This is a genomic window from Caballeronia sp. PC1, assembly GCF_021353155.1.
In the GTDB taxonomy this organism is placed as follows: domain Bacteria; phylum Pseudomonadota; class Gammaproteobacteria; order Burkholderiales; family Burkholderiaceae; genus Caballeronia; species Caballeronia cordobensis.
Genome location: NZ_JAJUBH010000003.1, coordinates 686260 through 741471, shown reverse-complemented (window position 1 = coordinate 741471; position 55212 = coordinate 686260). Strand labels below are relative to the sequence as shown.

Here is a 55212-nt window from a genome sequence, read left to right as displayed (position 1 = left end):
CGCGGCGAGGTGTCGATGCACGGCAAGCCCTTGCGCCTGCGCACGCCTCGCGACGCGATCGACGCGGGCCTCGTCTATCTGACCGAGGACCGCAAGGGACAAGGCCTGTTCCTCGACATGAGCGTGCGCGACAACATCAACATCACGATCGCGGGCCGCGATGCGAAAGCGGGCGTCATGGACCTCGCGCGCGGCAACACGCGCGCCAAAGACGCGATCGCCGCGCTCACGATTCGCGTGCCGAACATGCGCGTGAACGTGGGGGCGCTGTCGGGCGGCAATCAGCAGAAGGTGCTGCTCTCGCGCCTGCTCGAAACCCAACCCGAAGTGCTGATCCTCGACGAGCCGACGCGCGGCGTCGATATCGGCGCGAAGTCGGAAATCTATCGAATCATCAACGATCTGGCGCGTTCGGGCGTCGGCGTGATCGTCATCTCGAGCGAGCTGCCGGAAGTGATCGGCGTGGCGGATCGCGTGCTCGTGATGCGCGAAGGGGAAATCGCGGGCGAACTCGGCGGCCATTCGGGCAAGCCGATTTCGCAGGAAGGGATCATCGAACTGGCGACGGGCTCGAAGGCCGCGCTGGCGGCTTGAGTCAGGCATTCTGGAGAGAGACATGGCTAACACGACGAAACACCACGACACGGCGCCCGTTGCAAAGGCGGAAAGCACGGCGCAGCGGCAAACGCGCATCGAACACAAGGAACGCATGCAGGTGCTGATGCGCACCGCGGGCATGCTGCCGGTGCTGATCCTGCTGTGCATCGGCTTCGGCGTCGTGACGGACGGCTTCTTCAGCTTCCAGAATCTGTCGATCGTCACGCAGCAGGCTTCGATCAACATCGTGCTCGCGGCGGGCATGACCTTCGTCATTCTGACGGGCGGCATCGACTTGTCGGTCGGCTCGATTCTGTCGGCGGGCGCGGTCGCGGCGCTGCTCGCATCGAACATTCCGGGCTGGGGATGGCTCGGCATTCCGGCGGCGCTCGCGGTCGGCCTGGGCTTCGGCGTCATCAACGGCCTGTTGATCGCGCTGCTGAAACTGCCGCCGTTCATCGTGACGCTCGGCTCGCTCACCGCCGTGCGCGGCATCGCGCGGCTGATCGGCCACGACACGACGATCTTCAACCCGCAACTGCCGTTCGCGTTCATCGGCAACGACACGCTCTTCGGCGTGCCCTGGCTTGTGATCATCGCGCTGCTCGTTGTGCTCGTGTCGTGGTTCATCCTGCGCCGCACCGTGCTCGGCCTGCGCATCTATTCGGTCGGCGGCAATCCGGAAGCGGCGCGCCTGTCGGGTATCAAGGTGTGGGGCATTCAGCTCTTCGTCTACGCGATGTCCGGCCTGCTCGCGGGTCTCGGCGCGGTGATGTCGGCGGCGCGTCTCTATGCGGCGAACGGTTTGCAACTCGGCCAGTCCTATGAACTCGACGCCATCGCGGCGGTGATTCTCGGCGGCACGAGCTTCGTGGGCGGCGTGGGCTCGATCGTCGGCACGCTGGTCGGCGCGCTGATCATCGCGGTGCTCTCGAACGGCCTCGTGCTGCTCGGCGTGTCGGATATCTGGCAGTACATCATCAAGGGCCTCGTGATCATCGGCGCGGTGGCGCTCGACCGGTATCGCCAGCGCGGCTCGGCTCGTACCTGATTCACTATTCGGGCGCATTCGGGTCCGCGTGCGCCCGCCCCAATAAACGGACCAACTGGAGACAACAACATGCGCAAGCACAATAAGCTTTTCGCCAGCGTCGCACTCGCGCTCGGATTCACGATGTCGCTATCCGCGCAAGCCGCCGACAAGCAGCTGAAGTCCATCGGCATCACGGTCGGATCGCTGGGCAATCCGTATTTCGTGACCATCTCGAAGGGCGCGGAAGCCAAGGCCAAGTCGATCAATCCGAACGCCAAGGTGACGGCGGTATCGTCGGATTACGACATGAACAAGCAGTTCACGCAGATCGACAACTTCATCTCGGCGCACGTCGACATTATTCTGCTGAACGCCGTCGATCCGAAGGCGATCGAGCCGGCGGTGAAGAAGGCGCAGAAGGCGGGCATCGTCGTGGTCGCGGTGGATGTCGCGGCGGCGGGCGCGGACGCGACCGTGCAGACCAACAACGTGCAGGCCGGCGAGATTTCCTGCGACTTTCTGGCGAAGAAGCTGAACGGCAAGGGCAACGTGGTGATCGAAAACGGGCCGCAGGTGTCGGCGGTGATCGACCGCGTAAAGGGCTGCAAGTCGGTCCTCGCGAAGAATCCCGGCATCAAGATCCTGTCCGACGATCAGGACGCGAAAGGCTCGCGCGAAGGCGGCATGAACGCGATGCAGGGCTATCTCACGCGTTTCCCGAAGCTCGACGGCGTGTTCGCGATCAACGATCCGCAGGCGATCGGCACGGACCTCGCGGCGAAGCAGCTGCATCGCGGGAATATCGTGATTACCTCGGTGGATGGCGCGCCGGATATCGAGACCGCGCTGAAAAGCGACACGCTCGTGCAGGCGTCGGCGAGTCAGGACCCGTGGGCCATGGCGCAGCAGGCGGTGAGCGTGGGCTATGACCTGATGAACGGCAAGAAGCCGGGCAACACGACGATCCTGCTGCCGTCCACGCTCGTCACGCGCGAGAACGTCGGCAGCTACAAGGGCTGGTCGTCGCCGCGTTAAAGACTATCTGAGCGGCACGATGCGCAGCGCGCCCGGCTTGTCCGGCGCGCTCGACCGGTCCACGACGATGAGCCGTTTGCGCGCGACATCCACCGCGACGCCGCGCGGCGCGCCGATGCCGTCGGCGATGACCGCCGGACGGCCGCGCTTCGAAATGCTGCATACGGCGTGCGCGCCGCATTTCGTGTAGAGCGTGCCGTCGGGCGACGCGGCCAGCAGGTCGGGCGCATCGACGGTCGCGAAGACATCGCTCGCGGGAACCGGCGCGCTCGCGGCGCGCGCCGCCTGCAAATCCACCTGGTAGATGCGGTTCGCGGCCTGATCGCTGATATAGAGCGCATCGGCGACCGCGGCGAGACCCACGGGCTTCGCCAGGCCGGTGACGATATCGCGCTCGATCACCTGCCGCGGCGCCGTGCCGCGCGTGATGACGCTCACGCCGCCCTTCGCGGGCGCATCGCCTTCCTTCACGAACCAGCTCGACAGGAACGTGCCGCCGTCGAGTACGAGCAGACCCAGCCGCCGCCGCGCCGCGTTCGTGTCCGATGCGAGCGCGACCTGCCCGCTCGGCGCGACATCGAACACCGCGCTCGCCGCGCCGAATCCGAAGCGCTCGACCAGCAGATGCCCGTTCGGCGCGAACGCGATCTGGCTCAGGCCCGTGCGCTCGCCCTCGGCGGCCGGAATGCGCGCGTACAGCGAAAAGTCGCCCCCGCCGATATCCGATGTCATCACGATGCCGTTCGATTTGTCGTCGGTGACGAACACCGCGCCGTCCGCATCGCGCACTGCTACGCCGTTCGGCGTGCCGGAAAGCGGCACTTGCTGCGCGCTCGTGCCCGGCGCGACCGAGCCGCACGCCGCGAGGAACATGGACATTGCCACCGCCGCCATCGCCCGCCGATTCATGCGAATTCTCCCGAAAACATGCCGTGAGGGACGAAACATCGTAATCCAGCGGCGAATCTTCCGCGCAATCGCGGTCCGGGCGAAAAAAATTGACACCCTCTTGAAACCAGCCTAAAACCATCCATATGGATGGTAACGGGAGGTTTGAATGAAGAAAGAGGCGTTGGATCGCTCGCGAGGCAGCGAAACCGAAAAAATCACGATCAATCTCGGTCCGGTCGATCTGGGCCAGATCGATCTGCTCGTGGAAGAGGGCTTTTACTCGAATCGCACGGACCTGATTCGTACGGCGATTCGCAATCAGTTGTCGATTCACGCGCCGGCCGTCAAGGAGACGGTGACGCGCCGCGAATTCGTGCTGGGCCTTCAGCATTTCTCGAAACACGACCTCGAAGCGGCGCTCGCGGCCCATCAGCGGCTCAGGATTCAGGTGCTGGGACTCGCCAGCATCGCCACTGACGTCTCGCCCGAACTCGCGCTGGCGACGATCGATTCGATCGTCGTTCGCGGCGCGCTCCATGCATCACCGGCACTCAAGGCGGCGCTCGCGGACCGAATCCGGTAGCGCGCCCGGCTCAATGCCCGACAACGGAACCGACATGAAACTCAACGAAGGCTTTTTGGACTCGATGAAAGAGGCGTTCGCCCGCTTTCGCAGCAACGACCCTGCCGCGGCGGCGGAGATCGTGAAGCGCGCCATGCGCGGCGAACAGACGGACGCGATCGCGACACCCTTCGCCGACGTCCTGCCACCCCGCCCCCACGCGCGTTCGACGCACACCGCGCCCGACGTGGAGGAACGCGGGCATTTCAGCATGCGGCGCTATGCGAGCGCCGCTGGCCAGCGCGATTACAAGCTCTACGTGCCCGCTCATTCCGGCGGCGGTGAGCCTCTGCCGCTCATCGTCATGCTGCATGGCTGCACGCAGGACGCGGACGACTTCGCAGCCGGCACGCGGATGAACGCGCTGGCCGAGAAACACGGATTTATCGTCGTTTATCCGATCCAGCCGCAGGGCGCGAACGCGTCGAAGTGCTGGAACTGGTTCAGACGCGCCGATCAGCAGCGCGACCGCGGCGAGCCGGCGCTGATCGCGGGCATCACGCGCGAGGTGATGGCGAATTGCAACGCCGATCCGGAACGGGTCTACGTGGCGGGCCTGTCGGCGGGCGGTGCGATGGCGGCGATCCTCGCGCAGACTTATCCCGATTTGTATGCGGCGGCAGGCGTTCATTCGGGCCTGCCAGTCGGGTGCGCGCACGACTTGCCGTCCGCGCTGGCGGCGATGCGCGGCGGCAAGGCGCATTCCAAGGCGCGCAAGGCCGGGCGCGCGGACACCGACGATAGCCGGACTTCCCGGTCTCCGCTCATCGTATTTCACGGCGATGCGGATGCGACGGTTCATCCCGCCAACGCGACCGAACTCTTACGCGAATTCTCGGCGAATGAAGTGATCGCGGAAGGCGCATCGGCCGGTCATGGCGGCGGACGAAAACACACGGTTCGGCACATGAAGTCACGATCCGGCGTGAACGCCGAACTCTGGACGATCCACGGCGCGCCCCACGCGTGGTCCGGCGGTTCTTCGCGCGGAAGCTATACGGATCCCGCCGGCCCCGACGCCAGCGCCGAGATGGTGCGATTCTTCCTGCAACACCCTCGTCGTCACTGAATGAAGCGCGCGGCGGTGCCGTTCATCTCGGCGCTGCCGCGCGCTTGACCGATTTTGTCAGAATTGGTACACTGCTGGCCCAGAAGTACTCAAGAAGTTCGATTGCTGCTCATCAATGTCCGTTTTTTCCCTGGCGGTATTCGTTGTCCACTCCCTCCTTGCTGCTTCTCCAGTTCCCTTGCGGAACGTATGTTTAACATCAAAATTATCTAAGGATTCCAGATGGATACCGGTATCGTCAAATGGTTCAATGACACGAAGGGCTTTGGCTTCATCACGCCCGACAACGGCGGCGAAGATCTTTTCGCTCACTTTTCCGAAATTCGCGCCGATGGCTTCAAGACCCTGGCTGAAAACCAGAAGGTGAGCTACGAGACGAAGCGCGGTCCCAAGGGACTGCAAGCTGCGAACATCAAGCCGCTCTGATCGTCGCAGGACACGGGTTCCGATCGCGAACCCTGTTCATGGGGCCTCCTTCCGGAGGCCCTTTTCATTTGTGCGACGCTTTAAGCCGGACTCGCCGCGAAATAACTGATCTCGCGTTTCGTGGGCGTCAGCACGCGCACCGGCGCGCCGCTGATCCAGGCCCGGATGTTTTCGACCGATTCGCCGTAGTAAAGGCGATAAGACTCGTCGGTCACGTAACCGATATGCGACGTCGCGATCACGTTGTCCAGCGTCCGGAACGGGTGCTCCGCGGGCAACGGCTCCTGATCGAAAACATCGAGCGCCGCGCCTGCAATCCGCTTTTCACGCAAAGCCTCGATCAACGCTTGCTCGTTGACGATCGGTCCGCGTGCCGTGTTCACCAGTAGCGCGTGCCGTGGCATCGACGCCAGTTCCGCGCGGCCGATCAGGTTTCGCGTGCGCTCCGACAGGCGCACGTGAACCGAAAGAATATCGCTTGTCGCAAGCAGTTCTTCCTTCGAGACGTACAACGCGCCATGCTGCGCCGCCGACTCCCGCGTCATGTTCTGGCTCCACGCGATCGTGCGCATGCCGAAAGCCTGCGCCACCCGCGCGGTCGCGCCGCCGGTGTAGCCCAGACCCAGCAGGCCGATGGTTTTGCCATGCAGGTCGCCGCCCACCGAAACTTGCCAGCCGCCCTTCCTGAACGACGCGACTTCCTCCGGAATATGCCGCGTCGCGGCGAGGATGAGCGCCCACGCAAGTTCCGCCGCGGCCGTTGGCGATGATGCCGTTCCGCACACCGTGATGCCGAGTTCATGGGCCGCTTCGATATCGATGGCCGCGTTCCACGGTCCCGTGCTCGCCAGCAGCCTCAGATTCGGCAGCCGCGACAGGACGCTGCGCGTGAACCAGGTGCGCTCACGCATGACGCAAAGAATGTCGTAGGGTTGCAGACGCTCGACCAGCGCGTCCTCGTCGCCGATCGTGTTCGTGAAAACGGTGATATTGGCGCGCTCGCGCAAGCCGTTCCAGTCGCCGAACCGCAGCGCGGTGTTCTGGAAATCATCGAGAATGGCAATGTTGTGCATGTGTTTTCAGTCCGTTCAATGCGGATCAAGCCCGCGCTTCTGTATGGCGCCGAAAGCCAAACAGCATGACGAAAATCCCCGACACGAGTATGGCCGTCATCACGTAGAGGCCGCTGTTGAGCGAGCCCGTCATGGTCTTGAGCCATCCGATCACGAAGGGGCTGCAAAAGCCGCTGAGCAAGCCGATGCAGTTGACGAAAGCGATGCTCGTCGCAGCCGCCGGCGCGCCGTTCAGATAATCCGCCGCGAGCGACCAGATGAGCACATTGGTCGCGAAGATGCCGACGCAGGCCACCGTCAGCAGCGCGACGGTCAAAGCGGGAGAATTGGTCGGATGCGAGACCAGCAGCAAGGCGGCCGCGCCGATGAAACCCGCAATCGCCGCATGCCACCGCCGTTCGAGCATGCGATCGGAGCTTCGGCTGATCGCGACCATACCGATTGCGCCCATGCCGTAGGGAATGACGGATAGCCACCCGAGCAGGGAAAGGTTCGAGATGCCCGAGTCTTTCATGACAGTCGGAAGCCAGAACGTCACCGAATACGTTCCGCAGACAAACGCGAAATCGATGAACGCGAGCATATAGACTTTCGGGTCCGCGAGCGCCTCGGCGAGTTTCGCATGGCCGTGCTGCCCGATCTTGCGCTTGCGCTCCATCTCGATTTCGAAGCCCTGCCGAAGCACGCCCTTCTCGGCATCGGTCAGCCATTTCGCCTTGTCGATGTTGTCGTCCAGCAGCAGCAAGGTGACGAGGCCGAGCACGACCGCCGGCAATGCCTCGACGATATAAAGCCATTGCCATCCGGCGAGATTGGCGACGTGAGCGAGACTCGTCATCGCCCATCCCGACACCGGGCCGCCGACGATACCCGCAACCGGAAACCCGACCATGAAGCAGGCGATGATCACGCCGCGCCGTCTTTCCGGAAACCACGAGCTCAGATAGAAAATCACGCCAGGAAAGAAGCCCGCTTCGAACACGCCCAGCAGCAGGCGGACGATATAGAACTGCGTGACGTTCGTGACGAAAGCCGAGCACGCCCCGACGATGCCCCAGCAGATCATGATGCGCGCGATGGTTTTCTTCGCGCCCATGCGCCTCAGCAGCATGGCGCTCGGCACTTCCAGCAGACAGTACGACAGAAAGAAGATGCCCGCGCCGAGGCCGTACACGCTATCGCTGAAGCCGAGCGCGTCCTGCATCTGCAATTTCGCATAGCCGACATTGATGCGGTCCAGAAACGCGACGACATAACACACGAACAGCAAGGGCACGATGCGAAGCGTGACCCGCAGGTAGAGCGCGCGCTCTTCGGCGCTCGCTATCGGGCCGGCAGTCAGCGCATCGGCTGACGTCGGATCGGAATCTAGAACGGACTGGTTCACTCGCTGTCTCCATGTTTTTGCGGCTTGGACTAATGTGATCGATTCACTACTGCTCCATCCCTACATGCTTCGCCGGAAGCGACAACGCGAGGTTCCAGCAATGCCGCCAGTCTAAGAAACATCGATGCGCGACGATAATGAAAAGTACCGATCAGGTGAGACGCGCGGGTTATATCGGTGATAACCAGTAATTGGCGCCGTTGCGCGGCGGCTCCATCTCTGAGACGATTTGTCCGCCTCATCTCTCGCGCCCACATCGATCAGGAGACCGACTTGAACAGCAGTGCACCGAACAACTCGCTCAACTTCGTACTGATTCACGGCGCGTGGCACGGCGGCTGGGTCTGGCGATCCATCATGGACGAACTGAGCGCGCGCGGCCATCGCGTCCTCGCGCCGACCATGACCGGACTCGGCGAGCGCCATCATCTGGTGGCATCGGCGACGTCGCTCGATGTGAATATCGCCGATATCGTCAACGTCATCGAGGCAGAGGAATTGCGCGATGTCGTGCTGGTGGGCCACAGCTACGGCGGGCTGGTTGCGTCGGGCGTCGCCGACCGCATTTCGCACGCGCTGCGCACGGTCGTGTTTCTCGACAGCCTGCTCGTCGAAAGCGGGCAATGCGCGTTCGATGTGCTGCCCGCGAGCGTCGTCGAGGAGCGCAAGGAATCGGTCAGGGCGAGCGGCCAGCCGCTCGCGATGCCCGTCAATGGATTGAAGGGCACGGGCATTCCGGACGATCATCCGCGTGCGGCGTGGGTGCATCGGCGGCTCACGCCGCATCCGCTTGCAACGTATGCTACGCCGCTTCGGCTCGATCATCCGCTCGGCAACGGGCTGCCCTGCACCTACGTGCATTGCGCCAATCCTTCGTACGAGACGCTCGCGCCCGTGCGCGAGCATGTGCGCTCGCACTATCCGGCCTGGGGCTGGGAAAGCATCGACACAGGCCATGACGCGATGGTGCTCGCGCCCGGCCTGCTCGCCGATCTGCTCGAACGGCTCGCCGCGACGACCTGAGCCTCCGGGCGAAGCTAGGCGGCGATCGCCTCCGGATGCACGAAAGTCTTCGGCAGCCCCGCGCGAGCGATCGCGCCCGTGAACGGCTCGCCCGGCAGCCATGAGGCGATCGTCTCGCGAATCGCCAGCAGCCTGTCGATATCGATGCCGGTGCTTAGCCCTTGCGCTTCGAGCATGAACACCGTGTCTTCGGTATTGATGTTGCCCGTCGCGTTGGGCGCGAACGGACAGCCGCCAAGCCCGCCGAGCGAGGCATCGAACGCGCGCACGCCCGCATCGAGCGCGGCCATGACGTTGGCGAGACCCAGACCGCGCGTATCGTGAAAGTGACAGGCGACGGGCACCGGCCCGGCAAGCGTCAGCACCTGCCGCATGAGCGCATACACCTGCGCGGGATTGGCGTAGCCCACCGTATCGGCGATGGTGATTTCGCGCGCGCCGGCCTCGATCAGCGTTTCGATGAGGCCGAGCACGATGCTTTCCTCGACCTTGCCCGCGATCGTGCAGCCGAACGCGGTCGCCACGCCCGCGCCGAGCACGATGTTGCGGCCCAGTTCGTCGCGCGCCGCCGCGATGCGCACGAAGTCCTCGACCGACTCCGCCGTGCTGCGCCGCACGTTCTTCAGGTTGTGCTCGTTGCTCGCCGACAGCACGTAATGCACCTTGTTCAGGCCCACGTCGAAGGCGCGTTGCGCGCCCTTCAGGTTCGGCACCAGCGCCGCGGCGTGAAGGCCTTCGATGGCGAGCGCGCCCGCGGCGACTTCGACCGCGTCCGCGAATTGCGGCACGACTTTCGGCGGCACGAACGATGTCACTTCGATATCGGTCACGCCCGCATCGACGAGGCGCGCGCACCATTCCAGCTTCTGCGCGCTTGTGAGGATGGTGCGCACCATCTGCAAGCCATCGCGCAGGCCGACTTCGCGAATCTCCACGTCTCTTTCGTTGTCTTTCATGTGCTCTCCAGTTCAGATGGTCGGGTCCGCGACCGCATCGCCGCCTTCGTCCGCATGTCCGACGGCAGCCGCGACGCCCGAGGTCGACGGCGCGAGCACCACGGCGGCGATGGCGCCGAGCACCATCAGAAACGCGATCGCGCCGAGACCGCCCGCCATGCTGTTGGTCATGGTCTTGATCGAGCCGATGATCATCGGGCTGACGAAGCCGCCGAGCAGGCCCACGCAGTTGATCACCGCAACGCCGCCCGCCGCGCCGCTGCCGCGGATGTAGTCGGTGGAGATCGCCCAGATCAGCGGATTGGGCGCGAGAATGCCCGCCGTCGCCACTGAAAGCGCCACCAGCGAGAGCGCGAGATTGCCCGTCGTGAACGCCGCGACGACGAGACCCGCCGCGCCGAACACCATCGCGACGGCGCAGTGCCAGCGCCGCTCCATGGTGCGGTCCGAATGACGGTTCAGCATGATGAGCGCGATCCAGCTCACGAAATACGGAATCGCCGAATAGCAGCCGATCTGCAGCGCGCTCGACACGCCCGCGCTCTTGATGAGCGTCGGCAGCCAGAAGCCGATCGCGAACACGCCGGCGATCTGCGTGAACCAGACGAAGCCCATCACGTAGACGCGAAAATCCTTCAGCGCACGGCCGAACGTGTGCTCCGCGTGTTTGGCCGAGACGCTCGAACTCTTGCGAATGTCGGCGAGCACGACCGCCTTTTCGCTTTCGGTGAGCCACTTCGCCTGCTGCGGGCCGTCATCGAGAAAGAAGAACGCGATCACGCCGAGCACGCTCGCCGGCAAGCCCTGCACGATGAACATCCACTGCCAGCCGTGCAGGCCGCCGTAGCCGTTGAAGTAGGTCATCAGCGCGCCCGACAGCGGCCCGCCGAACAGGCCCGCGATGCCCGTCGCACACGTGAAGATGGCGATCACCTTGGCGCGCCGCTCGACCGGATACCAGCGCGTGAGATAGAAGATCACGCCGGGATAAAGCCCCGCCTCCGCGAGCCCGAGAAAGAAGCGCACGGTGTAGAGATGCGAAGGCAGCGTGACGAACGCCGTGCCCGCCGCGATCAAGCCCCACAGGATCATGATGCGCGAGAAGGTGCGCTTCACGCCGATGCGCGCAAGCAGCAGATTGCTCGGCACTTCCATCAGCACGTAGCCGAGAAAGAAGATGCCCGCGCCGATGCTGTAGGTGAGGTCGCTGAAGCCCACGTCGTGCTTCATGTCGAGCTGCGCGATACCGATGTTGATGCGATCGAGAAACGCGAACACGTAGCACAGGAACAGGAACGGTATGAGCCTGCGCGTGATCTTGCCGTAGGTCGCTTCGGCCTTTGGCCTGTCGAAGCTGCCGATTTCGGGTGTCATGTATGTGTCTCCTCCGGTGAATCCGGGTCTTGGTCTAGCGGCCTTTGAATCGGGGCGAGCGCTTCTCGTTGTAGGCGCTGATGCCTTCGAGACGGTCCTCGGTCGGAATCAGCCGGTTGTACGCTTCGATTTCCAGATACAGCCCGGTGCGCAAATCGCCCTGCATGCCGAGGTCGATTGCCTTCTTCGCCTGCGCGACCGAAAGCGGCGCGCTCGTGCAGATATCGCGCGCCGCGTCGATGGCGTCGGCGAGCACGCGCCCCGGCTCGCACAGCCGGTTGACGACGCCCCACGCGAGCGCCTCCTGCGCCGTGAACTTCGCGCCGCGGAAAATCAGCTCCTTCGCGCGCCGCGTGCCGATGGTGCGCGGCAGTTGCTGCGTGCCGCCGCCGCCCGGCATGATGCCGCGCTTGACTTCGGTGAAGCCGAACACCGCGTTCGCCGCGGCATACGCGAAGTCGCAGGCGAGCAGCAGTTCCAGTCCGCCCGCCACCGCCGCGCCGTTCGCCGCGCAGATGACCGGCACCGGGCAATACGTGAGCGCGCGGTTCATGCGCTCGAACAGATAGTGCTGCACGCCGAATTGCTCGTCGGTCATGCCTTCGCGCTGCTTGAGGTCCGCGCCGCCGCAAAACGCGCGCTCGCCCGCGCCCGTCAGGATCACGCAGCGATACAGCGCCGGGGCCGCTTCGAGCGCGCCGAATACGCGGATGATTTCCTCGCCCATCGTCGTGCTGATCGCATTCGAGACTTCCGGGCGGTTCAGCTTGACGACGAGAATCTGCTCGTCGATCTCTTCGAGCGTCAGCGTGCCGAGCGCGCCGACCAGTTGCGATGCAAGTTTCAAGATGTCTCCAGGGGGTTCTTCGTCAGCAGATGGTTGTGTTCGCCGAGCTTGGGCGTGACGCCGGTGTGCGCGGGCCGCGCGCCGCCGAACGAGATCGGCACGCCGACCACCGTGGCCGCGCCGTCGTCGGTGGTGCGCAACAGGTCGAGCGCGCGGGTCTGCTCGTGCTCCACGACCTGATCGATGGTCTGGATCGGCCCGCAGGGAATGCCGGCCTGATCGAGCGCATCGAGCCAGTGCGCGCTGCTCTGCTTGCCGAACTCGGCGTGCAGCAGGTCGATCAGCTCGACCCGGTTGCTCACGCGCGCGCCGTTCGTGACGAAGCGCGCGTCGTCGGCGAGCGCGGGGACCGCGAGCACGTCGCACAGGCGGCGGAACAGGCGGTCGTTGCCCGCCGCGACCATGATGGTGCCGTCCGCGCACTCGAAGGCCTGATGCGGCACGATCGCGGCCGTCCCCGATCCCCAGCGCCCCGGCAGCACGCCCGAAGCGAGATAGTCGGCGATCTGGATGCCCGCCCAGCTGATCGCGGTCTCGTACAGCGACACCGACACGACTTCGCCCGCGCCTGTCGCCTGGCGTCGGAAGAGCGCGGCGAGCACGCCGATAGCCGCCCAGAGCCCCGTGCCCATATCGTTCACCGACACCGGGATGCGCGACAGCGGCTCGCCCGGCTGGCCGAGAAAGCTCATCAGGCCGGAGAGCGCCTGCACGAGCGGGTCGTAGCCGGGCTTGTCGCGCAACGGCCCCGCCGTGCCGAACGCGCCGAGATTGCAGTAGACGAGCGACGGCTTCATGCGCAGCATCTGTTCGCCGCCGAGACCGTACTTCTCGGTGCCGCCCGCCTTCAGGTTCTGCAGCACGACATCGGCGCGGCGCGCGATCAGCTCGCGCAACGCCTGCGCTTCATCGGGATTCGACAGCGACATCGCGATGCTCTGCTTGCCGTGATTCACCGCATGAAACAGCGCGGCCGCGCCATCGACAAAGGGCGGGCCCCAGTCGCGCGCGTAGTCGCCGTGCTCCGCGCTCTCGATCTTGATGACCTCCGCGCCCAGCGAACCCAGGATCATGCCCGCATACGGCGCGGCGAGACTGTGGCCGATCTCGATCACGCACACGCCCGCGAGCGGCAGGGACTGGCTCATGGTTTCGTTCATGCTCATTCGGCGGTGACTTCGAGCGGTGAATCGACATTTTGCTGCGCCTGACCGTAACGTTGCGCGGCAGCTTCGGCGCTGACGTAGCCATCGGCGATATCGGCGTCGATGCGCGCCTGCTCGCGCTCGCGCGGGTCGCCATAGCCGCCGCTGCCCGCGGGCTGCACGGTCACGCGATCGCCGCGATACACCACCGTCTGCCCGCCCTTCGCCGCCACCTTGTGCTCGCTGCCGTCCGCGCGCGCCACGACGCAGTGAAAGCGCGTGCCAGGCTCGCCGCCGAAGTGGCCTTCGGGCGCCGACCGTCCGCGTTCGCCGGAAACGGTGAAGGTGGCTTCGTCATACTCGACGCGATACACGCGCCGCGACGTCAGCCCGCCGCGCCGGCGGCCCGCGCCGCCGCTGTCGGTGACGAGCGACCATTCCTCGACCATCAGCGGCGAGGTCGCTTCGATCATCTCGACCGACTGGCTGCCCGCGTTGCCCACATAGACGCGCACGCCGCTCACGCCGTCCTTGCCCGCGCGCGCGCCCATGCCGCCCGCGTGGACGTCGTGCATGGTGACGAATTCCTGGCCGGTGCGGGCAATGCGCGCCGGATCGGTATCGCGTCCGCTGAAAATCCCCGCGCACGACGCGCAGTTGCTTTGCCCGGTGATGCGCTCCGGCACCGCCGGCGCGAGCGCCTTCAGCAATAGATCGATCACGCGCGGCGAGGTCTCCGTATTGCCCGAGACGACCGACGCCGGATAGCGGCAGTTCAGCACGCTGCCTTCGGGCGCGATGATCGTCACCGGCCGATAGCAGCCCTGATTGATCGGAATGCCGGGATCGGTCAGCGCCTTCACGGTGAACCAGGTGCTGTTGCACGTCACCGAAAGCGGACAGTTGATGCCGCCGCGCGCCTGCGGGCCGGTGCCGGTGTAGTCGAAGGTAATCTGATCGCCCGTCTTGGTGATCTTCACCTTCAGCAGCGGCCGCTCCTGCTTCCAGCCCGGCGCTTCGATCGGATCGAGATACTCTTCCGCTTCGTAGATGCCGTCGGGAATGCGCGCAATCTCCGCGCGAATCAGCTTTTCCGAGTGATCGAGGCTCTGGCTCATCACGTCGCGCAGCGCTTCGGCGCCGTACTTCGCGACCAGTTCGCCGATGCGGCGGTCGCCCACATACGTGCCCGCGTACTGCGCCTGAATGTCGAGCCGCAGTTCGTGCGCGTTGCGGCTGTTTCGCGTGAGCAGGTTGAGCATGTCCTGCACCGGCTCGTCGTTGCGATAGAGAAACACCGGCGGAATGCGGATGCCTTCGGCGAACACGTCCCACGTCGTGACGGTATAGCTGCCCGGCGACTGCCCGCCGATATCCGTCCAGTGGCCGCGCGTCATCACGAACGCGACGATCTCGCCGCCCGCGAACACGGGCCGCGTGAACTGCACGTCCGGCTGATGATTGCCGCCGCCCACATAGGCGTCGTTGCTGACGATCACGTCGCCGGGGCGCAGGTTCTCGCGTCCGACCGCTTCGACCGACACGCGCGTCGAGATGACGGCCGAGCCGAGCATCGTCGGAATGTCGTTGCCTTGCGCGACGAGCTGCATGTCGGCGTCGAAGATGGCGGCCGACGAATCGCCGCTCGCGTGCATGAGCGGGCTGCCGGCGGTGCGCATCATCGCGATCTTCATTTCACGCGCGACCGCGAAGAGACTGCTGCGGATGATTTCGTAAGTGACGATGTCCATATATTCAGGCTGCCAGTTCGATGACGAGATTGAGATCGGAATCGACGCGCGCGACGTGCGACGCCTTCAGCACGGCGCAACTGCTGTGCTCCTCGATGACCGCCGGCCCTTCGATCGTCGCGCCGACTGGAATCTGCATGCGGGCGAAGACGGGCAAGGTGCGCACGCCGCCATCGAAATACACCTCGCGGGTGCGCACCGGCTTGGGCAACTCGCCGCCGTCCGCGCTCGCGACGCCGCCGCGCCAGCCGGTCGTCGTCACGAGTTGCAGGCGCACGTTGGCGACCACCACCGGCTTGTCCTTGCTGATGAAGTTCCATTGCCGCAGATGCGCGTCCTCGAAGGCCTGCGCGAGCGCTTCGCGAATGCCTTGCGCCTCGCCCTGCACTTCGACCGTGATGACGTCGGGCTGGCCCGCGTAGCGGCAATCGGCGAGGCGCACGACCTTCACGCCCTCCGCGTCCACGTCGTGGCGCTGCAGCTCCTCCATGCCTTGCGTGGTCAGTTCGTCGAGCGCGGCGTGCAGCGCGGCGTCGTCGATCATCGCGAGATCGCTTTCGAGCGGGCGCTGATAGTCGTATTGCTGGTCCGCGACCGTCATGCCGAATGCGCTGAAAAGGCCCGGCAGCGGCGGAATCACCACGCGGCGGATACCCATTTCGTGCGCCAGATCGACCGCGTGCACCGGCCCCGCGCCGCCATAGCAGATATAGGAGAACTCGCGCGGATCGTAGCCGCGCTCGACCGTCATGATGCGGATGGCCTGCGCCATCAGCGCGTTGGCGACGGAGCGCACGACTTGCGCGGCTTCCGGCACGGAAACGCCGAGCGGCTGGGCGATGACTTCGTCGACGACGCGCCATGCGGCTTGTGCGTCGAGCTTGAATTCGCCGCCGAGGAAGCTGTCGGGATCGATATAGCCGAGCACGAGATTGCAGTCGGTGACGGTCGGCCGCGTGCCGCCGCGTCCGTAGCACGCGGGGCCGGGGTCCGCGCCCGCGCTTTCCGGTCCGATGCGCACGCCGCCGCCCGCGTCGATCCACACGATCGAGCCGCCGCCCGCGCCGACCGAATCGATGTCGATGCTGGGCGAGCGCACCGTATAGGTATGCAGCAGACTCTTGTTGCGCAGTTCGGGGCGGAAGTCGCGGATCAGCGAGACGTCGAACGTCGTGCCGCCCATGTCGCCGAGAATCGCGTTCTTCAGTTCGCTCTTCTCGCAGTTGCGGATCGCCGCCGACACGCCGCCCGCCGGCCCCGATTCGAGCAGCACGATGGGTTTGTCCGCGACCATCGCCGGACTTGCGAGACCGCCGTTCGACTGCATGAAAAGGAACTTGCCCGCGAAGCCATGGTGCGCCAGCGCGCCGATGAGCCGGCCGATATAGCGCCCGCACACGGGCCCGAGCATCGCGTTGATGACAGTCGAGCTGGCACGCTCGTATTCCATCGACTCCGGATTCACTTCGTGCGAAGCGCAGATGAAGTGGTCCGGCAACAGGCGGCGCAGCGTTTCGACGGCTTCGCGTTCGTGCGCCGGATTCACATGCGCGTGCAGAAAGCACACGGCGACGGCTTCGACATCCGACGCGCGGATCTGATCGGCGAGCGCTTCGAGCTGCGCGTGATCGAGCGGCGTTTCGACGCTGCCGTCGTAGCGCAGGCGCTCGTTCACTTCGAGCCGCCAGCGCCGCTCGACGAGCGGACGCGGATTGTCGAACAGCAGATCGTAGAGATCGGCGCGATCGTGACGCGAAACGCGCCGCAGTTCGAGAATGTCGCGAAAGCCGCGCGTCGTGACGAGCGCGGTCTTCGCGCCCGTGCCTTCGACGACCATGTTGGTCGCCATCGTCGTGCCGTGGCCGAGGAACGCGACCTCCGCGCTATCGGCCCCCGAGAGTTCGAGAATCTTGCGAAAGCCTTCGATGGTGCCGATGACGCGATCCTTCGGCGTCGTCGGCACCTTGGTCGACCAGATGCGCCCTGTCTCATCGTCCACCATCACGACATCGGTGAAGGTGCCGCCGACATCGAGTCCGATTCTTTTCAATTTGCTTCTCTCCATGTGGATGCCTGATTTCCGGTTCGCTTGCCCACGCCGCGTGTGTTCCGGCATGATCGAGCCGCGCCGTCGAGCGCCGGGCCGTGACGAACTTCGACCGAGCCAGTTTAAAGAGGCATCGACGCGGCCAGATAATGAAACCTTCCGATCAGGTGAGACCCTGGAGTTATATCGGTGATAACCAGTATCGATGCGATATTGAGGCGGCTGCGCGGCAATCACGTCGCGCTCCTGATTGCGCTGGACGACCACGGCTCGCTGCGCAAGGCGGCGCAGCAGGTGTCGCTCTCGCAGCCCGCGACAACCAAGTCGCTGCGCGAAATCGAGGCGATGTTCGGCACGGAACTGTTCGCGCGCTCGCCGCGCGGCATCGTGCCGAACGAGCTCGGACGCTGCGTGATCCGTCACGCGCGCGCCGTGCGTTCCGAGATCGGCGCACTGCGCGACGAGCTCGCGGCCATCATGCGCGGCGGCGGCGGCATGCTCGCCATCGGCGCGGTCATGGGCTCGATGCCCGAATGGCTCGCGCCCATCCTGCGCTCGTTGCGGCAGGTTCAGCCGGACGTGTCCGTCGAAGTCTGGGAGGACAACAGTGCGCGGCTACTGTCGATGCTCGATCAGCGCCTGCTCGATCTGGTTATCGGGCGTCCGAGCATCAGCGTCCATCCGGAGGCTTACGATTTCATTCCGCTCGAAGTGGAGGAAGTCTGTCTGGTGACGGACGGCGCCGATCCGCTGGCGAACGTGCAGCACCTGTCGCTCGCGGACCTTGCCGACAATCCTTGGATCGTGCCGCAAGCCGCCCTGCCGATGCGCTCGCTGCTCGAACAGCTTTTCGACGACGCCGAGATTCCGTTCCCGCGCTACGCCATCGAAACGTCGTCGACGTTCGCGACCTTGTCGCTGCTGCGGGCGAGCGACGGCACCGTCGCGCTGATGCCGCTGAAAGTCGCGCAGTACTTCCAGGCGCACGGCATGATGGCGGTGCTGCCGATCCAGATCGAGCGCCGCGGCGCGCCGTACGGCATCGCCACGCGGCGCGGCGCCACGGCGACCGCGCCGGTGCAGCGCTTCATCGAGCTATGCAAGCAAAAGCGCGACGAGCAGCTTCGTTAGGCGATGACGGACATGCGCGAATGGGCATGTCATATCCGCGCAAGCGTAATATAGTCGCGGATATAACCCGTCACCCAGATCGCCCCATGTCATTCAGTCATGAAACGATGCCGGCATTCGGCCAGGACATCGACAGCCCGCAAGTCGCCATCGAGATCGGCGGGGCGGTGCAGACGCCGCTCACGCTCGACGTCGCCGCATTGCGCGAGTTCGCGCGCGTGAGCATCGCGCCTTTCGATCTGGTGTGTTTTTCCACGGGCCGCTACATTCGCCCGATGGGAAGCTATCGCGGCGTGCAGCTGCGCGTGCTGCTCGACGCCGCCGGCGTGCGGCGTCCCGACAGCACGGATTTCAAGCGCACCGTGTTCTTGGCGCAGGCGCACGACGGCTACGCCGTCACCTACTCGTGGCACGAGCTTTTCAATACGCCGGTCGGCGAGCGGGTGATCGTCGCGTATGAATGCGAGGATCGCGAACTCGGCGTCGCGGACGGCTTGCCGGTGCTCGTTTCGGGCGCGGACAACGTGCATGCGCCGCGCCACATGAAGCGCTTCGTGCGCGTCGATGCGCACGTGCTTGCACAGCCGCATCGATGAATCCGGCAGCGCGCGCGCTGCTCGGCCGCGCGATCGATCCGCATGCACCCGATTGCGAAACTCATCGGCCGGCATTTTCCCGGCGCGACGTTCGAACATTTTCTGCATCTCACGCCGCGCACCGCCTTCACGCGCGACCTGCACGCGCTGTTGATGTGGCATGACCGCACGGCGACGCGGCATCGCGACGACGCGCGGTGTCTCGCGGCCATCATTTGCGCGGCGTCGCTGCGCCCGGATCATCTATGGCGCGACCTCGGTCTCTCCGGCCGCGACGACGTCACCGACATGCTCGACCGTCACTATCCGGCGCTCGTCGCGCGCAACGTGGCCAACCTGCGCTGGAAGAAATTTCTCGCGCAGGAAGTGGCGCATACACGCGGCGAAGCGCCGACGTGCGCGCCGGGCTGTCCGGGTTGCGAGGATTACGCTTTCTGCTATCCCGACAGCCGGTGACGTGCGCGCGGGCCGCTTTCGTTCGTGTATTCTCTCGGGCATGGCGACGACCCACAAAACGACGGCAAGCGCGAACGAGCGGAATGCGGCGAACACGGCGGACGCGGCAAGCGCGCCGGCCGAAGTGCGCTTTCGCATGCGCGTCACGAAAGGCGAGACCATCGCGATCGGTCCGGGCAAGGTGTCGCTGCTCGAAGCGGTGCGCAGGCACGGTTCGATATCGGCGGCGGCGCGCAGCCTCGACATGTCGTACCGGCGCGCGTGGCTTCTCATCGACGAGCTCAATCGCGCGCTCGAATCGCCCGCGACGATTTCCGAGCAAGGCGGCCAAAGCGGCGGCGGCTGCGTGCTGACGCCGGTCGGCGAGCGCATCGTCCAGCTTTATCGCGAGGTCGAAACGCAGGCGCAAGCCGCCTGCGCCACGCAGATCGACGCGCTCACGAAGCTGCTGAAACCCTGAATCGCTAACCGTGCCGCAAGCAGAACGCGGACCGCGGCGGCCCGCTCGCGGGCGTGGCTTGCGCGCTCGCGGTGAGCCGCGCGACGAACTCCACGAAGCTCGCGACGCTCGCGGTGCGCAGCGGCGCATACTCGACGCCGTGCCGCTCGCAGACGCGCTTGAGCATGCTCATCGAATCGTGATCGATGCAGTCGACGGGAAAGAGCACGACATCCGCGTTCGGCAGCGCGGCGGCGAGCAAGCCCTTGCGATCTTCGATACCGCCGTCGTGAACGATCAGCTCGCCGCCCGCCGCCGCCACCAGCGACTTCAGCACCGCATTCGAATTCGGCCTGCCGCCGACATAGACCACGCGCTTGCCGCTCACCCATTGCACGGCGCGTTGGCGCGCGTCGGGCCGATCGGCGGCATCGAGCGTGGCGCGTTCCAAGGCCGCGCATTCGGCCTGGACGACCTTCAGCAGCGCGTGGGCCTCGCCGAGCCTGTTGCGCAACACGCGCGTCTCGTTCTCTTCCTGCTGCGCGCGCTGCTCGGCGGCTTCGCGGCGACTCGTATGCAGCGCGAGGCGGCGCTCGCCATCCTCGACTTTTTCACGCAGACGCTCGACTTCCGCTTCGAGTTGCGCGGGCGTTGCGCCGGGTTTGCGGTCGATATGCAGCGCCTGCTCGTGCAACTGCCGGGCGGACGCATCGCGCTCGGCGCTCACTTCGAGAAGACGCGCCTGCTGACGGTCGATCTTCTCGCGCAGTGCCTGATTCTCCGCTTCGAGCGCGACCAGCCGGCGAATATCCGCGCGATTCGCCGCGCCGACCAGATGCGACAGCATGTGCAACTCGCCGAATGCCGACTGGCGCACGTCGATGGTCGCGTGCGGATGCGACATCACCGCCCAGTACGCGGGCGGAATATCGCCGGACTTCAGCGCATCGTTCCACAGATCGAGCAGCGCGGCGGGATCGCGCGCGGTGTCAAAGCGGCGGATCGCGCCCGCGTAACGTTCGTCGAGCGCCTTGTTGAGCGCCTTCGGGCCCGCGCCGCCCGCGATCGCCAGTTCCACCGCCGCGTGATGGATCTCCAGATCGCTCGCGTGATGACGGTCGAGATCGGTGAATTTCGGCACGAGCTTGCGCAATTCGCCCGTCGAAAGGCAGGTGCCGATGATCGAGCAGTGCAGATGCGGGTCCAGTTCCGCGAGACGCGAACGGCGGTGCGACGCGCGCAAGCTCGCCTCGGTCGGCTGGCAGCACGCGTCGGGGCGCACATGCGCGCTCGTGCGGGCGAGTTGAAACGGAGGGCTCTGCATGTTCACCTCGTGCTCGGTCGGCTGGTTCGTAATATACCACTGAATATAACGATGACGAAACGGCGGGCCGATGCGCACGCGCCTTTGCGCGCGCACGGTCCGGACAGGGCGTATCCTACGACTTCGGCGCGCCGGGCCCGTCCTTCAAGGCTGTCCGTCCACGGGGCGCGGGTCGCCGGACGTTTCCAATCGCGAGAGATCGCTCACAAGGAGAATCTGAATGGCCAGGATTGAAGTCAAGGTTCCGCAGCTTTCCGAATCCGTCACCGAGGCGACGATGCTGCCGTGGAAGAAGAAAGCGGGCGACGCGGTGACGCAAGACGAAATCCTCGTCGAACTGGAAACGGACAAGGTGGTGCTCGAAGTGCCCGCGCCCTCCGCCGGCACGCTCGTGGAAGTGGTGAAGAAGGAAGGCGATATCGTCCACGCGGACGAAGTGCTCGCGATCGTCGATACGGAAGCGAAGGCGTCGGCCGCCGCGCCTGCTCCCGCGCCCGCGCCTGCTCCCGCGCCCGCGCCTGCTGCTGCACCCGCGCCGGTTCAGGCCGCCGCGCCCGCACCCGCGCCATCGCCTGCGCCCTCGCCCGCCGCGGCATCGGGTCAGAAGGCCGATTTCGATGTCATCGTGATCGGTTCCGGGCCGGGCGGCTACATCGCCGCGATTCGCGCGGCGCAGCTCGGGCGCAAGGTGGCGTGCGTCGAGGAATGGATCAATCATGCGGGCAAGCCGAAGCTCGGCGGCACCTGTCTGAACGTCGGTTGCATTCCGTCGAAGGCGCTGCTCGCGTCGTCGGAAAAATTCGAGAACGCGAAGCTGCATTTCGCCGATCACGGTATCGGCGGCATCGACAACCTTTCCGTCGATGTCGGCAAGATGGTCGGGCGCAAGGAAGCGATCGTCGAGAAGATCACGGGCGGCGTCGAATTCCTGTTTCGCAAGAACAAGATCACCTGGCTCAAAGGGCACGGCAAGTTCGCGGGCAAGGACGGCGGCAACTTCAAGATCGAAGTGAGCGGCGACGGCAAAAGTGAAACGCACACCGCGCAGCATGTGATCATCGCGACGGGCTCGAAGGCGCGGCATCTGCCGGGCGTGCCCGTGGACAACAAGATTGTTTCCGACAACGAAGGCGCGCTCGCCTTCGACGCCGTGCCGAAAAAGCTCGCCGTGATCGGCGCGGGCGTGATCGGGCTGGAGCTCGGCTCCGTGTGGCGCAGGCTCGGCGCGGAAGTGACGATTCTCGAAGCGCTGCCCGAATTTCTCGGCACCACGGACACCGCGCTGCAAAAGGAAGCCGCGAAGCTCTTCAAGAAACAAGGCCTCACGATTCATCTCGGCGTGAAGATCGACGGCGTGAAGACGACCGATTCGAACGTCTCCATTTCCTACAAGGACAAGGACGGCAACGCGCAAACGCTGGATGCGGACCGCCTGATCGTGTCGATCGGCCGCGTGCCGAACACGGACAATCTCGGGCTCGATGCCATCGGTCTGTCGGCCGATGAACGCGGCTTCATTCCCGTCGACGGACATTGCGCGACGAAAGTGCCGAACGTCTACGCAATCGGCGACGTCGTGCGCGGCCCGATGCTCGCGCACAAGGCGGAGGACGAAGGCGTGCTGGTGGCCGAGATCATCGACGGGCAGAAGCCGCATATCGACTACAACTGCATTCCGTGGGTGATCTACACGCATCCGGAAATCGCGTGGGTCGGACAAACCGAGCAGGCGCTGAAAGCCGAGGGCCGCGACATCAAGGCCGGCCAGTTTCCGATGCTCGCGAACGGCCGCGCGATGGGCATCGGCGAGACGGACGGCTTCATCAAGGTCATCGCCGATGCGAAAACCGACGAGATTCTCGGCGTGCACATCATCTCGGCGAACGCCTCGGATCTGATCGCGGAAGCCGTGGTCGCGATGGAGTTCAAGGCGGCGAGCGAGGATATCGGGCGCATCTGCCATCCGCATCCTTCGCTTTCCGAGGTCATGCGCGAAGCGGCGCTGGCCGTCGACAAACGCGCGTTGAATATCTGAACGCGTCCTGAAGCGCGCATCCTCGCGGATGCGCCGCATCGCTTTACCCCCTCCAGGCCGGACATCGACACGACGTCGATGTCCGGCTTTCTTTTTCCCGCTGCACACCTCCTCCTCACGGTCACCCACCCGCCGCCCGAACTATTTTTTTCCGCGTTGCGTTTATTAATTATAGGTACATATAATAAACCAGCGTCGAAAACGGCGGGCCCCCGCTTCGCGTGAACACCGGCATGTCGCCGGCCGAGTGGCATTGATGGACGGCGGGAGCCGTCGACACGAGGAGTTGTACATGTCGCAAGCAGAGCTTCACACCGGCCCGGCGTTCGAGCCGCGCGCCGGGCATTCGACGGCTTCGGACCGTGGCGATGCGTGGACCGGGAGCGTGCCCGTCGAGGAGTTCATCGACGCACACCGCTTCTCGCGCTTTCAATGGACGCTGATGGGCGTGTGCTTTCTGATCGTGCTGATCGACGGCATGGATACCGCAGCCATCGGCTATATCGCGCCGTCGCTCGTCAAGGGCTGGGGCATCACGAAGGCCGCGCTCGGACCGGTGCTCAGCGCCGCGCTCTTCGGGCTCGCGGCGGGCGCGGTTATCTCCGGCCCCGCCGCCGACCGCTTCGGGCGGCGCGCCGTGCTGATCGCGGCGACGGCGTTCTTCGGCGCGATGAGTCTCGCGACCGCGTCCAGCGGCTCGCTCGAATCGCTCGTCGCGCTGCGCTTTCTGACCGGCATCGGTCTCGGCGCGGCGATTCCGAACGCCATCACGCTCGTCTCCGAGTACGCGCCCGCGCGCAACCGCTCGATCATCGTCAACACGACGTATTGCGGCTTCACGGTCGGCGCGGCGCTCGGCGGCTTCATTTCGTCGTGGCTGATCCCGGCGTTCGGCTGGCATAGCCTCTTCGTCGTCGGCGGCGTGATCCCGCTCGTGCTCGCGCTGCTCGTCGCCATGCTCGTGCCGGAATCGGTGCGCTATCTCGTCAAACGAAACGCGCCGAAGGAAAAAATCTGGGCGCCGCTCTCGAAGATCGCGCCGCTCGATCTCAGGCGCATCGATGCGTTCCGGCTGTCCGAGCGCACGGCGACGCAGGCGAAAACCTCGGTCGGCGCGATCCTGTCGCGCAACTATTTCGTCGGCACGCTGATGCTGTGGCTCGTGTACTTCATGGGCCTCGTCATCTTCTATCTGCTGATGAGCTGGATGCCGCTGCTCATGAACGAAGCCGGTTTCACGCCGGAGCGCGCCGCGCTGCTGACCGCGCTGTTCCCGCTCGGCGGCGGCATCGGCACGATCGCGTCCGGCTGGCTCATGGATCGCTGGAACGCGAACGTGGTCGTGATGCTCGGCTATCTGCTGACCGCCGCGTTCATTTTCGTGGTCGGGCAGGCGATCGGCAGTATCGGACTCGTGAGCGCGCTGATCTTTCTCGCCGGCACGACGATGAACGGCGCGCAATCGTCGATGCCCTCGCTCGCCGCCATGTTCTACCCGACGCAAAGCCGCGCGACCGGCGTCTCGTGGATGTACGGCGTCGGACGTTTCGGCGGCATCGCGGGCGTCGCGCTCGGCGGGTTGTTCTCGGCGTGGAAGCTCGGCCTGCCCGCCGTGTTCGCGCTGCTCGCGGTGCCGTCGGTGATTGCGGGCATCGCGTTGTTCGTGAAGCTGAAGGCGCATCCCGAGCCGCAACGCCACTGATTTTCCGCGCGCGGGCCGCGTCGCGCACGCAGCCCGCGTGCTTCATTTCACCGCAACGACAGGAAGCCAAGATGAGTCAGGAACTGGAAGTATTGACGGGCAAGCTGCACGGCCTCACCGCCGCGCTCAGCGTGATCGCGGCGGCTCTGCCGCCACAGGCATCGGCGGATGTGCAGGAAACGCTGCGCGACATGATCGGCGAAACGGCGGCGTCGGACCTCGCCGCCGCCACGCTCGCGTCGATGCACTCGACCATCGCGCAGGTCATCGAGTCGATGGAAATCGGCTTGCGGCGCTGAATCTCTTCACGCCGCGCGGGCGGTGCGCGCCGCCTTCGGCTTTGCTTTCTTCGCGGCGGCCGGCTGCGCGCACGCCTGCGCTTCCAGCCCGCCGACGATGAAGCTCGTCAACTGCTCCAGCGTTTCGTTCGCGTCCCACGGATCGCACGCGCCCTTGGCGAGCACGTCGAGACGATGCGTGTCGGAGAAGGCGTAGAGATACGCGCCGATCATCATCGTCACGCGCCAGTAGAGGTCTTTCGCGGGCAGGCCGGGCAGCGCCGCGCGCAGCGCTTCGACGTAGGCATCGGTCGAATCGCCGTATGCGGTGCTGCGCAGGTTGTACGAGATTTCGGGCGGCTCGGTGTGCAGCCGCGCCTGCAGGCGAATGAACGCGCGCCCGCCATCGGTGCCGCGCAGCGCGACGAGCGGCAGCAGAAACGCGCGCACGATATCGCGCACATTCGCGCCTTTCGCATCGGTCAGTTCGCGCAGCAGCGTCACGCGCTCTTCGGAAACGAGCAGCGCGCGGCGCAGGAACACCTGCTCGAAAAGCTGTTGCTTCGTGCCGAAGTAATACGTGATGAGCGCCTGCGTGACGCCGCACGACGCGGCCACTTCCTTGAGCGACGTGCCCGCGTAGCCGCGCTGCGAGAAATCGACCTCGGCGGCATCGAGGATGTTCTCGCGCTGATTGATGTTGCCCGCCGGGCGGCCGAGCCGCTTGCGCTTGCCCGATGCGCCATGCGCGCGGACGTGAGTGGTGTCGTCTTTCGTCATGCCTGGGCGATGCTGCCGGTGAAGTGAGATGCCGCGTCTATTTTACGGGCGTTTGACGCGGCGCTCGCGAAATCGGGGCCATCGCGCTGAATAAGAAAGCGATCGCCGGTTCATTTGCTACGCACAAAAGATTGGTAGGCGCGGCATGCGAAGTGCCTATAGTCGGAGGCTTCGAAACCTCTTTTCTTCGCGCCATGAAATCATCCCTTCGCCGCCGTCGTCTGATTGCCGGTCTCGCCTCCTTCGCATTCGCCGCCACGGCGCTCGCGCCGCTTCACGCGCAGGCGGAAACGCGCGAGGTCGTTATCGGCTATCAGGACATGGTCGTGCCGTGGCGCTATGCGCAGGCGAGCGGCGCGGTCGAAAAGGCGACCGGCTACAAGGTCACGTATCGCAAGCTCGGCAGCGGCGCGGATGTGATCCGCGCGCTCGCATCCGGCTCGATACAAGTGGGCGAAGCCGGCTCCAGCCCGATCGCGGCCGGCTTGTCGCAGGGTGTCGATCTGTCGCTCTTCTGGATTCTCGACAACATCAACGACGCCGAAGCGCTCGTCGCGCGCAACGGCTCGGGCGTGAACAAGCTCGCCGATCTCAAGGGCAAAACGCTCGGCGTGCCGTATGTGTCGACGTCGCACTTTCATGCGCTCGTCGCGTTGAAGCAGGCGGGCATCGATCCTTCCTCGGTGAAGATCGTCAATCTGCGTCCGCCGGAAGTGGCGGCGGCGTGGGAGCGCGGCAACATCGACGCGACCTACATCTGGGACCCGGTGCTCGCGAAGGCCAAGCAGAACGGCCGCGTGCTGATCACGTCCGGCGAAGTCGCGAAGGAAAGCGGCACGGCGACCTTCGACGGCCTCGTCGCGTCGCGCAAGTTCGCCCAGGACAATGCCGCGTTCCTCGCCGGTCTCGTCAAGGTGCTCGCGGACACCGACGCGCAATACCGCGACAACAAGGCCGCCTGGACCGTCGATTCGAAAGAGGTGCGCGCGGTCGCGCAGGAATCGGGCGCCGCCGCCGCCGATGTGCCCGCGAGCCTCGCGCTCTACGCGTTTCCGTCGGCGGGCGAACAGGCGTCGGCAACGTGGCTCGGCGGCGGCAAGCAGTCGGGCGCGGCCAAGTCGCTCACCGCCACCGCGCAATTCCTGAAGCAGCAGGGCACGATCCAGAACGTGCTCGCGGATTATTCCGCGGGCGTCGATTCGCGCTTCGTGCAGCAGGCCGCGAAATGACCTCGCTGTCGATCCGCAATTTGGGCGTGACGTATGAAGGCGCGAGCAAGCCGGCGTTAAAAGGCGTCGATCTGCACATCGGCAGCGGCGAGTTCGTCGTCGCGCTGGGCGCGTCGGGCTGCGGCAAGACCACGCTGCTCAACTGCCTCGCCGGTTTCATCGATCCGACCGAGGGCACGGCGACGCTCAACGGCGAGCCGATCGCCGGCCCCGGCGCGGAGCGCGGCGTCGTGTTCCAGAAGCACGCGCTGATGCCGTGGCTCGACGTGCTCGACAACGTCGCACTCGGCCTGCGCTTTCGCGGCATGAAGCGCGACGCGCGCCGCGAGATCGCGCGCCGCACGCTCGCGCTCGTCGGACTCGCGCAGCACGAGCACGCGAAAATCTACGCGCTGTCGGGCGGCATGCAGCAGCGCGTGGGCATCGCGCGTGCGCTCGCAAGCGATCCCGAAGTGCTGCTGATGGACGAACCGATGGGCGCGCTCGACGCCCTCACGCGCGAAAACGTGCAGGAGCTCGTGCTCGATGTCTGGTCGCGCACGCGCAAGACGGTGTTCTTCATCACGCACAGCGTCGAGGAGGCGCTCTTTCTCGCGACGCGTCTCGTGCTGATGACGCCCGGTCCCGGACGCATCGAGGACGTGCACGAGCTGCCGTTCTCGCGCGACTACATCCGCGGCCGCGATGCGCGCGCGGTGAAGTCGTCGCCTGCTTTCATCGAATGGCGCGAGCGGCTGACGCGCCGTTTGCATCGCACCGACACGGAGGCCGCATGAATCAGCGCGCGCACGCGATGACCGAGGCGCCGCGCGCCACCGGTTCGAAACGCACGAAGCGGCGCTATCGCGGCATGCCCGGCGCGGGATCGACCGCGTTGCCGAGCGCGCTGTGCGTCGCCGTGATCGGCGCGGCGTGGTGGGCCTCGACGCACTTTCACTGGATCGCCCCGCTCTTTCTGCCCTCGCCCGGCGCCGTGTGGCGCGCGTTTCTCGACGCCGTTCATGGACGTCTGCAAGGCGGGCTGCCGCTGTCCGAACATCTGCTGTGGAGCGCGATCCGCGTGTTCGGCGCGTTCGCGCTCGCGGTCGTGACGGCGGTGCCGGTCGGCATCGCGATGGGCGTGAGCCGCATCGCGCGCGGCGTGCTCGATCCGCCGCTGGAGTTCTACCGGCCGCTGCCGCCGCTCGCCTATTTGCCGCTCGTGGTGATCTGGTTCGGCATCGACGAGACGGCCAAACTCGTCGTCATCTGGCTCGCCTGCTTCGCCCCGATCGCGATGGCCGCCCGCGCCGGCGTGAAGAGCGCGACGGCCGAGCAGGTGAACGCGGCGTGGTCGCTCGGCGCGAACTTCCGCCAGGTCGTGTGGCACGTCGTGCTGCCCGCCGCGCTGCCGGAAATCCTGACGGGCCTGCGTATCGCCGTCGGTTTCGGCTGGACGACGCTCGTCGCCGCGGAAATGGTCGCGGCCACCGCGGGCCTCGGCCAGATGGTGCTCAACGCGTCGAGCTTCCTGCGCACCGATGTTGTCGTGATGGGCATCGTGCTAATTGGCGCGATCGCGTGGATCTTCGATTTCGGCATGCGGGCACTGGAGAAAAAACTCGTGCCGTGGAAGGGCCGCTGACCCCAGGCGATGTCAGTGGCAATACAGATCGTTTTGCGCGTTGAACATCTCGAACGCGAGTTGTGTCGCCTGATCTTCGCGCACGGTCGACAGCCAGCGTTGCCGCCGCCAGTCCTGCACCGTGCGTTCGATGAACGCCGCGCCTTCGATATCGCCGCCGCGCGCCGCGATGTAGGCCGGCGCGGGATCGAGCGTGCCCGGCAAGCTGCGGTAATACGCCCAGTCCGGCTGCTTCAGCAGTTTGCGGATGGCAAGCTCGTCGTCGACGAGCGCGGCGCACTCGCCTGCCTGGAACGCCAGCAACGCATCGAGCGGACGGTCGTACTCGCGCACATTCGCCCGCGCGCGGCGCGCGGCGTCCCGCGCGAACGGACTGCCGCGCGATGCGCACACCGTGCCGCCCGCGAGATCACGCCACGCCTGCACCGTGCCATGGCGCAGCACGAGCGCCATGCCGTGGCCGGACGCGTAGGCCGTCGGCGCATAGGCGAGCGCGCGGTCGTCGGCGAAACCGTGTCCCGTGATCGCGATGTCCGCCTTGGTTGCGTCCGATACATCGCGCGATCCGGCGAGCACAAACGTGACCGGCAAACCCACGCGCCGCCCGATGTCTTGCGCCAGCGCCGCCGCGAAGCCATCCGGCACGCGCGCGAAACGATCGACCTTGCCGACGTTGAGCGTCGGCGCGGGACGCGACGGCACCGCGACGATCAACGCGCCGCGCGCGACCGCGGCGGCGAACGGGCGGTCATCCTCACGATCCCGGATGGACAGCGACGAGAGCGCCACGCATAGCATCGAAAGCGCTGCAAGCCCGCGCAGCCGCCCACCGGATGAGCGCGCCGCCGCGAATGCGCTCCTAGCCATTCTGCGCAAGCCCGACGCGCCAGCGCAAAAGACGCCGCTCCAGCAGCGACAGGCTCTTGTTGATCAGCAGCCCGAAGAGCGCGAGCAGCACGATGCCCGCGTACATGTCGGGAATCTGGAACGTCTCCTGCGAGTTGAGCGTGTAGAAGCCGAGCCCCGAGCGCGCGCCGATCATCTCGGCCGCGACCAGCGCCGTGATGCTGTAGGCGCCCGCGAGACGGATGCCGGTCAGGATTTCGGGCAGCGCGGCGGGCAGCACGACCTTCGCGAAGATGAATCCTTGTGACGCGCCCATCGAACGCGCGCAATCGATGAACACGCGCTCGACCTGCTTCACGCCCGAGATCGTATTGAGCAGCACCGGCCAGAACGCGGCCCAGACGATGATGGCGATCTTCGACGATTCGCCGATGCCGAGAAACAGCATGAACACGGGAAACAGCGCGAACGCCGAGACTTGCCGCAACAACTGGTAAAGCGGATCGACGATGCGTTCGGCGCGCCGGAACCAGCCGAGCGCGAAGCCGCAGACGACGCCGCCCGCGACGGCCAGCAGCAGGCCGCTGATCGAGCGCAGCGCGCTTGCGCCGAGATGCTTCCACACGTCGCCGCCATCGACCAGCCGGGCGATGGCGAGCGCGACTTGCGACGGCGGACTGAGATACGCCGTGCTCACGATGCCAAGACGCGGCAACAACTCCCACAGCGCCGCGAACGCGATCAGCGCGATGGAACGCTCGAAGGCGATCGACCAGCGCAGGCGGCGCCTGAGCGCGTCGTCGCGTTTTGCCGCCGCCGCGAACATCGGAAGACTGCGAATGCTTTCTTGCTCTGCCACGTCACGCTCCTGTCAGTGATTCGGCGATGTCTTCGCGCGATGCGCCCAGCTCCGAACTCAGGCTCGCCCACGCGCGCTGCCGCAAGGCGACGAACGCGGCGTCATGCCGTATCGATGCGGGACGCGGACGCGGCAGATCGACCTCGATGATCTCCTTCACGCGGCCCGGCCTGCGCCCCACGACCGCGACGCGATCCGCGAGAAAGATCGCCTCGTCGATGCTGTGCGTGACGAACACGACCGTCTTCGCGCTCTGCTCCCAGATGCCGAGCAATTCCTGCTGCAGCGACTCGCGCGTTTGCGCATCGAGTGCGCCGAAAGGCTCGTCCATCAGCAGGATTTCGGGACCGTAGGCGAGCACGCGCGCGATGGCCACGCGCTGCCGCATGCCGCCCGATAACTGGTGCGGATAGTGATCGGCGAAATCGAGCAGGCCGACGAGACGCAGAAAACGTTCGGCCTCGCTGCGCCGCTGCGCGCGCTTCACGCCGCGAATTTCAAGACCGGTCTCGACGTTCTTGCGCACCGTGCGCCACGGAAACAGCGCATAGCCCTGAAAGACGAAGCCGAGCTTGCGGCGCGCGGCGCTCACCGGTTCGCCATCGACGGTGAGCGTGCCGGATGTCGGCGGCGTCAGGCCCGCGAGCAGATTGAGAAAGGTCGACTTGCCGCAGCCGCTCGGGCCGAGCACCGCGAGAAATTCGCCTTCGCGCACGCTCAGATCGAAGCCTTCGAGCACCGTCTGGCTCGATTCCGTCGATTCGTTGACATAGGTGAGCGACAGATCCCGCGCGACGATCTTCTCTCGCACGCTCATGACGGATTCGCCTTCGCCGGCGCGGCGGCGCTCGCCGTCGCCTGCTTCGCGGCAAACACGTTGTAGTCGTTCGTGTAGACGTCCTGAACCGCGACCTTGCCCTTCGGAATCTTGCCCGCCTGTTCCAGTATGTCGATGTAATACTGGATCGGCGGCTCGGTCACGACGAGATCCTTCACGTAGGCATAACGCTCGACCAGCTTCACGTCGATGCCAAGCCGCTCCGCCGTCAACTGGCGCGCTTCGTCCGGATGCGCGTTGACCCAGTTGCCCGCGCGCGCGATGGCCGTGACGAAATCCTTGACCGCCTGCGGATGCGCGCGCGCGAACGCGCCGTTCACGCTGTACGGCGCCATGCCGCCGAGCCCGTGGTCTTCGTCCCAGTCGCTCCAGAGCTTGTGCAGTTGCGCATCGGCTTCGGCCGCGCCGGAAAACGGCGGATGAATGATGGCGATATCCACGTTCTTCGTGACGAGCGCCTGCTGCGACTGGTTATCCGGCACGACAAGCCAGTTGACCTTCGACACATCGACGCCATGCTGCGACAGATACTTCTTCGTGACGAACTCCGCGCACGCACCGAAGCTGTTGAACGCAACCGTCTTGCCTTCGAAGTCCTTCGGCGCGCGAATGCCCGAGTCCTTGCGCGTGAAGTACTTCATATGCGGCGCGTCGGGCAGGGTCTCGCCGCCCGCCGAGATCACCTTGATATCCGCGCCGCTCGCGATGGCCGAGATGACGAGCGGCACCATGCGCGTGCCGAAATCGATCTCGCCGGTGCCGACGAGCGGAATGATCTGCGGTGCGGAGATCTTGCCGACGTACTTCGGCCGCGTGCTGGTGCCTTCGAAATAGCCGAGCTTGTCGGCGAGATAGACGAGATCGAACGCGGGGTTGTCGGGATACTTGAAGTACGTCACTTCCTGCTGCGCGCGAGGCGAGGCTTGCGTCGCGGAAGTATCGGCCGGCGCTTCATGCGGCTTGCAGCCGCCCAGCAGAACGAGCGTTGCGGCGGCCGCGCAGGCGGCGTAGAAACGATATGCGGTAGACGCCTTCATGAGATCGAATGATGAGCGGAACGTTGATTGATCCGGCGCTGCCGTGCGGGCAGCGCCATGCGCTCATCATTCTCACGCCAGCTTTGGGGCGATCAAACGAAGGAAAAGTGCTTAGCTGACGCGCTGAAAAGTAAAAAGCATTTCAATTGCCGATCTTATCGCGCAACGCTGCAAGCGACGCGCGCTGCTTGCCGTTCGTATCGAAGTTATCGTCGGCGAGCCAGCGCTCGAATGCGCTCCGGATGCGCGGCCAGTCTTTGTCGATGATCGCGTACCACGCCGTATCGCGATTGCGTCCCTTGTAGACGATCGCTTGCCTGAAGATGCCTTCGAATTCGAAGCCGAGCCGCAGCGCCGTCTTGCGCGAGGGCGCATTCAGGCTATCGCACTTCCATTCGTAGCGCCGGTAGCCGAGCTGGTCGAACGCGTAGCGCATCAGCAGATACTGCGCTTCCGTCGAGATGCGCGTTTGCTTGAGCAAGGGCGAGAACGTGACGCTTCCCACTTCGATGACGCCATGCGCCGGCTCGATGCGCATCAGCGCGAGCGTGCCGACCGCCTTGCCGTTCTTCGTATCGATGACGGTGTAATGCAGCGGATCGGCGGACGCCGCGGCCTTCGTCAGATAGTCGCGAAAGGCGTCGAAATCGGTGAAGGGCCCGACGAAGAGATAAGTCCAGTCGCTGCCGTCCGACGCCTTGCCATAGGCATCGAAGAGATCGGCCGCGTGACGCTGTGCGTCGAGCGGTTCGAGGCGGCAATGCGTGCCGTCGATGCCGATGCGCGCGGGCCGCTCGCGCGCGGTCCACCCGGCCACCGGTTCCCCGATGGCCTGCTGATATTCGTTGGTTCGCGTCATGCGTCACGGACTCCGGTTGCGTGAGAGGGGCGTCGCGGCATTAGACCGTATAACCGCGCGATCTAGCATACAGGACGCTCGATTGCCGATCGTTGAGCACGCTCTCATACAACGCGAGATAGGACGCGACCATCGCATCGCGATTGAAGCGCGCGGCGTAGTCGCGCAAACGCTGATGCACGCCCGGATCGCCGAGCAGCGCAACCGCTTCATGCAGCTTGCCGATGATCGTCTCGGGCCGCGCCATCTCGAACACGAGATTCGTGCGCGGCTCGATGACTTCGGGAATGCCGCCGGTGTCCGCGGCCACGACAGGCACGCCGTGGGAATACGCTTCCACGGTCACGCGTCCGAACGGCTCGTTCCAGATCGACGGCACCACGAGCACGTCGATCATGCCGTAGAACTCGTCGGACTTGACCCGGCCCAGATACTCGACGCGCGGATCGTCGTATTTCGCCTTGAGGGCGCGCAGATAAGCCGCATCGCCCGCGCCGCCGACCGCGAGCGTCCACTGCAGCGTATCGTCGGCGAGCAGTTGTTCGAGCAGGAGTTCGAGCCCTTTCTCCTGCGACACGCGCCCGAGCACGCCGAGCCGCACGGGACCGCCTTCGTACCGGCGCGTGCGCGGCGAGACCGCGGAGCCTTCGTATGGCTCGGCGCAGTTATGGATGACGGCCGTGTGCGCCGCCTGCTGGAAGTAGCCGCTATCCAGATGCTTCTGCAGCGCGAAACGGCTCACGCCGACGGCAACCGACACGCGCGAAGACGCCGCCCGCTTCGGAATCGCATAGACCGAGCAGACGCCGCACTGACGCGTGCACGGTTTGCCGCGCGTGTACATGAGCGCGTTGGGGCACATCAGATAATAGTCGCGCACGGTATGCACGATCGGCACGCCGGCCTGGTTCGCGAGACGCCAGATATCGATGGACAGGCACGACAGATTGCTCGTGCTGATGACGTCCGGCTTTTCGCTCTCGATGATGCTATGAAGCTTGCGCGACATCATCACGTTATGCACGTCGATGGCATGCCAGATGAGCTTCGCGACGCGACCGCGCTTCTGCCGCTGATGCGGCCAATACAGATTCACCGAACGCAGACGGTGAATCTTCACGCCATTCATTTCCTCCACGCGATCGACGCCGGTGCCGGTCGCGCAGACCACGCACACGTCCATGCCCGCCTTGACCAGCCCTTCCGCGAGCAATCGCGTCGATACCTCGGCCCCTCCGGGTTCATCCGGAAAGTAGAGTGTGTTCGCTATGAGTATCTTCACGAATTCCCCGTTTGATGCCGCGCCCCTTGCTATTGTCTCCAAAGCGGCGCGACTGGGGCGTGACAGTCGGCTGCTACGACGGCTCGTTGAAAAAACGCATGAAGGTACGCGCTCCAGCGATGTGCGTTGATCGCTTATCAGTCTAGAACGCTACGATAGCCTTGGAAAGCCAGAGCGATGGAAGCAATCCTCATACTTGACGACCGTCTGAGTGACTAACTATTTAAGTACTGCACTTTTCATCGCACAGTTGATTGAACCACGTTCAGCGATGTTATGGCGACACTGAAAATTGAAACAAGCGTATCGCTTGTATCGGTCAAAAATGGAGTCAAACGTGCGATAACTTCAAATAAGTTCTGTGTGTTGGTTAGCGCACAATGCTTCGGGGCGTAGTGCTTTATTCTGTATGACCAATTCTTTTAGCAGCGTCATTCACGGCTTCCAGCAAGTCGTCTGGATGAACCATCAATTCGCGCACCAGGCGTAACGCCGGGTATTGGCCGAGTGTCGCCGCCCATTGAGGCGACACCAGCAATGCGTCCCACACCGCTTCGAGATCCTGCGGGTCCGCGAGTCTGCTCGCATAGTTCAGGCTTGCCGGCGCGGTCATGAGACGCATGCGGCCCGCCGCGCCGAGCAGGCGAAAGGCGGCGGCGTCGGAGGCATCGCAGCAGTAGAGCACTGTCTGTTCCAGCGCGGCTTCATCGGTGCGCAGCGCGCTCAGCGACGCGCCGCGAACCTGCACCGTGCCTTCACGCGTCTCGAATGCGTAACAGGCGTTTTCGTTGGCGCGGGACAACAGGCGCAGTCCGCGCAGCAAGCGCGCGAAGTCGGTTGTGGCGGCATCGGCGGAAGCCTTGGCTTCGACCAGCAGGCATACATCCCAGCAAGGTGTCGCTTCGTGCGTGCCCGCGCGCCGCAGAAGCACCGCGTCCCATTCGGTTTTCGCGCGCGCGTGGCCGGCGGCGAGCGAAGCCGGCACGCGCATCGATGTGACGACACGGTATGCGGCCGGCGATCCGTCCGCTTTGTCAAGGCATTGCGCCAGCGCTTTCAAGGCGCGTTCAGCCGATGCCTCCGAGTCCGCGCCGCGCCGCTGCGCCGTGACGCCATCCGCCACGGCTTCCGCGCTGCCAGAGCGAGGCCCGTTTCGATCCCGCAACGACCGATACCGCCGCACGCCTTCATCCGACTCCAGTGTCTCGGCATGCAGCAGGCGTCCCAGCGCAGCGCTGTCGCGCAACTGCGCCAAAGCGTGCAGCAATGACACATCGCTTGCAATTTCTGGCATGGCCGAGATGCAATGGATCGTGTCGCGAAGTTCGGATGCCGATACAGTGGATGCCGCATCGAAGAGCCGCGCCAGCGCTTCGCGTTGCGCACCCGACTGCATGCGCGTCTGTTTGCGCGGATGCGCGATTGCGACGATGGCCGCGCGAACCGCTCGACGATCCTGCGCGGCCTGTTCCGACAACGCCGCATACTCGCGCACCTGTGCTGCCTGTTGGCGAAGCACCACAGCCTGAAACGCCGGATCGCCTGCATCCGGGCGCATTGCGTCGCGAATCATGTGCGCGAGCGCTTCGACGAAGCGGCGCTTCGAGGCCGCCTCGGGCGCGACGCCGCTTTCGATTGCCTTGCGAGCCTCTTCGATCGCGAGCGCGAGCGCCGTCGATGGATTCGCGTCCTGCATCCGGGATACGATCGCATCGAGCGGCGGCAGCCGATAGCGGCGTGTGACGGCGCGCAGCGTTTCGACGAGCAGCCGGGGCGGCGACGTGGGCGACATTACGTTTTCCTGTCGTTCGTATTCGTTCTCGTATGGATGACGGCGGATCGCCCGTAACGATGGCTTCCGTACGGACATCGACATTAGCGTGTCGTCTAATCATTTGGCAAAAAGAATTGGCCGATAGCAACATGCGTGTGATGGCGAGAAGACGATTCATTTACCTGACGGCGGCCGCGTGCCTCGTCGGAACGGCAGGCGTGTTCGCATCGCGCGAGCGCAAGCGCGAGGAAGCGCACGAAGGCGAACTCGCCGATGGCGTCGCCTATGGCGCGTTGCGCCGTCAACGGCTCGACGTCTACGCGCCCGCCTCGCATGGCGCGGCGAATCGTCCGGTCGTCGTGTATTTCTATGGCGGCGGCTGGCAAAGCGGTCATCGCTCGGATGCGCGCGGCGTCGCGCAGGCGCTCGCGGCGCACGGCATCGTGACCATCGCGCCGGATTACCGCATCTATCCGGACACCGTTTTCCCCGGCTTTCTCGATGACCCCGCCGCTGCCGTGCGCTGGGCGCGCCTTCATGCGCGGGAGTTCGGCGGCGATCCGCGGCGCATCTTCGTGATGGGGCATTCGTCCGGCGCGCACATTGCCGCGATGCTCGCGACCGATCCGCGCTATCTGGCCGCGCAGGGCATGTCGAAGCAGGCGCTGGCGGGCATGATCGGCCTCGCGGGCCCCTACGCCGCCTTCCAGACCACCGACCCGCACATGGACGAGATCTTTCCGGCGGCGTTGCGCCCGCGTGCGTTGCCGATCGCGTGCATTACCGGCGACGAACCGCCGATGCTGCTCGCCGCCGGCACCGCGGATACCGATGTCGATCCGCGCAACAGCGTGCGTTTCGCGGACGCGTTGCGCGCGCATCACGACAGCGTCGAACTGAAAAGCTATGCGGGTTACGGGCACGACACGATCGTCGAAGCGTTTTCGGCGAAGCAGTCCGCCGCCGCGCCGGTGGTCGCCGACGTGGTCGCCTTCATCGACGCGCACGGAGCGCGCTGAACGGGCTCATATAATGAGGTCTCGTGCCCGTCGCCCCTTTTCTCATGCTCGTTCGTGCGCTAACCCCTGAAGACGCGTGGTGGTTCCAGTCGTTGAGGCTTTCGGCGCTGACGCTATCGCCCGCTTCGTTCGCGTCGACTTACGAGGACGAAAAGAACCGCTCTCTCGATGATGTCGCCGCACGGATAGCGCACACGGAGAATCAGGCGGTCTTCGGCGCGTTCGTGGAAGACCGGCTGGCCGGCATCGTAGGCGTGCGGCGCGATCCTTTCCCGCAGCAGCGGCACAAGGCGCGCGTGTGGGGCATGTATGTCGCGCCGGGCCATCGTGGCATGGGCGTGAGCAGGATGCTGCTCGAAAACGCCATCGGCTTTGCGAAGCACATGCCGGAAGTGACGCAGGTGCATCTGGCGGTCGCGGCGACCAACGACGTCGCTATCCGGCTTTATCGGTCATTCGGCTTCGAGGAGATAGACCGCGAAGCCAGTTCGATCTTCGCGGACGACGCGCCCGACGACGTTCTGAACATGTGCCTGCACCTCATGCACTCGCGCTGATCAGGCGGCGCGGTCGCCCTGCGCTATCGTGTGCACGTTCGACGCATAGACCCATTCGCGCGCCTGACGCGCGATGAGATCCGTGAACGCGGGCGGACCGCTGCAATAAACCTGCGTGTTCGCGCGCGCCGGACTCATGGCATGCGCGCTTTTCTCGGCGTAAAGCTCGTGCGGCAGGTCGAAGTAGTGATAGACCGCTCCGTGACTGCGAAGCGCGTCGATTTCATCGTGCAACGGCGCGTGCTCGCCGGATCGCGCGAAGTTATGCAGTTCGAATCGTTGTCCCGCCAACGCAAGCCGCCTCGCAATTCCGACGATCGACGCCGCGCCCGTCCCGCCCGCGAAAAGAATGGCGCGCGCGCTGCGATCGGACATCGCCCGCGTGCTGTCCAGCGTGGCAAATAGCGTGTTGGGATTCAGGTTGTCGCGCATGTCTTCTCCGATGAATCGAGCCTCTTGTGCAATCGAAAGATGATTCGATGAACGAATCGGCGTTGGGCATGGGTCGAGATTAGGGCGGACGGAAATCGCGGGCAAGGACCGATGCCGCATATCAGTCATATCGTCACGCCGATAAACTCGGCGTCGAAAGCGCTCTTTTTGGCGGTTGCTTAAAAATAGAACGCTCACAAAGCCGCATTTCGGGATCAAATTCCGCTCAGACTCATCTCAAAATAAACATACCGCCCGGTCGGTTTATTAATAGAATGGCTGCTCGTTGACAAGACCAGCGCCCGCGAGCCCTGGCGACCGGACGAGACATTCGTCGCGACCATCCATCTTTTTCGGAGACAAATGCATGGACGAGCAGCAGTTGGAGCAGATTCGCCTACATCCCGACTTCAGACGCCTCGTCGCGACCAAGACGCGGCTCGCCTGGACGCTCACCGCCGTCATGCTGACGGCCTATTTCAGCTTCGTACTCCTCCTCGCGTTTTCTCCTTCGACGCTCGCGCTGCGCATCGGCGCGGGCACCGTGACGCTGGGCATTCCCGTGGCCGTCGCGTTCATCCTGCTCGCCATTGCACTGACCGCCGTCTACGTCCTGAAGGCCAACGGCTCGGTCGACGCGCTGAACGAATCCCTGAAGGAGCAGCACGCATGAAGAAGTCTTTTCCGACGATTTCCGCCGCGCTCGCGACGTTCGCCCTGACGGTCCAGCCCGCCTTCGCCGCCGAAGCGCTGCAAGGCGCGGTCAGCGCGCGCCCGCTCAACTGGAGCGCGATCTCGATGTTCTTCGTCTTCGTGCTCCTGACGCTCGGCATCACGCGCTGGGCCGCGAAGCGCACCCGCTCCGCCTCCGATTTCTACGCGGCCGGCGGCGGGCTCACCGGCTTTCAGAACGGACTCGCGATCGCGGGCGACATGGTCTCGGCGGCCTCGTTTCTCGGCATCTCCGCGATGATCTTCGACAAGGGCTACGACGGCATGATCTACGCGCTCGGCGTCGTCGCGGGCTGGCCGATCATCCTCTTTCTCATCGCCGAACGGCTGCGCAATCTCGGCAAATACACCTTCGCCGATGTCGTCTCGTACCGGCTCGCGCAACGCCCTGTGCGCATCGTCGCCGCGTGCGGCACGCTGACGGTGGCGATCATGTACCTCGTCGCGCAGATGGTGGGCGCGGGCAAGCTCATCCAGCTTCTCTTCGGCACGAGCTATCTGTCGGCGGTCATGCTGGTGGGCTGTCTGATGGTGCTGTACGTCATGTTCGGCGGCATGCTGGCCACGACGTGGGTGCAGATCATCAAGGCGGCGCTGCTGCTCGGCGGCGCGACCTTCATGGCCTTCATGGTGCTCGCCTACTTCGGCTTCGATCTCGAAGCGCTGTTCTCCGGCGCGGTCAATGCGCACGCGAAGGGCCAGTCGATCATGGCGCCGGGCGGCCTCGTGTCGAATCCGGTGGATGCGGTCTCGCTCGCCGTCGGCATGATGTTCGGCACGGCCGGTCTGCCGCACATCCTGATGCGCTTCTTCACCGTGGCCAACGCGAAAGAGGCGCGCAAGTCGGTGCTCTACGCGACGGGTTTCATCGGCTACTTCTATCTGCTGATTCTGCTGCTCGGCTTCGGCGCGATCGTGATCGTCGGCACCAACGGCGATTTCCACGACACGGCGGGCAAGATCATCGGCGGCAGCAACATGGTCGCCGTGCATCTCGCGGGCGCGGTGGGCGGCAACCTGTTCCTCGGCTTCATTTCGGCGGTGGCGTTCGCGACCGTGCTCGCGGTGGTCGCGGGCCTCGCGCTCTCGGGTGCGTCCGCGGTGTCTCACGATCTGTACGCGAATGCCTTCCGCAAGGGCGACGTCAGCGAAGCGAAGGAAATTCGCGTCTCGAAGATCGCCACGCTCGTGATCGGCGTGCTGGCGATTCTGCTCGGCCTCATCTTCGAGCATCAGAACATCGCGTTCCTGTCCGGCCTCGTGCTGGCGATCGCGGCATCGGCGAACTTCCCGGTCTTGTTCCTCTCGATGTTCTGGAAGGGACTCACGACGCGCGGCGCGGTGGCGGGCAGTCTCACCGGCTTGCTGTCGGCGATCGTGCTGCTCGTGCTCGGCCCGACCGTCTGGGTGCAGATCCTCAAGCACGATCACGCGATCTTCCCGTATGCGAACCCCGCCCTCTTCTCGATGACGCTGGCGTTCGCATCCGCGTGGCTGTTCTCGGTGCTCGACACGTCGGCACGCGGTCAGCGCGAGCAGCAGCTTTACGTCGGCCAGTTCATCCGCTCGATGACCGGCATCGGCGCGGCGCGCGCGACCAACAAGCACTGATGCGGTAACGGCGTGAAAGTCCGGGCCGTCACCCGGCCCGGACGGACGCTCAGATATCCCCGATCCTGAACGGCAGTTCGAAATTGCCGCCGCTGTTGATCAATTCCACGTACTCGAGATACCGCGACTGCGCGAGGTTCTGCACGGCCACCAGATTGCCGGGCAAGGGCGCCTGCAATTCGTTCGGCAGAATGTCCTGCATGAGTTGCCGGTACAGCGCGCGCGCCGCCGGAGCGTGTTCGCGGTTATCGAGTTCGAGCTGGCCGCGCTCGGTCGCGTAATCGTAGTATTCGAGATCGCTCTTGCCGGTGATCGTCGTGGTCTGCGGCGCCCAGTGCGAATACGTGCCGAGCTTGCCTTGATCGGTTCTCACGCCGATGATGTGCGAGGCCGACTGATTGAAGTTCAGCGACTCCGGCACGGTTTCATCCGACGCGAACACCACATATGGGCGGCCCGGCGCGGCGGCGCTCTTCAACATCGGCATCAGGTCGTGACGACTGCCGTAGAGCTGCGCATAGTCTCCGGTCAGCCAGCTTCGATCGCCGCCATTGCCGATGGTGGCGAACATCGGCAAGAGATCGACCGATGAAGTCAGCCCGCTGCGAACGGTGTCGATATCGCCGTTGTACTGCCCTGTCGGATCGACCACGATCAGGGGTACGTTGAAGGCCTCCTCGTAACACGTTCCAGTCTTGCCCGAAATCAGCCCGTGAGCGCCCGCGTAGTCGCCATGATCCGACGTGAGCACGACGATGGTCTTCTTCGCGACGGCAGGCGGCAAAGCACCGACGACCTCGCCGATTTTCTCGTCCACGATCGACATGATCTGCGTATAGGAATCGAGACCGCGCTTCCAGTAGTGAAACGGCGCCTTGGCGATGCCTTTCGTCTCGGCCGGCGGCGGATAGCCCGGCGTAGCCGGATAGGCCGAGATTTCGAAGCCCGCGTCGCGCGTGTCCTGCACGCCGCCCCACACGGCTTCCTGAATCGTGCGGTTGAAGGTTTGCATCGGCGGCTTGTTCGCGGCCAGTGTCGAACCCGATTCCCAGTTCGGCGCAGTCGACGGATAGCCCAGCGGCGGCGGATTGCGCAACGGATTGAATTCCCAGTTATATGCAGGTGGCCCTGCGGTGTAATCGATCCACTGGCTATAGCCGTTCGGGTTGTATCGATTCGAGCCGAACAGCGCGGTAAAGCGCTTGAACTCCGTGCCCGCGGGAAAGAACTCCTTGTCGTGCGGATTGATGAAGCCCACCGTGAGGCACCAGGGCGTATCGCCCGGCTTGCGTTGCTGAAGGTAATGGACCGCCTGCGCCGCGATATTCGTGTCGCTGAGATACCCGTCGCCCGGATCGCCGATCGTGCCTTGCAGGTTGCTGCCGGTCGGGTCGGGATACGTCATGCCCTCGAAGCCATAGAGCGACAGCGGGCGCTGGCCTTTATGCACGATCGACAAATGCCATTTGCCGATGTACGGCGTGACATAACCCTGCGACTGAAGGATCTTGCCGTAAGTCGGAAAAGCACGATCGAGCACAGGCTGTATCGAGACGCGTGTATCGGGCGAATCGAGAATCGTCGTGAGCAGCCAGTTCTGATGCGTATAAAGACCCGTGACGAGCGTCGCGCGCGCCGGGCTGCATGCGGACGCTGCCGTGTAATGCCCTGAAAACTTGACGCCCTTGCGCCAGAGGTCGAACGTGTTCGGCATATACGTCTTGAGAAAGCCGCGCACATCGGTGATGCCGTCCGGAAAGACCCGGGGAAACCGCATTTCGTCGAGAAGGATGAAGAGGATATTGGGTTTGCCGCTCTCGGCGCCTTGCGCCGTGACATGTGTCGCCGCCAGCGCCGCGCCGACCGCCGATGTCTTCTTGATGAACGCTCGTCTGTCCATGATTTGCTATCCTAAGTAAATTGAGTGGGGGCTCTTTTTTAAGTTGCGGCTTTTCGACACTGGCGGTTGAGCCGGTCAAAACCATCGACCGGTCGTTTTTTTATTGGAAGGCCTGTCGCGAAAGCCAAACTAAGGATAGGCGAAACCAGGAACGAGTCGAGGCTCAATTCATTTCACGGCATGTCGTTCGAATAGCCGCCGACGTCGCTTGAAAACGGGCAAACGTTTGCGATCCTATGTGTTCGTCGTTTTCGCATCGGATAGCGAAGTGAAGTGCGCGTTGTCACAAAAGGTACATACAGAAACCTTAGCTTCCTCTGTTTCTTCATACCTCGACCCGCGTCGCCATGCAGCCAGCTTTTTCGCGTTTCCGCCGTTCCCCCGGTCAAAGAGATCTACGTACCGCGGCAGACCTGTGCCAGGAGGTGCCGTTCGTCGATGCGGAAGATTCCAACTCGTTGGTGATGGAACTCTTCTCGGCGCGTCGCGACATGGGCAGCCTCGCGGTCATCGAAGGTCTTCGACCCATCGGCCTCATCAATCGCGATATCTTCATGTCGGAAATGAGCAAGCCGTTTCATCGCGAGCTCTACGACAAGAAAAGCTGCATCGCATTCATGGACAAGGAGCCGCTGATCGTGGATGCGGACGTGAGCATCGAATCGCTCGCATTCAGAACCGTGGAGGCGGGCGAGAAAGCGCTCGTCGATGGTTTCATCGTGACGCGCGACGGACGCTTCTCCGGCGTAGGCAGCGGCCTCGAACTCGTGGGCGCAGTGGCCGAGATGCAGGCGGAGAAGAACCGTCAGATCATGCAGAGCATCGAGTACGCCAGCGTGATCCAGCGCGCGATGCTGCGCGCTTCCGACGAAACCCTCTCGGCGCGGTTGCAGGGCGCCGCGATGGTCTGGGAGCCGCGCGACGTGGTCGGCGGCGACTTCTATCATTTCGCCGCCTTCGCGCATGGCTGGTTCGGCGCGCTCGCCGATTGCACGGGTCACGGCGTGCCCGGCGCGTTCATGACCTTGCTTGCTTCGGCTTCGCTCTCGAAGGCGCTCGAACAGATGGGTCCACGCGATCCGGCCGCGCTGCTTGCGGCCGTCAATCGCAACGTCAAGGGCCTGTTGGGCCAAGTGAACAATGCGGCGGGCGGCCCTCAGTCCAACGACGGTCTGGACACCGCGTTCTTCTGGTTCGATGCGGCGGAGAATGCGTTGCATTTCGCCGGCGCGAGAATCGCGCTGCATGTCCTTTTGCCCGGCGCGGAGCAGTTCGACACCATCGCGGCCGATCGCATGGGCGTGGGTTATATCGACAGCCGCGCGGACTACGCGTGGAACCTGCACACGGTGGCGCTGCCGCCGGGCAGCCTGATCTTCATTTGCACCGACGGGCTGACCGATCAGATCGGCGGCCCGCGCAGCATTTCCTTCGGCCGCCGCCGCGCGCTCGACGTGATTCGCGAGCATCGCGCGGAAGCCGCCTCGACGATCTGCGAGCGTCTTCGGCTGACGCTCGCCGAATGGCAAAGCGTGCAGCCGCGCCGCGATGACGTCACGTTCTTTTGTGCCCGTATCTAGTCACCTCACATGCCTCAACTACTCGATCAAGACAGCGCCTTTTTCGATCTGGCGCAGCGACGCAACGTGCTCTTCTATCACAAGGGCTATTTCTCGAACAACATCGTCGCGGCGATGGGCGAGGTCGTGAAACTGCAACTCGAAGTCGCCGGCGTGAGCGGCCCCACGCGTCGCAAGCTCTTTTCGTCGTTCGTCGAACTGTCGCAGAACATCGTTCATTACTCGTCGAATGCGTTGCAGCCCGGCGGCGAAGGGTCCGGCGCCATACGCGAGGGCGCCGTGTGCATCTCGAAGGACGGTGAGCGTCACGTCATGCTGTGCGTCAATCCCATGGCGACTTCCGAAGTCGAGAGCCTGCGCAACAAGCTCGAACCGCTGCGCAACATGTCGCTCGAAGAAATCAGGCAGGCGTACAAGCACTCGTTGCGCGCCGACGCGCCGGAAGACAGCAAGGGCGCGGGCCTCGGCTTTCTGACGATGGCGCGCGATGCGAGCGCGCCGCTCGAATTCGCTTTTCATCCGCGTGCGGACGAACCCGCCACCACGCTGTTTTGCCTCATGGCCATCATCTAAGCAGGAAGGCACGAATCATGGATAACCTTCACATTGCCGCCACGACGACATCGCCTGAGGTCGATTTTCGCTTCGACGAACATGCGCTGCTGATCAAGGGCGAGTCGTACCCCGAGAATGCGGCGGCGTTTTATGCGCCCGTTATCGAGCAGTTGCGCAAGTATCTCGAAGGCAGCGCGGGCGCGGTCATCACCATCGACGTCGCTCTGACGTACTTCAACAGCTCCAGCACCAAGATGCTCTTCAGCATCTTCGACGCGCTCGACGAGGCGGCACAGTCGGGCAGCCGCGTGCTCTTGAACTGGTATCACGACGAGGAAGACGAGACCATCGCGGAATTCGGCGAGGAACTGAAAGCCGATTTCGACGCCATCGAGTTCACGGATCGTCCTGTCGCTCATCAGGGACGGTAAAGTGCCTTCGACATTCTCCCGAGACGTAGGGCCGGACGCCGCGCCGGATCTGTTCGAGAACGAGAGCGCGGCGCTGCGCAAGGCGCGCGCCATGCACGCGAGCGCCGACGCGAACGCCGCGCACTATCGTCAGTCGCTGGGGGAGCTCATCGATCATTTCGAGCGGCTGATGCGTGAAACACGGCGGCTGATCGGCCGCAGCGACCGCGCCGAACGCGAGATGCAGGCGCTTGCGCATCAACTGGCGCACCGGGCGTCGCACGATGCGCTGACGGGCGTGCTGAACCGCAGCGCGGTCATCGAGCGGGCCAGCAAGACGCTGCGCAGCACGAACGCGGCGATGATTGTCCTCGACATCGACGAGTTCAAACGCATCAACGACGACTTCGGCCATCCGACGGGCGATGCGGTCATTCTTGGCGTCGTCGATTGCCTGCGGCGCATCGTCGGCGAACGGGGTTTCATCGGGCGCGTGGGCGGCGAGGAGTTCACGGTGATGCTGCCGGACCATGATCCGGCGAGCGCCGCGCTGCTTGCCGAACGCATGCGGGAAGCCATCGCCGAATCGCTGGTCGTGCCGCCGGTCGATCGAAGCATCACGGCCAGCTTCGGCGTCAGCAACAACGTAGCCGGAACCGGCTTCGACGCGGCGTATGGCCTGGCCGATGCGGCGCTGTATCGCGCCAAGCGAGGCGGACGCAACCGCGTGGAATTCGCCGACCGATAGCGTTTGTCGATCCGCCGCGGCGCTCAAGCGTCGAACAGACGGCTGTTTCGGCGGCTTCTTGCGGCATTGATTCTGGCCCGCCCTGCGCATACTCAAGTCCGGCAGATTGTTCCACGCAACGCCTCTCCGACCGGACCACGCACATGTCTTTCCTCGAATTCATCGGCACGCTGGTATTTGTCGCTGTCGTATCGCTCGCTTTGGTGGCGGTGCTGGATATCTTCCTGCCGCGCCCGGCGAAGATTCTGGGCGCGAAGCGCTCGCCCGAACAGCTGCGCGCACGCGAGCTGGCGAGAGCGAACGCGCGTGCGCGTTCTTCCCGCAACTCCTGACGCGAGAGCCTTGGGCGAGCCTCCCGGCACGCGCGACGAAGCAGTTACGTGCAAATCGTAAAAGGCCTTGCGACTCGCCTGCGCCGGACTAAAGTCGTAAGTGTCCGAGATGCATCCGATACCGTCATGCTTTTCTATCATCATGGAGCCGCTGTGCATCCGTCCGCGGTGCGGATCGGGAACGCGTTTGTCGCGCGCGTGATCGTTCGGCGGAAAGAGGGCGAGGTCAACTCGCTGGGCAACCTTGGCATCTTCGCGAGCCGGGCCGCGGCCGTGCAGTTCGCGATCCGCTCAGGGATGGCCTTCGTCGACGATCGCCCCCTGCCCGCTGCGCCGTTTCAACGATCCGATCCGTATGCGCAGGAGCATTAGGGTCCGGTCTCGAGCAGACGCTTCAGCCGCGTCACCGCCTCGTCCGATTCGGACTGGATCGCGCCCTTCAGCGCAATCTGGTTCAAGAGCGCGAACCACAGCGAAGACGCGCGATAGGTGAATTCGCGGACGAAGCGGGTTCCGTTCGCTTCCGGCGCGAGCGTGTATGTGACGGTTCCGGCGGCGCGCCCGTCGATCACGCCGTCGATCGACCATCTCGCGGGATAGGTTCTGACGCTAACCGTCCATACGACGCGCCCGCGTCTGCCCGCCACGCGGAACTCTTCGACGACCTGCTCGCCCACACCGAGCGAATGACCGGTCTCTCCTTGAACCGACAACGACGAAGGATGCCATTGCGGCCAGTGCGCCGGCGTCGTGACGAACTCGAACACGGCCGCGGGCGCGCGCTGGATCACGACGACGCTCACGATTCGCGTATCCGGCAACGTGCCGCGCGGCAATGGAACGAAGAGCACGGCCACGACGACAATCCCCGCCGCCAGGACCACGAAGAGCCACCGGGCGCGTGTCGTCATGATCGTCGGGCTCCGCAAAGGGCAGGACCATTCGATTCTACGCAGACTACGATTCGCGGATGAAACTGGAGACGATCATGGAATTCGAGTACCAGCAGTTTCGCATCGACGCATCCTGTCTCGAGGAAGGCGGACACTACTACGCCCGCGCGAAAATCTTCCGGCAATCTTCGAAGGACGACACGCCCAGCGAAGTGAAATGGTCCGGCGACATCGGCGACTATCGCAGCGACGCCGATGCCGTCGAAGCCGCCCGGCAATGGGCGCTCAAATGGTGCGACGCCAACCGGCACTGAAGCCGCAGCGCCGCCGCGCTAAACCCGCGCGAGCACGAAATCGAAGCGCGCGGCCTTCAGATCGCCGCCGTCATCGATCGTCATCAGCAAGCGGCGATCGAATAGCCCATCGCGCGCATTGCGCTGCTCGCCGGGAAAATACAGTTGCGTGGTCAGGACCGCCCCGTTGGGCGGCTGCACCGTGACATGAAAGTGGCGCGTGCGGCCCGGATACGGCCCCGGCACGATGGTTTCCAGCCGGTAGCGTCCCTCGCTGTCCGCGAATTGATGCCCGCGCAGCCGGAACCCGTCGACGTCGTAATCACCGGCGTCGTCGGCGTGCCAGAAATCGAGCAAGGCGCCCGCCACCGCCTTGCATCCTGACGACCACACGCGTCCGCTCAGAACAATCTTCGTTCCGCCGATGCCCGGCTCCAGCAGCGATACGCGCTGCGGCGAGTTCGGCAGAAAGAACGGGCCGGCCGTCTGACGCCGCGTCGGTTCATGTCCGTCGATGCACGCGGGTGTCGGCGGCATGGCGTTGGCCTCTGCGCCATTCGCGCGCCCGAAGGCCAGCAGCAGCAACGTCGACGGCACCGCGCAGGACTTGCGGAGAAAATCGCGCCGTCCCGGGCTTGCACTTCGTATCCGCATCATGGCCGCTCCTTGCTTCCGCTCGTCCGAACTGCGTCTCGATATGGTAAGCCGGAACGCCCACGCCGCGATCCGCCGTTGCATTTATTTATACGGCCATATAATATCTCTTCCGAATCCACACGGATCTACTTTCGGAAGGGACGAGATCATGAGCAGAACACTTCGCGTCGGCGTGATCGGCGGCGGAATCGGCGGCGTGGCATTGACGGGCGCGCTTGCGCGGCAAGGCATCGAGGTGCGTCTTTTCGAGCGCGCGAGCGTGTTCGGCGATGTCGGCGCGGGCATTCAGATGACGCCCAATGCGGTGAAGGTGCTGAACGCCCTGGGCGTCGGCGACGCATTGCGCGAAGCCGCGTTCGTGCCGCAGGCGATCGTCGGGCGCAACTGGGAGACGGCGCGCGAGAACTTCCGCATTCCGCTCGCATCGGAATGCCAGGCGCTGTATGGCGCGCCGTTTTATCACGTGCATCGCGCGGACCTGCATCGCATTCTGACGACGCTCGTCCCCGCCGGCGCGGCGCGTCTTTCGACGAGCTGCATCGACGTGCGGCAGGAAGCGGGTTCGGCCGTCGCCGTGTTCGACGACGGCAGCGAGTTCGAGGCGGATCTGATCGTCGGTGCGGACGGCGTGCGCTCCATCGTGCGCACGAAGCTGTTCGGCGAGGAGGCGCCGCGCTTCACCGGCAACATGTGCTTTCGCGCGGTCGTGCCCTTCGACGAGATGCCGGCGTTCGTCAGTCCGGATTCGTCGTTCTGGCTCGGGCCGCATGCGCATGTCGTCACGTATTACGTGCGTGGCGGTGCGGCGGTGAACATCGTCGCGGTGGCGGAGACGCAAAGCTGGGTCGAGGAATCGTGGAATGCGAAAAGCAGCCGCGACGAACTGCTCGCGACGTTCGAGGGCTGGCATCCGAATCTGCAGCGACTGTTCGAGCGCGCGGATTCGGTCTTCAAGTGGGGCTTGTTCGACCGCGATCCTATGCGCACCTGGTCCCGCGGCAACGTCACGCTGCTCGGCGATGCCGCGCATCCGATGTTGCCGTTTCTCTCGCAAGGCGCGGCGATGGCGATCGAGGATGGCTACGTGCTCGCGCGTTCGCTGGGTGCGCATGGCGGGGATATCGCGAGTGCGTTGCGCGATTACGAAGCCGAGCGCTTGCCGCGCACGAGCCGCGTGCAGCTCGAATCGCGCGAGCGTGGCAAGACGTATCACTTGCCGAGCGCGTTCGCGCAGAGAAAGCGCGATCTCATCTACAAGTTCAAGTCGTATCTGAATCCGCAGGCGTCGGGCATTCAGGCGAACTGGGTCTATGCGTACAACGCGACCGATTTCGCGCCGCGCGCGGCGGTGTCCAACGTTTCCCTGGAGGTTTGATATGACGGGCAGGATTTATCGCATCGGGCAGATCGTCCCGAGTTCGAACACGACGATGGAAACCGAGATTCCCGCGATGTTGATGGCGCGGCAATCCGTCGAGCCGGAGCGTTTCACGTTTCATTCGAGCCGCATGCGCATGAAGAAGGTCGTGAAGGAGGAGCTTGCGGCGATGGATGCCGAGTCCGACCGATGCGCGCTGGAGCTTTCCGATGCGCGCGTGGATGTGCTCGGTTACGCGTGCCTCGTTGCGATCATGGCGATGGGGCGCGGTTATCACCGCGTGTCGCAGGAACGATTGACGCGGCATACCGCGGCGAATGGCGGCGCTGCGCCGGTCGTGACCAGTGCGGGCGCTTTGATCGATGCGTTGAAGGTGATGAACGCGAAGCGCGTCGTGGTGGTGGCGCCTTATATGAAGCCGCTGACTGAGCTTGTCGTTGATTACATTTCTAGCGAAGGGTTTGAGGTTATCGATTTTCGTGCGTTGGAGATTCCCGATAATCTCGATGTTGCGCGGCATGATCCGCGGTTGTTGCCTGCGATCGTGCAGTCGCTTCGGTATCGGGAGGCGGATGTGATCGTGCTTTCTGCCTGCGTGCAGATGCCCTCCTTGCCCGTTGTGGCGATGGTCGAGGCTTTGACCGGGAAGCCGGTTTTGACTGCCGCTGTTGCTACTACGTTTGCGATGTTGCGGGAGTTGGATCTTAGGTGTGTTGTGCCGGGGGCGGGGGCGTTGTTGTCGGGGGTTTTTTAGGTTTTTTTTGTGGAGCTTGATTTCGCGTCGGTCTATTAGCACTGCCCCTCCCCGGGGCGGGGGTAACTTTCTTTGCTGCTGCAAAGAAAGTCACCAAAGAAAGCAGCCTTCTCACCGCCCGCGGTCACACGCAGTTTGGCCATTCTTCTCGTCGGGGAACGGCCCTCGCCTAAAGAGTGCCCTCGAAGGACCAATCGGGCTTGGATCGCACACGGTCTGACAAGCCATAACTTTGAGCGCGCTGGTTCAGCACGAAATTGCTTCGGCACAGCGCTACGCGCTGCCGTGGGGTATGCAAGGGAAACCAGCGAACACGAATGCACCCGCATACCCGATTAACCCATCGGCCGCGAAGCGGGCTGGAACTTGAAATGGCTGTACCCGTACATTAAGCGGCGCGATGTGACGGACCGTGCGCGATCCAAGCCCGGTTGGTCTTGTGAGGGCACTCTTTAGGCGAGGGCCGTTCCCGGAGGAGAAAAATGGCCAAACTGCGTGTGACCGCGGGCGGTGACAAAGCTGCTTTCTTTGGTGACTTTCTTTGCAGCAGCAAAGAAAGTTACCCCCGCCCCGGGGAGGGGCAGTGCTAATAAACCGACGACAAATCAGGATTCCACACAAACAAGGAAAGCCGATGCAATCACCCCACCAACCCTACGCAGCAAACATCAACGCCAACGGCATCCGCCACCACTACCTCCGCTATGGCGAAACTAGCCGCACCTATGATCCCATCGTGCTGATCCCGGGCATAACAAGCCCAGCCATAACCTGGGGCTTTGTAGCCCAAACCCTGGGCCAGCAATTCGACACCTACATACTCGATGTCCGCGGCCGCGGCCTATCCGAAGCATCGGACACCCTCGACTACAGCCTCGACGCACAAGCCGCCGATATCATCGCGTTCATCGAAGCCATTGGCATAAAGAAAGCCAGCATCCTAGGCCACTCCATGGGCGCCCGCATCGCCATCCGCGCCGCGCGCCAAACGCAATCCATCGCGCGAATCGCGCTCATCGACCCGCCCATGTCGGGTCCGAACCGCCGCGCCTATCCCGCGCAACTCGCGTGGTACATCGATTCGATCGCGCTCGCGCGCAAAGGCATCGACAAGGAAGGCATGCGCCGCTTCTGCCCGACCTGGACCGACGCGCAATTGCAACTGCGCGCGCAATGGCTGCACACCTGCGACGAACGCGCGATCCGCACGAGCTTCGAAGGCTTCCATACCGACGACATTCACGCCGACATGCCGCACGTCCGGCAACCCGCGCTGCTGATGGCAGCAGGCCGCGGCGACGTGATCCGCGATGAAGATATCGCCGAAATACGCGATCTGATGCCCCAACTCGACGTCGTCAAAGTGCCCGGCGCAGGCCACATGATTCCGTGGGACGACGAAGCAGGTTTCTATCGCGCGCTCGGTTCGTTCTTCGGCGCACCGCTCAACTGATTACGGACGCGAACCATCATGCCTATCAGCGACTATCAACTGGTCGAAGCCTGGAAAACGGTGCTCACGCTGTCGCGCCTCGAACCCGGCCAGACCGTCACCGTACTCACGGGCGCGGCCACGCATCCGCAGACGCTCGCGTGCGCGCTGATCGCGACGCAGTCGATGGGCGCGATCGTCAACCGGCTCGACCTGCCGCCCGTCAACGGCGAACGCGCACTCTCCCGCGACGCCCTCGCCTATCTCGGCGAAACGCCGCTCACCGGCAACCGCGCGGCCATCGCCGCGTTGAAGGCGAGCGATCTCGTGCTCGATCTGATGACCCTGCTCTTCTCGCCCGAGCAGCACGAGATCCTGGCCTCGGGCACCAGGATCCTGCTCGCCGTCGAGCCGCCCGAAGTGCTCGTGCGCATGACACCCACGCTCGACGACAAAGCGCGCGTGCTCGCCGCCACGCAACGCATTCAGGGCGCGCGCGAGATGCGCGTGACGTCGCGCGCCGGCACGGATCTGCGTTGCCCGCTCGGCGAGTTTCCAGCGATTTCCGAATACGGTTTCGTCGATGAACCCGGCCGCTGGGATCACTGGCCAAGCGGCTTCGCGCTCACGTTCCCGAACGAAGGCGGTGCGAACGGCCGCATCGTGATCGATCGCGGCGACATCCTTTTGCCGCAGAAAAGCTATTGCGCGGAGCCGATCGTGCTGCGCGTCGAAGGCGGCTATGCGCGCGAAATCGAAGGCGGCGTCGATGCCGATCTCCTGCGCGAATACATGCTGTCCTTCGACGACCCCGAAGCGTTCGCGATCTCGCATATCGGCTGGGGTCTGCAAAAGCGCGCGCACTGGTCGACGCTCGGTCTCTACGATCGCGAAGCCACGCTCGGCATGGACGCGCGCGCCTTCGACGGCAACTTCCTGTTCTCGCTCGGACCGAACAACGAAGGCGGCGGCACGCGCACGACGGCATGCCACATCGACATTCCCTTGCGCCGCTGCACCGTTTCGCTCGACGGCGTGGACGTCGTGCGCGAAGGCAAAACCATCGAGGCCACACCATGAACGAAGCAATCTACACGCGCCAGGGCTTTGGCAACGCGCTCGATATCGAAGGCCGGATCGGACTTCTCATCGTCGATTTCGTGAACGGTTTCGCCGATCCGGACGTGTTCGGTGGCGGCAATATCGCGCAGGCGATCGAATGCACGGCGCCGCTGCTGCGCGCCGCGCGCGCGTCGAGGTGGCCGGTCGCGCACAGCCGCATCGTCTATGCCGACGACGACGCCGACGCGAACATCTTCTCGCTGAAAGTTCCGGGCATGCTCACGCTGAAGGAACACGCGCACAACAGCGCAATCGTGCCGCAGCTCGCGCCGGAACAGGGCGAGCTCGTCGTGCGCAAGAACGTGCCGTCGGCGTTCTTCGGCACACCGCTCGCAGCCTGGCTCGCGATGCGCGGCGTGCAGACGCTCGTCGTCGCGGGCGCAGTGACGAGCGGATGCGTGCGCGCGAGTGTCGTCGATGCGATGCAGTACGGCTTCCGGCCCGTGGTGGCGTCCGATTGCGTCGGCGATCGCGCGCTCGGACCGCACGACGCGAGCCTCTTCGATATGGCGCAGAAGTACGCCGCGGTGATGCCCTCGGATGAATTGCTCAGCCGCGCGCGTCGTTCTCCGACACGCAACTGAAGGACACCGTCGACGTCTGTTCTTCGAGCGAGCGCACGCCGCGCGTCGCTTCGGACCTGACCGCGACGCGTTGCGAGCGCTGCTTGCAATAGTCGTTGGCGGCGTCCATCGCCGCATTGCGCGCCGTCACCCACGACATGCGCGTGCCGGTCGCCTTGCCGGTGACGGTGTAGGTGTCGGGCTGCGCGCCGGCCGTGACGCCATTGGTCGTGCCGCACGCGGCAAGCAGCACGGACGATGCGAACGCGAACGCAACGGGCGCGCGCCGCAGGGAAAAGAATGATCGTAGGAATTCGAACATGCGTGTGAACCGTGAATATTTCGAGATACGGCCGAATAGTACAAGCGCCAGCAAAATCCTTCACGGATCAGAGGAAAGGCGCTATGTTTCGGGTCCGTTTCGAGCGGCGGCGAGCCTGTGCTGCGCGCCATGTCACGATCGACCGCGTGGGTGTTCCGGTGTTCCCGCTCAGGCCTGAGCAATGCGGTCCAAGAGGCGCTGCAAGCGCGAATGCTGCGCCGGTGCGAGGCCGGGCGTGGAGAGTGCCTGCACGACGCGTCCGCGCCAGTAGGTCTTGGAGAAGAGCGAATTCGCGCCTTCGAGGCTCAGCACTTGTTCGAAGTGTTCGATCGCCGAGTCGAGGTGGCGGATGCTATAGAAATGTGTGCCTGCGCCGAGGTTGTTCATGGCACGGTCCGTCTGGAAAGCGATATGTCGAATGAGGATTGGATCGATACGCGGGAGCGCGATGTCCCGCGCGTCAGGCTCGGCGGACGCGGGCGACGGTTCACCCGCGCCCGCGCCACGTTACGCCAGCGTCAGCACATGTGCTGGCCGCCATTGATCGCGATGTTCGAGCCGGTGACGAAGCCCGCATCTTCGGAGCACAGGAACGCGACGAGCGCCGCGACTTCCTCGGGCTTGCCGAGACGGCCGGCCGGAATCTGCGGAATGATCTTCGTGTCGAGAATCTCTTGCGGAATCGCTGTCACCATCTTGGTCGCGAGGTATCCCGGCGAGATCGTGTTCACCGTCACGCCCTTCTTCGCCACTTCGAGCGCGAGCGACTTCGTGAAACCGTGCATGCCGGCCTTCGCCGCCGCGTAGTTCGTCTGGCCGATCTGGCCTTTCGAGCCGTTCACCGACGAAATGTTGATGATGCGGCCCCAGCCGCGCGACACCATTTCTTCGCACACGGGCTTGGTCATGTTGAAGACCGAGTCGAGATTCGTGCGCAGCACGGCGTCCCAGTTCACCTTGGTCATCTTCTTGAAGGTCGTGTCCTGCGTGATGCCGGCGTTGTTCACGAGGATATCGATCGGGCCGACTTCGGCGCGAATTTTCGCCACGCAGTGCTGTGCGGAATCGTAATCGGCGACGTCCACGGCATACGCGCGGAAGTTGTAGCCCTTGCGGTCCAGTTCCGCGAGCCATTCGCCGGCTTTCGCGTTGCCCGGCGAATGCGTCACGACGACCGCGTAACCGGCGTCGTGCAGCTTCATGCTGATCGCTTCGCCCAGTCCGCCCATGCCGCCCGTCACCACTGCGATTCGCTTAGTCATGCTGATACTCCTCGTTGTTTCTCTCAGGTTAATGAAGCTCGGAATGCCACCGGCGCTGCCATGTTGCCTCGACGCTCGTTATGTTTTGATGTCGCGTCGAGCCGTATTTGCGCCGCGCCGGCGTACTGCTTTCGTTACGGACGCTCGAGTGCCAGCGCGACACCCATGCCGCCGCCGATGCACAGCGACGCCAGGCCCTTCTTCGCGTCGCGCTTCTGCATTTCGTGCAGCAGCGTGACGAGAATCCGGCAGCCCGATGCGCCGATCGGATGGCCGATCGCGATCGCGCCGCCGT

The 55212-nt window shown here is 64.5% G+C and carries 58 protein-coding genes and 2 pseudogenes (2 of these 60 cut by a window edge); 34 read left to right on the top strand and 26 right to left on the bottom strand.

All coding sequences use genetic code 11. The annotated features are described in order from the left end of the window. From LY284_RS28075 to LY284_RS28065, 3 genes are all read left to right on the top strand, one after another. A protein-coding gene (locus LY284_RS28075; RefSeq protein ID WP_052485894.1) for a sugar ABC transporter ATP-binding protein crosses the window boundary here: on the top strand, positions 1–594 show its 3' end. The gene continues 945 nt to the left of window position 1, outside the view; 594 of the gene's 1539 nt are visible here — the last part of the coding sequence; its start codon lies beyond the left edge, outside the window; the stop codon is at positions 592–594. 22 nt (positions 595–616) lie between these two features. After that, positions 617–1648 (top strand): hypothetical protein, encoded by a 1032-nt coding sequence (locus LY284_RS28070; protein WP_077161227.1) that lies wholly within the window; start codon positions 617–619, stop codon positions 1646–1648. A gap of 69 nt (positions 1649–1717) precedes the next feature. Continuing rightward, positions 1718–2665: an ABC transporter substrate-binding protein gene (locus LY284_RS28065; RefSeq protein WP_233389448.1), complete on the top strand. Its 948-nt coding sequence runs from the start codon at positions 1718–1720 to the stop codon at positions 2663–2665. Between the two features lie 3 nt (positions 2666–2668). Here LY284_RS28065 and LY284_RS28060 read toward each other — a convergent pair whose 3' ends face one another. Next, positions 2669–3574 (bottom strand): hypothetical protein, encoded by a 906-nt coding sequence (locus tag LY284_RS28060; protein WP_233389446.1) that lies wholly within the window; start codon positions 3572–3574, stop codon positions 2669–2671. Positions 3575–3722: 148 nt separating this feature from the next. Between LY284_RS28060 and LY284_RS28055 the strand changes: the two genes are divergently transcribed. The 3 genes from LY284_RS28055 (at position 3723) to LY284_RS28045 (ending at position 5673) form a co-directional block, all read left to right on the top strand. Next, on the top strand, positions 3723–4139 hold the full coding sequence (locus LY284_RS28055) for a CopG family transcriptional regulator (protein ID WP_014252846.1): 417 nt from the start codon (positions 3723–3725) through the stop codon (positions 4137–4139). A 34-nt stretch (positions 4140–4173) separates the two neighbouring features. After that, positions 4174–5247 (top strand): PHB depolymerase family esterase, encoded by a 1074-nt coding sequence (locus LY284_RS28050; RefSeq protein ID WP_233389445.1) that lies wholly within the window; start codon positions 4174–4176, stop codon positions 5245–5247. A gap of 222 nt (positions 5248–5469) precedes the next feature. After that, complete coding sequence (locus LY284_RS28045) at positions 5470–5673, top strand: cold-shock protein (RefSeq protein ID WP_014252848.1); 204 nt, start codon at positions 5470–5472, stop codon at positions 5671–5673. Between the two features lie 80 nt (positions 5674–5753). Here the strand turns inward: LY284_RS28045 and LY284_RS28040 are convergent, their stop codons facing one another. Further along, the gene (locus LY284_RS28040; RefSeq protein WP_233389443.1) at positions 5754–6746 is read right to left on the bottom strand and encodes a D-2-hydroxyacid dehydrogenase family protein; all 993 of its coding nucleotides are present in this window, start codon (positions 6744–6746) and stop codon (positions 5754–5756) included. Positions 6747–6771: 25 nt separating this feature from the next. Then, complete coding sequence (locus tag LY284_RS28035; RefSeq protein WP_014252850.1) at positions 6772–8133, bottom strand: MFS transporter; 1362 nt, start codon at positions 8131–8133, stop codon at positions 6772–6774. A 273-nt stretch (positions 8134–8406) separates the two neighbouring features. Here LY284_RS28035 and LY284_RS28030 point away from each other — a divergent pair, with 273 nt between their 5' ends. Next, the gene (locus LY284_RS28030) at positions 8407–9156 is read left to right on the top strand and encodes an alpha/beta hydrolase family protein (protein ID WP_233389441.1); all 750 of its coding nucleotides are present in this window, start codon (positions 8407–8409) and stop codon (positions 9154–9156) included. Between the two features lie 14 nt (positions 9157–9170). Here LY284_RS28030 and LY284_RS28025 read toward each other — a convergent pair whose 3' ends face one another. The 6 genes from LY284_RS28025 to LY284_RS28000 are packed head-to-tail and all read right to left on the bottom strand — an operon-like array spanning position 9171 to position 17279. Further along, entirely contained in the window at positions 9171–10112 is a 942-nt protein-coding gene (locus LY284_RS28025) for a hydroxymethylglutaryl-CoA lyase (protein WP_233389439.1), read from the bottom strand. A 12-nt stretch (positions 10113–10124) separates the two neighbouring features. After that, positions 10125–11486: an MFS transporter gene (locus LY284_RS28020; protein WP_014252853.1), complete on the bottom strand. Its 1362-nt coding sequence runs from the start codon at positions 11484–11486 to the stop codon at positions 10125–10127. A 34-nt stretch (positions 11487–11520) separates the two neighbouring features. After that, entirely contained in the window at positions 11521–12333 is an 813-nt protein-coding gene (locus LY284_RS28015; RefSeq protein ID WP_233389437.1) for an enoyl-CoA hydratase-related protein, read from the bottom strand. After that, a complete protein-coding gene (locus LY284_RS28010) occupies positions 12330–13499 on the bottom strand; it encodes a CaiB/BaiF CoA-transferase family protein (protein WP_083973336.1) in 1170 nt (389 codons plus the stop codon). Before LY284_RS28010 ends, LY284_RS28015 begins: the two co-directional genes overlap by 4 nt. Beyond that, positions 13496–15229 carry a hydantoinase B/oxoprolinase family protein gene (locus LY284_RS28005; RefSeq protein ID WP_014252856.1) on the bottom strand — a complete coding sequence of 578 codons (1734 nt, stop codon included), beginning with the start codon at positions 15227–15229 and terminating at the stop codon, positions 13496–13498. The genes LY284_RS28010 and LY284_RS28005 overlap by 4 nt, the downstream gene beginning before the upstream one ends. 4 nt (positions 15230–15233) lie before the next feature. Then, complete coding sequence (locus tag LY284_RS28000) at positions 15234–17279, bottom strand: hydantoinase/oxoprolinase family protein (protein WP_233389436.1); 2046 nt, start codon at positions 17277–17279, stop codon at positions 15234–15236. 186 nt (positions 17280–17465) lie between these two features. Here LY284_RS28000 and LY284_RS27995 point away from each other — a divergent pair, with 186 nt between their 5' ends. The 4 genes from LY284_RS27995 (at position 17466) to LY284_RS27980 (ending at position 19919) form a co-directional block, all read left to right on the top strand. Further along, positions 17466–18407: a LysR family transcriptional regulator gene (locus tag LY284_RS27995; protein ID WP_045461822.1), complete on the top strand. Its 942-nt coding sequence runs from the start codon at positions 17466–17468 to the stop codon at positions 18405–18407. A 107-nt stretch (positions 18408–18514) separates the two neighbouring features. Further along, positions 18515–19003, top strand: a complete 489-nt coding sequence (locus LY284_RS27990) for a molybdopterin-dependent oxidoreductase (protein ID WP_233391043.1) — start codon at positions 18515–18517, stop codon at positions 19001–19003. A 42-nt stretch (positions 19004–19045) separates the two neighbouring features. Beyond that, positions 19046–19459 carry a nitrogen fixation protein NifQ gene (locus tag LY284_RS27985; protein ID WP_233389433.1) on the top strand — a complete coding sequence of 138 codons (414 nt, stop codon included), beginning with the start codon at positions 19046–19048 and terminating at the stop codon, positions 19457–19459. 40 nt (positions 19460–19499) lie between these two features. After that, entirely contained in the window at positions 19500–19919 is a 420-nt protein-coding gene (locus LY284_RS27980; RefSeq protein WP_233389431.1) for a winged helix-turn-helix domain-containing protein, read from the top strand. Between the two features lie 4 nt (positions 19920–19923). Here the strand turns inward: LY284_RS27980 and LY284_RS27975 are convergent, their stop codons facing one another. Further along, positions 19924–21222 (bottom strand): DUF2325 domain-containing protein, encoded by a 1299-nt coding sequence (locus LY284_RS27975; protein ID WP_233389430.1) that lies wholly within the window; start codon positions 21220–21222, stop codon positions 19924–19926. Between the two features lie 220 nt (positions 21223–21442). Here LY284_RS27975 and LY284_RS38970 point away from each other — a divergent pair. From LY284_RS38970 to LY284_RS27955, 4 genes and pseudogenes are all read left to right on the top strand, one after another. Next, positions 21443–21658, top strand: a pseudogene (locus LY284_RS38970) (biotin/lipoyl-containing protein); the annotation flags it as partial. Positions 21659–21844: 186 nt separating this feature from the next. Continuing rightward, positions 21845–23257 carry a dihydrolipoyl dehydrogenase gene (gene lpdA / locus LY284_RS27965; RefSeq protein WP_233391041.1) on the top strand — a complete coding sequence of 471 codons (1413 nt, stop codon included), beginning with the start codon at positions 21845–21847 and terminating at the stop codon, positions 23255–23257. A 292-nt stretch (positions 23258–23549) separates the two neighbouring features. Continuing rightward, positions 23550–24959 (top strand): MFS transporter, encoded by a 1410-nt coding sequence (locus tag LY284_RS27960; RefSeq protein WP_233389428.1) that lies wholly within the window; start codon positions 23550–23552, stop codon positions 24957–24959. A 71-nt stretch (positions 24960–25030) separates the two neighbouring features. Beyond that, positions 25031–25258: a hypothetical protein gene (locus LY284_RS27955; RefSeq protein ID WP_014252865.1), complete on the top strand. Its 228-nt coding sequence runs from the start codon at positions 25031–25033 to the stop codon at positions 25256–25258. Positions 25259–25264: 6 nt separating this feature from the next. On the opposite strand, the gene LY284_RS27950 is transcribed toward LY284_RS27955, so the two are convergent. Beyond that, the gene (locus LY284_RS27950; RefSeq protein ID WP_233389426.1) at positions 25265–26017 is read right to left on the bottom strand and encodes a TetR/AcrR family transcriptional regulator; all 753 of its coding nucleotides are present in this window, start codon (positions 26015–26017) and stop codon (positions 25265–25267) included. A gap of 194 nt (positions 26018–26211) precedes the next feature. Between LY284_RS27950 and tauA the strand changes: the two genes are divergently transcribed. Genes tauA through LY284_RS27935 form a run of 3 tightly spaced genes read left to right on the top strand, consistent with a single transcriptional unit; the run spans position 26212 to position 28870 of the window. Further along, positions 26212–27246 carry a taurine ABC transporter substrate-binding protein gene (gene tauA / locus LY284_RS27945; RefSeq protein ID WP_233389423.1) on the top strand — a complete coding sequence of 345 codons (1035 nt, stop codon included), beginning with the start codon at positions 26212–26214 and terminating at the stop codon, positions 27244–27246. Beyond that, a complete protein-coding gene (locus LY284_RS27940) occupies positions 27243–28022 on the top strand; it encodes a taurine ABC transporter ATP-binding protein (protein ID WP_233389421.1) in 780 nt (259 codons plus the stop codon). The genes tauA and LY284_RS27940 overlap by 4 nt, the downstream gene beginning before the upstream one ends. A 17-nt stretch (positions 28023–28039) precedes the next feature. Further along, positions 28040–28870, top strand: a complete 831-nt coding sequence (locus LY284_RS27935) for an ABC transporter permease subunit (RefSeq protein ID WP_233391039.1) — start codon at positions 28040–28042, stop codon at positions 28868–28870. Between the two features lie 12 nt (positions 28871–28882). Here LY284_RS27935 and LY284_RS27930 read toward each other — a convergent pair whose 3' ends face one another. The 7 genes and pseudogenes from LY284_RS27930 to LY284_RS27900 form a co-directional block, all read right to left on the bottom strand. Then, complete coding sequence (locus LY284_RS27930; RefSeq protein ID WP_233389419.1) at positions 28883–29737, bottom strand: transporter substrate-binding domain-containing protein; 855 nt, start codon at positions 29735–29737, stop codon at positions 28883–28885. Further along, positions 29730–30542 (bottom strand): ABC transporter permease, encoded by an 813-nt coding sequence (locus LY284_RS27925; RefSeq protein WP_053572126.1) that lies wholly within the window; start codon positions 30540–30542, stop codon positions 29730–29732. The genes LY284_RS27930 and LY284_RS27925 overlap by 8 nt, the downstream gene beginning before the upstream one ends. Before the next feature lie 34 nt (positions 30543–30576). Continuing rightward, complete coding sequence (locus LY284_RS27920) at positions 30577–31392, bottom strand: ABC transporter ATP-binding protein (protein ID WP_233389417.1); 816 nt, start codon at positions 31390–31392, stop codon at positions 30577–30579. Continuing rightward, positions 31389–32450, bottom strand: coding sequence for an ABC transporter substrate-binding protein (locus LY284_RS27915; protein WP_045461839.1), 1062 nt, complete (start codon positions 32448–32450; stop codon positions 31389–31391). Before LY284_RS27915 ends, LY284_RS27920 begins: the two co-directional genes overlap by 4 nt. A 160-nt stretch (positions 32451–32610) precedes the next feature. After that, positions 32611–33309: pseudogene (locus tag LY284_RS27910) on the bottom strand (GNAT family N-acetyltransferase); the annotation flags it as partial. Positions 33310–33349: 40 nt separating this feature from the next. Then, on the bottom strand, positions 33350–34591 hold the full coding sequence (locus tag LY284_RS27905; RefSeq protein WP_014252875.1) for a glycosyltransferase family 4 protein: 1242 nt from the start codon (positions 34589–34591) through the stop codon (positions 33350–33352). A gap of 400 nt (positions 34592–34991) precedes the next feature. Beyond that, positions 34992–36383 (bottom strand): 3-deoxy-D-arabino-heptulosonate 7-phosphate synthase, encoded by a 1392-nt coding sequence (locus LY284_RS27900; protein ID WP_233389415.1) that lies wholly within the window; start codon positions 36381–36383, stop codon positions 34992–34994. 140 nt (positions 36384–36523) lie between these two features. On the opposite strand from LY284_RS27900, the gene LY284_RS27895 reads away from it, so the two are divergent. Both LY284_RS27895 and LY284_RS27890 read left to right on the top strand, forming a co-directional pair. After that, positions 36524–37384, top strand: a complete 861-nt coding sequence (locus tag LY284_RS27895; RefSeq protein ID WP_233389413.1) for an alpha/beta hydrolase — start codon at positions 36524–36526, stop codon at positions 37382–37384. Positions 37385–37407: 23 nt separating this feature from the next. Continuing rightward, positions 37408–37941, top strand: coding sequence for a GNAT family N-acetyltransferase (locus tag LY284_RS27890; RefSeq protein ID WP_233389411.1), 534 nt, complete (start codon positions 37408–37410; stop codon positions 37939–37941). On the opposite strand, the gene LY284_RS27885 is transcribed toward LY284_RS27890, so the two are convergent. Then, positions 37942–38373, bottom strand: coding sequence for a hypothetical protein (locus LY284_RS27885; protein ID WP_233389408.1), 432 nt, complete (start codon positions 38371–38373; stop codon positions 37942–37944). Positions 38374–38740: 367 nt separating this feature from the next. Here LY284_RS27885 and LY284_RS27880 point away from each other — a divergent pair, with 367 nt between their 5' ends. Next, a complete protein-coding gene (locus LY284_RS27880; RefSeq protein WP_014252880.1) occupies positions 38741–39046 on the top strand; it encodes a DUF485 domain-containing protein in 306 nt (101 codons plus the stop codon). Beyond that, positions 39043–40716, top strand: coding sequence for a cation acetate symporter (locus tag LY284_RS27875; RefSeq protein WP_233389406.1), 1674 nt, complete (start codon positions 39043–39045; stop codon positions 40714–40716). Before LY284_RS27880 ends, LY284_RS27875 begins: the two co-directional genes overlap by 4 nt. 49 nt (positions 40717–40765) lie before the next feature. On the opposite strand, the gene LY284_RS27870 is transcribed toward LY284_RS27875, so the two are convergent. Next, positions 40766–42616 (bottom strand): sulfatase-like hydrolase/transferase, encoded by a 1851-nt coding sequence (locus LY284_RS27870; RefSeq protein ID WP_233389404.1) that lies wholly within the window; start codon positions 42614–42616, stop codon positions 40766–40768. Between the two features lie 464 nt (positions 42617–43080). Between LY284_RS27870 and LY284_RS27865 the strand changes: the two genes are divergently transcribed. The 6 genes from LY284_RS27865 to LY284_RS27840 all read left to right on the top strand — a co-directional run bounded on the left by LY284_RS27865 (position 43081) and on the right by LY284_RS27840 (position 46613). Next, complete coding sequence (locus LY284_RS27865) at positions 43081–44196, top strand: SpoIIE family protein phosphatase (RefSeq protein ID WP_233391037.1); 1116 nt, start codon at positions 43081–43083, stop codon at positions 44194–44196. A gap of 9 nt (positions 44197–44205) precedes the next feature. Then, complete coding sequence (locus LY284_RS27860) at positions 44206–44769, top strand: SiaB family protein kinase (protein WP_014252884.1); 564 nt, start codon at positions 44206–44208, stop codon at positions 44767–44769. Positions 44770–44786: 17 nt separating this feature from the next. Next, the gene (locus LY284_RS27855) at positions 44787–45182 is read left to right on the top strand and encodes a DUF1987 domain-containing protein (RefSeq protein WP_053571728.1); all 396 of its coding nucleotides are present in this window, start codon (positions 44787–44789) and stop codon (positions 45180–45182) included. 1 nt (position 45183) lies between these two features. After that, positions 45184–45909 carry a GGDEF domain-containing protein gene (locus tag LY284_RS27850; RefSeq protein ID WP_045461873.1) on the top strand — a complete coding sequence of 242 codons (726 nt, stop codon included), beginning with the start codon at positions 45184–45186 and terminating at the stop codon, positions 45907–45909. Between the two features lie 143 nt (positions 45910–46052). Next, the gene (locus LY284_RS27845; RefSeq protein WP_041733510.1) at positions 46053–46241 is read left to right on the top strand and encodes a hypothetical protein; all 189 of its coding nucleotides are present in this window, start codon (positions 46053–46055) and stop codon (positions 46239–46241) included. A 126-nt stretch (positions 46242–46367) separates the two neighbouring features. Continuing rightward, entirely contained in the window at positions 46368–46613 is a 246-nt protein-coding gene (locus tag LY284_RS27840) for a hypothetical protein (protein WP_014252887.1), read from the top strand. Here the strand turns inward: LY284_RS27840 and LY284_RS27835 are convergent. Beyond that, a complete protein-coding gene (locus LY284_RS27835) occupies positions 46610–47152 on the bottom strand; it encodes an SRPBCC family protein (protein ID WP_233389402.1) in 543 nt (180 codons plus the stop codon). The genes LY284_RS27840 and LY284_RS27835 overlap by 4 nt on opposite strands. A gap of 77 nt (positions 47153–47229) precedes the next feature. Between LY284_RS27835 and LY284_RS27830 the strand changes: the two genes are divergently transcribed. After that, on the top strand, positions 47230–47448 hold the full coding sequence (locus LY284_RS27830) for a hypothetical protein (RefSeq protein WP_233389400.1): 219 nt from the start codon (positions 47230–47232) through the stop codon (positions 47446–47448). A gap of 18 nt (positions 47449–47466) precedes the next feature. On the opposite strand, the gene LY284_RS27825 is transcribed toward LY284_RS27830, so the two are convergent. Then, positions 47467–48084 (bottom strand): intradiol ring-cleavage dioxygenase, encoded by a 618-nt coding sequence (locus LY284_RS27825; RefSeq protein WP_233389398.1) that lies wholly within the window; start codon positions 48082–48084, stop codon positions 47467–47469. A 148-nt stretch (positions 48085–48232) separates the two neighbouring features. On the opposite strand from LY284_RS27825, the gene LY284_RS27820 reads away from it, so the two are divergent. The 5 genes from LY284_RS27820 (at position 48233) to LY284_RS27800 (ending at position 53354) form a co-directional block, all read left to right on the top strand. Next, the gene (locus LY284_RS27820; RefSeq protein ID WP_233389396.1) at positions 48233–49459 is read left to right on the top strand and encodes an FAD-dependent monooxygenase; all 1227 of its coding nucleotides are present in this window, start codon (positions 48233–48235) and stop codon (positions 49457–49459) included. Position 49460: 1 nt separating this feature from the next. Next, positions 49461–50216 carry an Asp/Glu racemase gene (locus LY284_RS27815; protein WP_304503015.1) on the top strand — a complete coding sequence of 252 codons (756 nt, stop codon included), beginning with the start codon at positions 49461–49463 and terminating at the stop codon, positions 50214–50216. Between the two features lie 634 nt (positions 50217–50850). Beyond that, positions 50851–51669, top strand: coding sequence for an alpha/beta fold hydrolase (locus tag LY284_RS27810; RefSeq protein ID WP_233391033.1), 819 nt, complete (start codon positions 50851–50853; stop codon positions 51667–51669). Between the two features lie 18 nt (positions 51670–51687). After that, positions 51688–52728: a 2,5-dihydroxypyridine 5,6-dioxygenase gene (locus LY284_RS27805; protein WP_233389394.1), complete on the top strand. Its 1041-nt coding sequence runs from the start codon at positions 51688–51690 to the stop codon at positions 52726–52728. Further along, on the top strand, positions 52725–53354 hold the full coding sequence (locus LY284_RS27800) for an isochorismatase family protein (RefSeq protein WP_233389392.1): 630 nt from the start codon (positions 52725–52727) through the stop codon (positions 53352–53354). Before LY284_RS27805 ends, LY284_RS27800 begins: the two co-directional genes overlap by 4 nt. Here LY284_RS27800 and LY284_RS27795 read toward each other — a convergent pair. The 4 genes from LY284_RS27795 to LY284_RS27780 form a co-directional block, all read right to left on the bottom strand. After that, entirely contained in the window at positions 53320–53655 is a 336-nt protein-coding gene (locus tag LY284_RS27795; RefSeq protein ID WP_050878630.1) for a hypothetical protein, read from the bottom strand. The genes LY284_RS27800 and LY284_RS27795 overlap by 35 nt on opposite strands. A gap of 168 nt (positions 53656–53823) precedes the next feature. Continuing rightward, the gene (locus tag LY284_RS27790; protein WP_014252897.1) at positions 53824–54042 is read right to left on the bottom strand and encodes a hypothetical protein; all 219 of its coding nucleotides are present in this window, start codon (positions 54040–54042) and stop codon (positions 53824–53826) included. Between the two features lie 131 nt (positions 54043–54173). Then, the gene (phbB, locus tag LY284_RS27785) at positions 54174–54917 is read right to left on the bottom strand and encodes an acetoacetyl-CoA reductase (RefSeq protein ID WP_014252898.1); all 744 of its coding nucleotides are present in this window, start codon (positions 54915–54917) and stop codon (positions 54174–54176) included. Positions 54918–55051: 134 nt separating this feature from the next. Next, positions 55052–55212, bottom strand: partial view of an acetyl-CoA C-acetyltransferase gene (locus tag LY284_RS27780; protein WP_014252899.1) — the 3' portion only. It continues 1021 nt past the right edge of the window; 161 of the gene's 1182 nt are visible here — the last part of the coding sequence; its start codon lies off the right edge, out of view — the gene reads right to left on this strand; its stop codon occupies positions 55052–55054.

Excerpts from the sequence above, each read along its gene's own strand:
- LY284_RS28010 (WP_083973336.1), bottom strand. The coding sequence starts at position 13,499 with ATGAGCATGAACGAAACCATGAGCCAGTCCCTGCCGCTCGCGGGCGTG.
- LY284_RS27935 (WP_233391039.1), top strand. The coding sequence starts at position 28,040 with ATGACCGAGGCGCCGCGCGCCACCGGTTCGAAACGCACGAAGCGGCGC.
- LY284_RS27990 (WP_233391043.1), top strand. The coding sequence starts at position 18,515 with ATGCCGGCATTCGGCCAGGACATCGACAGCCCGCAAGTCGCCATCGAG.
- LY284_RS27900 (WP_233389415.1), bottom strand. The coding sequence starts at position 36,383 with ATGTCGCCCACGTCGCCGCCCCGGCTGCTCGTCGAAACGCTGCGCGCC.
- LY284_RS27865 (WP_233391037.1), top strand. The coding sequence starts at position 43,081 with ATGGAACTCTTCTCGGCGCGTCGCGACATGGGCAGCCTCGCGGTCATC.
- LY284_RS27915 (WP_045461839.1), bottom strand. The coding sequence starts at position 32,450 with ATGAAGGCGTCTACCGCATATCGTTTCTACGCCGCCTGCGCGGCCGCC.
- LY284_RS27815 (WP_304503015.1), top strand. The coding sequence starts at position 49,461 with ATGACGGGCAGGATTTATCGCATCGGGCAGATCGTCCCGAGTTCGAAC.
- LY284_RS27920 (WP_233389417.1), bottom strand. The coding sequence starts at position 31,392 with ATGAGCGTGCGAGAGAAGATCGTCGCGCGGGATCTGTCGCTCACCTAT.
- LY284_RS27870 (WP_233389404.1), bottom strand. The coding sequence starts at position 42,616 with ATGGACAGACGAGCGTTCATCAAGAAGACATCGGCGGTCGGCGCGGCG.
- LY284_RS28065 (WP_233389448.1), top strand. The coding sequence starts at position 1,718 with ATGCGCAAGCACAATAAGCTTTTCGCCAGCGTCGCACTCGCGCTCGGA.
- LY284_RS27955 (WP_014252865.1), top strand. The coding sequence starts at position 25,031 with ATGAGTCAGGAACTGGAAGTATTGACGGGCAAGCTGCACGGCCTCACC.
- LY284_RS27895 (WP_233389413.1), top strand. The coding sequence starts at position 36,524 with ATGGCGAGAAGACGATTCATTTACCTGACGGCGGCCGCGTGCCTCGTC.
- LY284_RS27855 (WP_053571728.1), top strand. The coding sequence starts at position 44,787 with ATGGATAACCTTCACATTGCCGCCACGACGACATCGCCTGAGGTCGAT.
- LY284_RS27835 (WP_233389402.1), bottom strand. The coding sequence starts at position 47,152 with ATGACGACACGCGCCCGGTGGCTCTTCGTGGTCCTGGCGGCGGGGATT.
- LY284_RS28045 (WP_014252848.1), top strand. The coding sequence starts at position 5,470 with ATGGATACCGGTATCGTCAAATGGTTCAATGACACGAAGGGCTTTGGC.
- LY284_RS27845 (WP_041733510.1), top strand. The coding sequence starts at position 46,053 with ATGTCTTTCCTCGAATTCATCGGCACGCTGGTATTTGTCGCTGTCGTA.
- LY284_RS27950 (WP_233389426.1), bottom strand. The coding sequence starts at position 26,017 with ATGACGAAAGACGACACCACTCACGTCCGCGCGCATGGCGCATCGGGC.
- tauA (WP_233389423.1), top strand. The coding sequence starts at position 26,212 with ATGAAATCATCCCTTCGCCGCCGTCGTCTGATTGCCGGTCTCGCCTCC.
- LY284_RS27885 (WP_233389408.1), bottom strand. The coding sequence starts at position 38,373 with ATGCGCGACAACCTGAATCCCAACACGCTATTTGCCACGCTGGACAGC.
- LY284_RS27940 (WP_233389421.1), top strand. The coding sequence starts at position 27,243 with ATGACCTCGCTGTCGATCCGCAATTTGGGCGTGACGTATGAAGGCGCG.
- LY284_RS27830 (WP_233389400.1), top strand. The coding sequence starts at position 47,230 with ATGGAATTCGAGTACCAGCAGTTTCGCATCGACGCATCCTGTCTCGAG.
- LY284_RS27825 (WP_233389398.1), bottom strand. The coding sequence starts at position 48,084 with ATGATGCGGATACGAAGTGCAAGCCCGGGACGGCGCGATTTTCTCCGC.
- LY284_RS27790 (WP_014252897.1), bottom strand. The coding sequence starts at position 54,042 with ATGAACAACCTCGGCGCAGGCACACATTTCTATAGCATCCGCCACCTC.
- LY284_RS27840 (WP_014252887.1), top strand. The coding sequence starts at position 46,368 with ATGCTTTTCTATCATCATGGAGCCGCTGTGCATCCGTCCGCGGTGCGG.
- LY284_RS27810 (WP_233391033.1), top strand. The coding sequence starts at position 50,851 with ATGCAATCACCCCACCAACCCTACGCAGCAAACATCAACGCCAACGGC.
- LY284_RS27925 (WP_053572126.1), bottom strand. The coding sequence starts at position 30,542 with ATGTTCGCGGCGGCGGCAAAACGCGACGACGCGCTCAGGCGCCGCCTG.
- LY284_RS27800 (WP_233389392.1), top strand. The coding sequence starts at position 52,725 with ATGAACGAAGCAATCTACACGCGCCAGGGCTTTGGCAACGCGCTCGAT.
- LY284_RS28020 (WP_014252853.1), bottom strand. The coding sequence starts at position 11,486 with ATGACACCCGAAATCGGCAGCTTCGACAGGCCAAAGGCCGAAGCGACC.
- LY284_RS28060 (WP_233389446.1), bottom strand. The coding sequence starts at position 3,574 with ATGAATCGGCGGGCGATGGCGGCGGTGGCAATGTCCATGTTCCTCGCG.
- LY284_RS27860 (WP_014252884.1), top strand. The coding sequence starts at position 44,206 with ATGCCTCAACTACTCGATCAAGACAGCGCCTTTTTCGATCTGGCGCAG.
- LY284_RS27960 (WP_233389428.1), top strand. The coding sequence starts at position 23,550 with ATGTCGCAAGCAGAGCTTCACACCGGCCCGGCGTTCGAGCCGCGCGCC.
- LY284_RS28050 (WP_233389445.1), top strand. The coding sequence starts at position 4,174 with ATGAAACTCAACGAAGGCTTTTTGGACTCGATGAAAGAGGCGTTCGCC.
- LY284_RS27980 (WP_233389431.1), top strand. The coding sequence starts at position 19,500 with ATGGCGACGACCCACAAAACGACGGCAAGCGCGAACGAGCGGAATGCG.
- LY284_RS27880 (WP_014252880.1), top strand. The coding sequence starts at position 38,741 with ATGGACGAGCAGCAGTTGGAGCAGATTCGCCTACATCCCGACTTCAGA.
- LY284_RS27975 (WP_233389430.1), bottom strand. The coding sequence starts at position 21,222 with ATGCAGAGCCCTCCGTTTCAACTCGCCCGCACGAGCGCGCATGTGCGC.
- LY284_RS28025 (WP_233389439.1), bottom strand. The coding sequence starts at position 10,112 with ATGAAAGACAACGAAAGAGACGTGGAGATTCGCGAAGTCGGCCTGCGC.
- LY284_RS28070 (WP_077161227.1), top strand. The coding sequence starts at position 617 with ATGGCTAACACGACGAAACACCACGACACGGCGCCCGTTGCAAAGGCG.
- LY284_RS28055 (WP_014252846.1), top strand. The coding sequence starts at position 3,723 with ATGAAGAAAGAGGCGTTGGATCGCTCGCGAGGCAGCGAAACCGAAAAA.
- LY284_RS27930 (WP_233389419.1), bottom strand. The coding sequence starts at position 29,737 with ATGGCTAGGAGCGCATTCGCGGCGGCGCGCTCATCCGGTGGGCGGCTG.
- LY284_RS27985 (WP_233389433.1), top strand. The coding sequence starts at position 19,046 with ATGCACCCGATTGCGAAACTCATCGGCCGGCATTTTCCCGGCGCGACG.
- LY284_RS27875 (WP_233389406.1), top strand. The coding sequence starts at position 39,043 with ATGAAGAAGTCTTTTCCGACGATTTCCGCCGCGCTCGCGACGTTCGCC.
- LY284_RS27820 (WP_233389396.1), top strand. The coding sequence starts at position 48,233 with ATGAGCAGAACACTTCGCGTCGGCGTGATCGGCGGCGGAATCGGCGGC.
- LY284_RS27805 (WP_233389394.1), top strand. The coding sequence starts at position 51,688 with ATGCCTATCAGCGACTATCAACTGGTCGAAGCCTGGAAAACGGTGCTC.
- LY284_RS28005 (WP_014252856.1), bottom strand. The coding sequence starts at position 15,229 with ATGGACATCGTCACTTACGAAATCATCCGCAGCAGTCTCTTCGCGGTC.
- phbB (WP_014252898.1), bottom strand. The coding sequence starts at position 54,917 with ATGACTAAGCGAATCGCAGTGGTGACGGGCGGCATGGGCGGACTGGGC.
- LY284_RS27795 (WP_050878630.1), bottom strand. The coding sequence starts at position 53,655 with ATGTTCGAATTCCTACGATCATTCTTTTCCCTGCGGCGCGCGCCCGTT.
- LY284_RS28040 (WP_233389443.1), bottom strand. The coding sequence starts at position 6,746 with ATGCACAACATTGCCATTCTCGATGATTTCCAGAACACCGCGCTGCGG.